General features: G+C 47.9%; 53 protein-coding genes and 1 pseudogene (1 of these 54 running past the window's edge). 34 read left to right on the plus strand and 20 right to left on the minus strand.

The window, feature by feature from the left end:
- Window positions 1-470: 470 nt before the first annotated feature.
- From ACN0T0_RS17415 to ACN0T0_RS17425, 3 genes are read left to right on the plus strand one after another with little or no spacing between them, the layout of a single operon-like run.
- Window positions 471-1,082 carry a methylthioribulose 1-phosphate dehydratase gene (locus tag ACN0T0_RS17415; RefSeq protein ID WP_417228005.1) on the plus strand — a complete coding sequence of 204 codons (612 nt, stop codon included), beginning with the start codon at window positions 471-473 and terminating at the stop codon, window positions 1,080-1,082.
- A gap of 13 nt (window positions 1,083-1,095) precedes the next feature.
- A complete protein-coding gene (mtnC, locus tag ACN0T0_RS17420) occupies window positions 1,096-1,776 on the plus strand; it encodes an acireductone synthase (RefSeq protein WP_417228006.1) in 681 nt (226 codons plus the stop codon).
- 20 nt (window positions 1,777-1,796) lie between these two features.
- Window positions 1,797-2,342 carry a 1,2-dihydroxy-3-keto-5-methylthiopentene dioxygenase gene (locus ACN0T0_RS17425; protein WP_417228007.1) on the plus strand — a complete coding sequence of 182 codons (546 nt, stop codon included), beginning with the start codon at window positions 1,797-1,799 and terminating at the stop codon, window positions 2,340-2,342.
- Between the two features lie 33 nt (window positions 2,343-2,375).
- On the opposite strand, the gene ACN0T0_RS17430 is transcribed toward ACN0T0_RS17425, so the two are convergent.
- The 5 genes from ACN0T0_RS17430 to ACN0T0_RS17450 form a co-directional block, all read right to left on the minus strand.
- The gene (locus ACN0T0_RS17430) at window positions 2,376-2,516 is read right to left on the minus strand and encodes a 3,4-dihydroxy-2-butanone-4-phosphate synthase (protein WP_417228008.1); all 141 of its coding nucleotides are present in this window, start codon (window positions 2,514-2,516) and stop codon (window positions 2,376-2,378) included.
- Between the two features lie 248 nt (window positions 2,517-2,764).
- Entirely contained in the window at window positions 2,765-4,378 is a 1,614-nt protein-coding gene (locus tag ACN0T0_RS17435) for a BCCT family transporter (RefSeq protein WP_417228009.1), read from the minus strand.
- A gap of 624 nt (window positions 4,379-5,002) precedes the next feature.
- Window positions 5,003-6,466, minus strand: a complete 1,464-nt coding sequence (locus ACN0T0_RS17440; protein ID WP_417228010.1) for an NAD-dependent succinate-semialdehyde dehydrogenase — start codon at window positions 6,464-6,466, stop codon at window positions 5,003-5,005.
- A 210-nt stretch (window positions 6,467-6,676) separates the two neighbouring features.
- Complete coding sequence (locus tag ACN0T0_RS17445; RefSeq protein WP_417228011.1) at window positions 6,677-7,060, minus strand: carboxymuconolactone decarboxylase family protein; 384 nt, start codon at window positions 7,058-7,060, stop codon at window positions 6,677-6,679.
- A gap of 12 nt (window positions 7,061-7,072) precedes the next feature.
- Window positions 7,073-7,720, minus strand: coding sequence for a GntR family transcriptional regulator (locus ACN0T0_RS17450; RefSeq protein WP_417228012.1), 648 nt, complete (start codon window positions 7,718-7,720; stop codon window positions 7,073-7,075).
- Window positions 7,721-7,886: 166 nt separating this feature from the next.
- Here ACN0T0_RS17450 and ACN0T0_RS17455 point away from each other — a divergent pair, with 166 nt between their 5' ends.
- The 5 genes from ACN0T0_RS17455 to ACN0T0_RS17475 are packed head-to-tail and all read left to right on the plus strand — an operon-like array spanning window position 7,887 to window position 12,760.
- Complete coding sequence (locus ACN0T0_RS17455) at window positions 7,887-8,486, plus strand: amino acid synthesis family protein (RefSeq protein WP_417228013.1); 600 nt, start codon at window positions 7,887-7,889, stop codon at window positions 8,484-8,486.
- Window positions 8,458-9,279, plus strand: coding sequence for an alpha/beta fold hydrolase (locus tag ACN0T0_RS17460; RefSeq protein WP_417228014.1), 822 nt, complete (start codon window positions 8,458-8,460; stop codon window positions 9,277-9,279). Before ACN0T0_RS17455 ends, ACN0T0_RS17460 begins: the two co-directional genes overlap by 29 nt.
- 10 nt (window positions 9,280-9,289) lie before the next feature.
- Window positions 9,290-10,198: a flavin reductase gene (locus ACN0T0_RS17465; RefSeq protein WP_417228015.1), complete on the plus strand. Its 909-nt coding sequence runs from the start codon at window positions 9,290-9,292 to the stop codon at window positions 10,196-10,198.
- Between the two features lie 19 nt (window positions 10,199-10,217).
- On the plus strand, window positions 10,218-11,249 hold the full coding sequence (locus ACN0T0_RS17470; protein WP_417228016.1) for an LLM class flavin-dependent oxidoreductase: 1,032 nt from the start codon (window positions 10,218-10,220) through the stop codon (window positions 11,247-11,249).
- A gap of 20 nt (window positions 11,250-11,269) precedes the next feature.
- Window positions 11,270-12,760, plus strand: a complete 1,491-nt coding sequence (locus ACN0T0_RS17475; RefSeq protein ID WP_417228017.1) for an aldehyde dehydrogenase — start codon at window positions 11,270-11,272, stop codon at window positions 12,758-12,760.
- Window positions 12,761-12,837: 77 nt separating this feature from the next.
- On the opposite strand, the gene mtnA is transcribed toward ACN0T0_RS17475, so the two are convergent.
- Window positions 12,838-13,857: an S-methyl-5-thioribose-1-phosphate isomerase gene (gene mtnA / locus ACN0T0_RS17480; RefSeq protein ID WP_417228018.1), complete on the minus strand. Its 1,020-nt coding sequence runs from the start codon at window positions 13,855-13,857 to the stop codon at window positions 12,838-12,840.
- 175 nt (window positions 13,858-14,032) lie between these two features.
- Here mtnA and mtnK point away from each other — a divergent pair, with 175 nt between their 5' ends.
- Together mtnK and ACN0T0_RS17490 are read left to right on the plus strand one after the other, a co-directional pair.
- On the plus strand, window positions 14,033-15,238 hold the full coding sequence (gene mtnK / locus ACN0T0_RS17485) for an S-methyl-5-thioribose kinase (RefSeq protein ID WP_417228019.1): 1,206 nt from the start codon (window positions 14,033-14,035) through the stop codon (window positions 15,236-15,238).
- Between the two features lie 424 nt (window positions 15,239-15,662).
- Window positions 15,663-17,513, plus strand: coding sequence for a protein kinase domain-containing protein (locus ACN0T0_RS17490; protein WP_417228020.1), 1,851 nt, complete (start codon window positions 15,663-15,665; stop codon window positions 17,511-17,513).
- Window positions 17,514-17,801: 288 nt separating this feature from the next.
- On the opposite strand, the gene ACN0T0_RS17495 is transcribed toward ACN0T0_RS17490, so the two are convergent.
- From ACN0T0_RS17495 to ACN0T0_RS17510, 4 genes are all read right to left on the minus strand, one after another.
- Entirely contained in the window at window positions 17,802-19,187 is a 1,386-nt protein-coding gene (locus ACN0T0_RS17495; RefSeq protein WP_417228021.1) for a TRAP transporter large permease, read from the minus strand.
- Window positions 19,178-19,717: a TRAP transporter small permease subunit gene (locus ACN0T0_RS17500; protein ID WP_417228022.1), complete on the minus strand. Its 540-nt coding sequence runs from the start codon at window positions 19,715-19,717 to the stop codon at window positions 19,178-19,180. Before ACN0T0_RS17500 ends, ACN0T0_RS17495 begins: the two co-directional genes overlap by 10 nt.
- A gap of 71 nt (window positions 19,718-19,788) precedes the next feature.
- On the minus strand, window positions 19,789-20,859 hold the full coding sequence (locus tag ACN0T0_RS17505; RefSeq protein ID WP_417228023.1) for a TRAP transporter substrate-binding protein: 1,071 nt from the start codon (window positions 20,857-20,859) through the stop codon (window positions 19,789-19,791).
- Between the two features lie 201 nt (window positions 20,860-21,060).
- Window positions 21,061-22,014 (minus strand): LysR family transcriptional regulator, encoded by a 954-nt coding sequence (locus tag ACN0T0_RS17510; protein WP_417228024.1) that lies wholly within the window; start codon window positions 22,012-22,014, stop codon window positions 21,061-21,063.
- A 218-nt stretch (window positions 22,015-22,232) separates the two neighbouring features.
- On the opposite strand from ACN0T0_RS17510, the gene ACN0T0_RS17515 reads away from it, so the two are divergent.
- From ACN0T0_RS17515 to ACN0T0_RS17560, 10 genes and pseudogenes are all read left to right on the plus strand, one after another.
- Window positions 22,233-23,633, plus strand: coding sequence for an FAD-binding oxidoreductase (locus tag ACN0T0_RS17515; RefSeq protein ID WP_417228025.1), 1,401 nt, complete (start codon window positions 22,233-22,235; stop codon window positions 23,631-23,633).
- Window positions 23,634-23,808: 175 nt separating this feature from the next.
- Complete coding sequence (locus ACN0T0_RS17520; protein WP_417228026.1) at window positions 23,809-25,011, plus strand: thiamine pyrophosphate-dependent dehydrogenase E1 component subunit alpha; 1,203 nt, start codon at window positions 23,809-23,811, stop codon at window positions 25,009-25,011.
- A complete protein-coding gene (locus ACN0T0_RS17525; protein WP_417228027.1) occupies window positions 25,004-25,981 on the plus strand; it encodes an alpha-ketoacid dehydrogenase subunit beta in 978 nt (325 codons plus the stop codon). The genes ACN0T0_RS17520 and ACN0T0_RS17525 overlap by 8 nt, the downstream gene beginning before the upstream one ends.
- A 15-nt stretch (window positions 25,982-25,996) precedes the next feature.
- Window positions 25,997-27,562 (plus strand): dihydrolipoyllysine-residue acetyltransferase, encoded by a 1,566-nt coding sequence (locus ACN0T0_RS17530; protein WP_417228061.1) that lies wholly within the window; start codon window positions 25,997-25,999, stop codon window positions 27,560-27,562.
- A 164-nt stretch (window positions 27,563-27,726) separates the two neighbouring features.
- Window positions 27,727-27,920: pseudogene (locus ACN0T0_RS17535) on the plus strand (type II toxin-antitoxin system YhaV family toxin); the annotation flags it as partial.
- A 352-nt stretch (window positions 27,921-28,272) separates the two neighbouring features.
- Complete coding sequence (locus ACN0T0_RS17540; RefSeq protein ID WP_417228028.1) at window positions 28,273-29,349, plus strand: TRAP transporter substrate-binding protein; 1,077 nt, start codon at window positions 28,273-28,275, stop codon at window positions 29,347-29,349.
- Window positions 29,350-29,443: 94 nt separating this feature from the next.
- Window positions 29,444-29,980 carry a TRAP transporter small permease subunit gene (locus ACN0T0_RS17545; RefSeq protein ID WP_417228029.1) on the plus strand — a complete coding sequence of 179 codons (537 nt, stop codon included), beginning with the start codon at window positions 29,444-29,446 and terminating at the stop codon, window positions 29,978-29,980.
- 12 nt (window positions 29,981-29,992) lie between these two features.
- Window positions 29,993-31,282: a TRAP transporter large permease gene (locus ACN0T0_RS17550; protein ID WP_417228030.1), complete on the plus strand. Its 1,290-nt coding sequence runs from the start codon at window positions 29,993-29,995 to the stop codon at window positions 31,280-31,282.
- 63 nt (window positions 31,283-31,345) lie between these two features.
- Window positions 31,346-32,704 carry a cache domain-containing protein gene (locus ACN0T0_RS17555; RefSeq protein WP_417228031.1) on the plus strand — a complete coding sequence of 453 codons (1,359 nt, stop codon included), beginning with the start codon at window positions 31,346-31,348 and terminating at the stop codon, window positions 32,702-32,704.
- Between the two features lie 22 nt (window positions 32,705-32,726).
- Entirely contained in the window at window positions 32,727-33,380 is a 654-nt protein-coding gene (locus ACN0T0_RS17560; protein ID WP_417228032.1) for a response regulator transcription factor, read from the plus strand.
- Window positions 33,381-33,508: 128 nt separating this feature from the next.
- Here the strand turns inward: ACN0T0_RS17560 and ACN0T0_RS17565 are convergent, their stop codons facing one another.
- Window positions 33,509-34,114, minus strand: a complete 606-nt coding sequence (locus tag ACN0T0_RS17565) for a Yip1 family protein (protein ID WP_417228033.1) — start codon at window positions 34,112-34,114, stop codon at window positions 33,509-33,511.
- Window positions 34,115-34,276: 162 nt separating this feature from the next.
- On the opposite strand from ACN0T0_RS17565, the gene ACN0T0_RS17570 reads away from it, so the two are divergent.
- Window positions 34,277-34,969, plus strand: a complete 693-nt coding sequence (locus tag ACN0T0_RS17570; protein WP_417228034.1) for an aspartate/glutamate racemase family protein — start codon at window positions 34,277-34,279, stop codon at window positions 34,967-34,969.
- A gap of 39 nt (window positions 34,970-35,008) precedes the next feature.
- On the opposite strand, the gene ACN0T0_RS17575 is transcribed toward ACN0T0_RS17570, so the two are convergent.
- Both ACN0T0_RS17575 and pbpG read right to left on the minus strand, forming a co-directional pair.
- On the minus strand, window positions 35,009-36,070 hold the full coding sequence (locus tag ACN0T0_RS17575; RefSeq protein WP_417228035.1) for a diguanylate cyclase: 1,062 nt from the start codon (window positions 36,068-36,070) through the stop codon (window positions 35,009-35,011).
- Window positions 36,071-36,080: 10 nt separating this feature from the next.
- Window positions 36,081-37,124 carry a D-alanyl-D-alanine endopeptidase gene (gene pbpG / locus ACN0T0_RS17580; protein ID WP_417228036.1) on the minus strand — a complete coding sequence of 348 codons (1,044 nt, stop codon included), beginning with the start codon at window positions 37,122-37,124 and terminating at the stop codon, window positions 36,081-36,083.
- A 286-nt stretch (window positions 37,125-37,410) separates the two neighbouring features.
- On the opposite strand from pbpG, the gene ACN0T0_RS17585 reads away from it, so the two are divergent.
- The 4 genes from ACN0T0_RS17585 (at window position 37,411) to ACN0T0_RS17600 (ending at window position 41,950) form a co-directional block, all read left to right on the plus strand.
- Window positions 37,411-38,349, plus strand: a complete 939-nt coding sequence (locus ACN0T0_RS17585) for a nucleoside recognition domain-containing protein (protein ID WP_417228037.1) — start codon at window positions 37,411-37,413, stop codon at window positions 38,347-38,349.
- Between the two features lie 99 nt (window positions 38,350-38,448).
- Window positions 38,449-39,597 carry a pyridoxal phosphate-dependent aminotransferase gene (locus ACN0T0_RS17590; protein WP_417228038.1) on the plus strand — a complete coding sequence of 383 codons (1,149 nt, stop codon included), beginning with the start codon at window positions 38,449-38,451 and terminating at the stop codon, window positions 39,595-39,597.
- Window positions 39,585-40,370 carry an amidohydrolase gene (locus ACN0T0_RS17595; protein ID WP_417228039.1) on the plus strand — a complete coding sequence of 262 codons (786 nt, stop codon included), beginning with the start codon at window positions 39,585-39,587 and terminating at the stop codon, window positions 40,368-40,370. The genes ACN0T0_RS17590 and ACN0T0_RS17595 overlap by 13 nt, the downstream gene beginning before the upstream one ends.
- A 356-nt stretch (window positions 40,371-40,726) precedes the next feature.
- Entirely contained in the window at window positions 40,727-41,950 is a 1,224-nt protein-coding gene (locus ACN0T0_RS17600) for a multidrug effflux MFS transporter (RefSeq protein ID WP_417228040.1), read from the plus strand.
- 102 nt (window positions 41,951-42,052) lie between these two features.
- Here ACN0T0_RS17600 and ACN0T0_RS17605 read toward each other — a convergent pair whose 3' ends face one another.
- Entirely contained in the window at window positions 42,053-42,775 is a 723-nt protein-coding gene (locus ACN0T0_RS17605; protein ID WP_417228041.1) for a GntR family transcriptional regulator, read from the minus strand.
- Between the two features lie 311 nt (window positions 42,776-43,086).
- On the opposite strand from ACN0T0_RS17605, the gene ACN0T0_RS17610 reads away from it, so the two are divergent.
- Window positions 43,087-44,136, plus strand: coding sequence for a Rieske 2Fe-2S domain-containing protein (locus ACN0T0_RS17610; RefSeq protein ID WP_417228042.1), 1,050 nt, complete (start codon window positions 43,087-43,089; stop codon window positions 44,134-44,136).
- Between the two features lie 169 nt (window positions 44,137-44,305).
- Window positions 44,306-45,328: a TRAP transporter substrate-binding protein gene (locus tag ACN0T0_RS17615; RefSeq protein WP_417228043.1), complete on the plus strand. Its 1,023-nt coding sequence runs from the start codon at window positions 44,306-44,308 to the stop codon at window positions 45,326-45,328.
- 229 nt (window positions 45,329-45,557) lie between these two features.
- Here ACN0T0_RS17615 and ACN0T0_RS17620 read toward each other — a convergent pair whose 3' ends face one another.
- A complete protein-coding gene (locus tag ACN0T0_RS17620) occupies window positions 45,558-46,568 on the minus strand; it encodes a TRAP transporter substrate-binding protein (RefSeq protein WP_417228044.1) in 1,011 nt (336 codons plus the stop codon).
- Window positions 46,569-46,622: 54 nt separating this feature from the next.
- A complete protein-coding gene (locus ACN0T0_RS17625; RefSeq protein ID WP_417228045.1) occupies window positions 46,623-47,705 on the minus strand; it encodes a Rieske 2Fe-2S domain-containing protein in 1,083 nt (360 codons plus the stop codon).
- 271 nt (window positions 47,706-47,976) lie between these two features.
- Between ACN0T0_RS17625 and ACN0T0_RS17630 the strand changes: the two genes are divergently transcribed.
- From ACN0T0_RS17630 to ACN0T0_RS17640, 3 genes are all read left to right on the plus strand, one after another.
- Window positions 47,977-48,468 (plus strand): MarR family winged helix-turn-helix transcriptional regulator, encoded by a 492-nt coding sequence (locus ACN0T0_RS17630; protein ID WP_417228046.1) that lies wholly within the window; start codon window positions 47,977-47,979, stop codon window positions 48,466-48,468.
- A gap of 97 nt (window positions 48,469-48,565) precedes the next feature.
- Complete coding sequence (locus ACN0T0_RS17635; RefSeq protein WP_417228047.1) at window positions 48,566-49,087, plus strand: hypothetical protein; 522 nt, start codon at window positions 48,566-48,568, stop codon at window positions 49,085-49,087.
- Between the two features lie 195 nt (window positions 49,088-49,282).
- A complete protein-coding gene (locus ACN0T0_RS17640; protein ID WP_417228048.1) occupies window positions 49,283-49,753 on the plus strand; it encodes a MarR family winged helix-turn-helix transcriptional regulator in 471 nt (156 codons plus the stop codon).
- 74 nt (window positions 49,754-49,827) lie between these two features.
- Here the strand turns inward: ACN0T0_RS17640 and ACN0T0_RS17645 are convergent, their stop codons facing one another.
- From ACN0T0_RS17645 to ACN0T0_RS17660, 4 genes are all read right to left on the minus strand, one after another.
- On the minus strand, window positions 49,828-50,700 hold the full coding sequence (locus ACN0T0_RS17645; protein ID WP_417228049.1) for an amidohydrolase family protein: 873 nt from the start codon (window positions 50,698-50,700) through the stop codon (window positions 49,828-49,830).
- 136 nt (window positions 50,701-50,836) lie between these two features.
- Complete coding sequence (locus ACN0T0_RS17650; protein ID WP_417228050.1) at window positions 50,837-52,156, minus strand: TRAP transporter large permease; 1,320 nt, start codon at window positions 52,154-52,156, stop codon at window positions 50,837-50,839.
- Window positions 52,153-52,653 (minus strand): TRAP transporter small permease, encoded by a 501-nt coding sequence (locus ACN0T0_RS17655; RefSeq protein WP_417228051.1) that lies wholly within the window; start codon window positions 52,651-52,653, stop codon window positions 52,153-52,155. Before ACN0T0_RS17655 ends, ACN0T0_RS17650 begins: the two co-directional genes overlap by 4 nt.
- Before the next feature lie 12 nt (window positions 52,654-52,665).
- Window positions 52,666-53,715 (minus strand): TRAP transporter substrate-binding protein, encoded by a 1,050-nt coding sequence (locus tag ACN0T0_RS17660; RefSeq protein WP_417228052.1) that lies wholly within the window; start codon window positions 53,713-53,715, stop codon window positions 52,666-52,668.
- 354 nt (window positions 53,716-54,069) lie between these two features.
- On the opposite strand from ACN0T0_RS17660, the gene ACN0T0_RS17665 reads away from it, so the two are divergent.
- From ACN0T0_RS17665 to ACN0T0_RS17680, 4 genes are all read left to right on the plus strand, one after another.
- Window positions 54,070-54,831, plus strand: coding sequence for a crotonase/enoyl-CoA hydratase family protein (locus ACN0T0_RS17665; RefSeq protein WP_417228053.1), 762 nt, complete (start codon window positions 54,070-54,072; stop codon window positions 54,829-54,831).
- A 115-nt stretch (window positions 54,832-54,946) separates the two neighbouring features.
- Window positions 54,947-55,714, plus strand: coding sequence for a 3-hydroxyacyl-CoA dehydrogenase (locus ACN0T0_RS17670; protein WP_417228054.1), 768 nt, complete (start codon window positions 54,947-54,949; stop codon window positions 55,712-55,714).
- 9 nt (window positions 55,715-55,723) lie between these two features.
- Entirely contained in the window at window positions 55,724-57,499 is a 1,776-nt protein-coding gene (locus ACN0T0_RS17675) for an acyl-CoA dehydrogenase (RefSeq protein WP_417228055.1), read from the plus strand.
- A 53-nt stretch (window positions 57,500-57,552) separates the two neighbouring features.
- A protein-coding gene (locus ACN0T0_RS17680) for a feruloyl-CoA synthase (protein WP_417228056.1) crosses the window boundary here: on the plus strand, window positions 57,553-57,671 show its beginning. 1,738 nt of this gene lie beyond the right edge of the window; the window shows 119 of its 1,857 coding nt (coding positions 1-119); its start codon is at window positions 57,553-57,555; the stop codon falls past the right edge of the window.

The following is a 57,671-nucleotide window of genomic DNA, read 5'->3' on the forward strand; positions in this document are numbered from 1 at the left end:
GAAAATTTCTTTGCGTGTTTTACGACGCTTATTGTTGAATTCACTGTCGGCAAAAGTAAGTTGATGTGACATGGTCAGGCTCGAAGGTTAAAAATTAATTGTCTCATGGGAAGGACTTATTCGCATCTTCCCTAGTTATTCAATGCAGTATATGGCGATTACTAAAAGCGGCAAAAAGGATAATTTGGTACTCAATAGCTATATGCAAAGCCTGCAAAGTACTAACGAGTAATATTGTCTCTGCCCCTCGTCAACGCGGTTCTCTACTCTGACCTTAGCCCTCAAGCTAGTCGTTAGATTTGTCGCATGACCTCGTTTTATCATCGATTACTCCGCAAGTATCGTTAAAATCCCCTTTAACTCATCTCTGCTTCGATCGATACCGGTGCTCTTTTTCATCTCGCCTTAGATTTGTCGAGGCGCAAAAATCGAGTACACTAAGCCACCATTTTTAGACTGAGTAATGATGCATGCAGGCACTTCTTTCAGCGGCGCTTATCGATGCTGGCGGTTGGATTGATCGTCAGGGTTGGTGTCCAGCCACGGGCGGAAATTTTTCGGCGCGGCTAGGCGATGAGTTGGCTTTGGTAACGGCTTCTGGACGGCATAAAGGGCGCTTAACGTCAGATGATCTGCTGCGCGTTGACCTGCAGGGGAATCCGCTTGCTACCACGTTAAAGCCCTCTGCAGAAACATTGTTACATACGCGGTTGTATCAGTTGGATCAGCAGATCGGTGCGGTGTTACATACACACTCGGTCGCGTCTACGGTGTTGTCCCGTCTGGCAACTGGCGAGTGGCTGACGATCTCTGGTTATGAGATGCAAAAATCCCTAGCGGGAAACACCAGCCATGAGGCGGCCATCCAGTTGGCGGTGTTTGATAATACCCAAGATATGCAGTCGTTAGCCGAGCAACTTGCAGCGCGTTGGCAGCAATCACCACTGAGTTGGGGATTCCTCGTGCGTGGCCACGGTCTCTATGCTTGGGGTAAGGATATCGCAGAAGCACGTCGACATCTTGAAGGGTTAGAGTTTCTGTTTGCCTGCGAGTTAGAGATGCGCCGGTTGGCGGTGAAATAAGGATGTATAGAGTATGACGATCAAAGCGATCTTAACCGATATTGAAGGCACCACCACCGATATTAATTTTGTGCATAAGGTGTTGTTTCCCTATGCCTATGAACATCTGTCCGATTATCTACGCAGTCACGCAGATGGTGAGACAGTGCAATCTATCTTAACGGAGGCCCGTGAAGTATTAGGGCAACCGGATGCCGATGTAGAGACGCTGATCAGCGCATTTTTAAACTGGATCGAGCAGGATAAAAAAGTCACCGCGCTGAAAAACTTGCAAGGGCTGATTTGGGTCAACGGCTATGAGAATAAGGATTTTAGGGGTCACTTGTATGATGATGCCTATGAATATTTACAGCGCTGGAGACAGCAAGGGCTAGCCCTGTATGTGTTTTCATCTGGCTCGGTTAAGGCGCAAAAACTGTTGTTCGGTCACAGTGATTTTGGTGATCTGACGCCTCTATTCAGTGGCTATTACGACACCCATATTGGCCATAAACGGGAAGCTTCTGCTTATCGCAAGATCGCCGAGGATATCGGTTTGCCAGCCACTGAAATACTGTTTTTATCGGATATAGTCGAAGAGTTGGATGCGGCCCGAGAAGCGGGGATGGCAACGGTTCTGTTGGCTCGGGATGAACCGGTTGTCAGTGACCATCCGGTGGTCGAAAATTTTCAGCAGATAGCGTTGAACGCATAGTTAAACAAGAGGATTCAGACGTGAGTGAATTACGTATATATCAGGATGACAAGCCGCAACAACCCTTAAGTGTTACCTGTGATGCTGCTGACATTAGCCAACAATTGGCGAACGTAGGGGTACGGTTTGAGCGTTGGCAAGCCGCCCAGCTAATCAGTGCTGGCAGTCAAGCTGACGAGATTTTGGCTGCCTATGCTGCTGAGATTCAGCGACTTAAAGATGAACAGGGTTACATCACGGTTGATACCATCAGCCTCGCCAGCGATAACCCCGCCAAAGATGAACTGCGGCAGAAGTTTTTGAGTGAACACACCCACAGCGAAGATGAAGTACGCTTCTTTGTACGGGGCGAGGGGATCTTCTACCTACATATCGAAGATAAGGTGTATAGAGCGCTGTGCTGTAAAGATGATCTGATCTCGGTGCCCGCCAATACCCCTCATTGGTTTGATATGGGGCCAGAGCCTGATTTTACGGCGATTCGACTGTTTAATAATCCCGAAGGGTGGGTGGCTAACTATTCCGGTAGTGCGATTGCCGATCAGTTTCCTAAGTTTGATGACTAAATTTTGAGGGGAGGTTTGGGAGATTTGATAGCGTTAGCGATGGCATAAACTCCAGTATGCTGGGCTATCTGTCTGTATCGCCATGAAATTAATATTGTTAGGTGTGACCGCTGATCCCACCATAACAAGATCTCCTTCATTCTCTCGATCTTCATCATCGACTAAAATGACCATCCGACCTTAACGGATATCCCCAATAATTTCTTCGCTGTTATTAAATTGCATTTTGGTTACTCACTTGATTTTTAAGATACCTTGAGTTGGCTTTATATCTCTATCACTGAGAGAGTGATGGGCGATAGAGTGTGGATACCAGCAGGCTGAAAAGACTTAATCGAGCACAGAACGCGCAGTACTGTGATGTGAAACGATTCCATCATTCTAGTGTTGATGGAATCGTTTGATGAGACGAACAGTTCGCTTTAAGCTTTTGCTTCGCTAGCGAGGAATGCTTTTTTCTCGTTATTTTCGTTCTTGGGCGAGGTGGGATAAACCACGCCGTTGGCTTCATCATTGAGTCCCTTTACGAATGCGGCGCACATAAAGAGAAGAACAATTGAGAACGGTAGAGCTGCGGCAATTGAGGCTGTTTGCAGCGCTTTAAGTCCACCTGCCATCAGTAGTACGGCAGAGACTGCACCAAGACCAAGGCCCCAGATAATACGGAAGCGTTGAGGAGGATTTTTATCACCGACTGAAAGGATGGTACAGATCACCAGCGTTCCTGAGTCCGCTGAAGTAACGAACCAAGTGATGATCATGAACGTTGCCAATGCAGACATGGGCCATGTTAACCACTCCACGCCAATGGACTCAATGGTCTTGTAGAGTGCTAGGGTCATATCGTTATTAACGGCTTCAACGATACCGCCAGCGCCATACAATTCGATGTGGAGTGCAGTGCCACCAAAAATAACGATCCACAAGAATCCGCCTAATGGGGGAATGGTTAACGCGGATAATAAGAATTGACGAATCGTTCGGCCGCGGGAAATACGAGCAATGAACATACCAACCAGAGGACCCCAAGATAACCACCATCCCCAATAGAAGATTGTCCACCAGCCTTGCCACTGGCGTTCAGGGTTAGGGTCAGTCCAGAATCCCATTGGAATCAAGTTCCACATGTAGTCGCCTACACTTGTGGTGAATAAACCTAGTAAAAATACGGTAGGGCCAGCCAGTAGGAAGAAAAGAATCAAGATAGAGCTGATGCGCATGTTCCAAATGCTGAGAAATTTAATGCCTTTCTCAACACCTGAGACAGCTGATAATGTGCCAATCACTGAGATAATGGCAATCAGGATAACCTGCGTAGTTGTCGATATTTCAAGGTCGAATAGGTAGTTTAGCCCTGCGTTCATTTGGGATACACCTAAACCTAAGGTTGTCGCTGTACCAAATAATGTACTGAATATTGCTAGCAGATCTACGGCATGACCGATCGGGCCATAAATACGATCACCTAACAGAGGGTAGAGCGCTGATCGAACAGTGAGGGGCAAGCCTCGACGATAAGCGAAGTACGCCAGAATCAGGCCGACCATGATATAGATAGCCCAGCCATGTAAACCCCAGTGAAATAGGGTAATGCGCATAGCCATTTGTGCAGCTTCAGCCGTACCGGCAGTAATACCGGCCATTTCTATAAAGGGGTTACCCTGAAAGTGGAAGATTGGCTCTGCAATACTCCAAAATAAAATGCCGGTACCAATCGCACAGCTGAACAGCATCGAGAACCAAGTAACGAAGCCGAATTCTGGTTTTTCATCGTCTTTACCTAAGCGAAGATTTCCGAAACGGCTGAAGGCTACCCATATCGAGAAAAACAATACCAGGCTGACCACTGTAATGTAATACCAGCTCAGTGTTGCTTGGATCCAATTTTTGACATCGCTATAGATTCCATTAGCGAAATCTACATTGAGAACGGTGAATAGCACAAAGGCTAATACCATTGCTTTAGAGGCGATCCCCATCCCTGGGTGTATCCCATGGAAGAAGCCCTCACGAGCTATGATTTTTCCGGGCTGCATGTGGCATATCCCCTTAATTTTTTTTATTAATTGATGTCTGTTCTTACTTTCTTGGAAAGAGAGAAAGAGACAAACGCGGATAATCTTTTGTTGCTGTATTATGGTATACCATAATACAAATACGCGATCAAATGCTATTTGTTGCCGTTAAAAGACTGGTTAGACCTAAGAAAAAAAACAAAAGTATTATTTTGAAATTATGATTTGTTACGTATCTATATGTTTTTAAATATAAAAATTAATACCGATTTATTTCTGACTAGCTAAAGGGTTTAGGCTGGCAACGGTTAATATTTATCGATAAATAATGTGACGGTTGGCGTGTTGTTCGAGCCGGAGTGGACAACAATCGATGTTGTCGGCCCGAGAGAATACGGGCAAAGATGGGTAGGGGGATCAATACTAGTGAGCTTTCGTTAGTTTGGTAATGATGCCGCTATTGAGTGATAGGGTTTGTTCTGCGCAAAGTCGATAAACCGCCTCGACGGCATCGCAAAAGTTTATATAACGTAGCTATGTCATCGTTGGCTGTGTAACAAGCTCTGAAGTCGTTCAGAGCTTGTTTTCCGGCGGGATGAGTTCTTCGAAGGCCTATTTAACCCGGTTGCTGCGAGGCTTTATGTGCTAAATATCGCCCATGCAAATGTATTTAATTTCAAGGTAGTCATCTACACCATACTTAGAGCCTTCGCGGCCTTGTCCTGATTCTTTCACACCGCCAAAAGGAATCACTTCAGAGCTGATAGACACTTCATTTATCCCGACCATACCGTAATCTATTGCTTCAGAAACTCGCCAAACACGGGATATATCTTTAGTAAATAGATAGGAAGCCAGACCAAATTCGGTCGCGTTAGCTATCGCTATCGCTTCCTCTTCTGTACTGAAGGTGAAGATCGGCGCAACAGGGCCAAAGATTTCTTCCTTAGCTATCCGCATATCGCTGCTTAGGTTCGCTAATACTGTGGGTTGGTAGAAGGTGCTCCCCATCGCGCCAATTTTTCCGCCGGTTGTCACTGTTGCGCCTTTAGCTTGCGCATCGACAACAAGTGAATGAACATTCGCAGCGGCTTTAGCGGTAATCAAAGGACCTAAGGTAGTAGAACTATCAAAGCCATTGCCTAGATTAAATGTATTCACTTTAGCGGTGAATTTTTCAACGAACGCATCATAAATGCTGTCCTGCACGATAATGCGGTTGGCACAAATACAGGTTTGTCCGGCGTTGCGGTACTTCGCTGCAATAGCGCCGTCTACTGCTTTGTCCAAATCGGCATCGGCAAATACTAAAACGGGTGCGTTGCCGCCCAACTCCATGGATGTACGTTTAACCGTCTGTGCACATTGCTGCATGAGCAATTTACCCACGGGGGTCGAGCCGGTAAAAGTGAACTTTTTAACGATCGGGTTGGATGTTAGTTCAGTACCTATTTCAGGTGCATTTAGACCCACCACCACATTAAATAATCCGGCAGGTATACCGGCTCGGTCTGCGAGTTCTGCGAGGGCCAGTGCTGATAACGGAGTTTCTGCCGCAGGCTTTAAGACAATAGCGCAACCTACCGCTAATGCTGGTGCGGCTTTGCGGGTGATCATTGCGTTGGGGAAATTCCAAGGCGTCACCGCAGCAACAACACCAATGGGTTGCTTGATAACAATGGAGCGTCGATCAGCAGTAGTATTGGGGATAACGTCGCCATAAATACGCTTCGCTTCTTCGGCGAACCACTCTATGAATGATGCACCGTAAGCCACTTCTCCTTTAGATTCAGAGAGTATTTTGCCCTGTTCCGCCGTCATAATGGTAGCTAAGTCATCTTGGTTTGCGATGACTAAATCAAACCATTTTCTTAATAAAACAGAGCGTTCTTTAGCGGTCATTTTTTTCCAAGACTGCATAGCCTGTTCCGCTATTTCAATGGCATAACGTGTTTCTATGACACCTAGATCTGCCACCTTCGCGATAACATTGCCTGTTGCTGGGTCTGTTACATCAAAGGTTTTACCTGACTCAGCATCGATCCATTGACCGTTGATATAGGCTTGTGTCTTTAATAATGAATTATCATTTAAATCTAAAATCGACATTTTTATTTTACTCATATGTTTTTGTTAGAGGTTGATGGTCTGTGTTATCTATTAAGCGTCCACAAGACAATGCTTCGAAGCCTTTTATTAGGCGTCAAAAAGTTATGAGACAGCCTTAAGCTTGTCCCAATAAAGTTGATCATCGTTTTTAATATGCTGAGGCGCAGCGAATAGGCAAGATTGTGCTGCGCCGTGTAAGGGGCAGGCCCTTTATGCTAAAAGATCGAGTTCTTCGAGAACATCTCTGGCGATTCTGAAACACTCCACCCCCTGTGGAACCCCACAGTAAATGGCAATAACATGAATAGTGGATCGAATTTCATCAACAGACACACCATTGGTGATGGCGCCACGTAGGTGAAGTTCCCATTCATGCATTTTTCCCAACGCTGCAATCATGGTGAGATTCATTAATGAACGGGTTTTTACATCAAGGGTGTCATCGCCCCAGCCAAAACCCCAGCACCACTCGGTCATTGCTTCTTGGAATGGTAAATTAAAGGCGTCAGCCTTGGCCAGATTCTTAGAGACGTAATCGTCGCCTAGAGTGGCTTTGCGTTTATTTAAACCCAATTCAAATAGTGCTTTATCCATTATGACCTTCCGTTATATTAGTTTGGATGCAATTTCAGCAGCCTCAGTAAGGTGCTTTTTACAGATCTCTTCGGCACGGTCGGCATCTTTCTGCTCAATCGCATCAATGATATTTAATAAATTTACAGGTCCTTTTGTTTTACGACCTGTGGAGCTCAGGGTTAGCGCACGTAATCTTGAAATACGCGCATTCAGGCGTTCGACTAAATCCCAAGAAACGTGTTTGCCGCCTGTGGTGAAAATGAGTTTATAAAACTCAGTTGTTAGCTTGAGAGCTTGCATAACGTCAGTGTTTTGCAGACAACTGGCAATCTGCTCGCGTAACTGATGTAACTTATCAATCACGGCTTTATCAGCATTTAAGGCGCAACTTCGTACAGCAGAACATTCCAACATAATCCGAATATCATAAATCTCTTTTACTTCATCACGGCTAATCGTGGCGACAATAAAGCCAGCGTTAGGTATACCCACGATTAATCGTTCGCTCTCTAAATGCCTAATACATTCTCGTACCACTGTACGGCTAACCCCCATGCTCTCGCATAATGTTCGTTCGACTAGTCGATCTCCCGGCTTGATGAGGTCGCTTGTGATTGCATCGCGCAGGGACTCTAAAGCATTTTCTTTCAGAGTCTTTGGTCTATCTACCTTTAACATACTGTCCATGATTCCATAAATTTAGACATGTAAAGCTCTCTTTATACAGCGGAGCACTAAGGCATCCAGATTACTATATTTCTGAACGTTTTGTTGCATGCGGTAAGATTATATGATTGTATACCATAATACAATAAACGTTGTTATTTCTCTGAGAGAGTATGAAATGAAGCCTGAAATTAGAAAAATCGTTAGTTTTGAAGAAGAAACCTTTATTGAAGGTTTTAAAGAAGCCGAAACACCGGTCCGCATGTTTGCGGTAGCGGCCGTGATTAAAAATCCATGGGCAGGTCGATATGTTGAAAATTTACGCCCTGAAATTTTGGCTTATGGTCCTGTTTTGGGCCAAATATTGACAGATAAAATCAGTGAGATGGCAGGTGGAGCTACCAATATTGAAGCATTCGGCAAAGCAGCCGTGGTTGGTCAAAATGGTGAGATAGAACATGCTTCTGCTTTAATTCATACACTTCATTTTGGCAATATTTTCCGCGAAGCCGTGCAAGCCAAATCATTCTTATCGTTTACGAATACTCGTGGCCCTGCGAATGCGCCCATTATGATTCCGATGATGGACAAAAATGATGGCGGCCGTCGTTCACATTATTTGACACTGCAATTCAATATTTCTGATGCACCGGGCCCCGATGAAGTTGTGATTGTGTTGGGCGGCTCTACAGGTGGTAGGCCTCATCACCGTATTGGTGATCGGTATCAGGAACTTCAGGAGTTAGGCCATGACATTGAAAACCCAGCAGCGGTTTAAGTCTGAGACCGGTCTTGCTTACCTCAAGACCGGCGTCGGTTCTCCCATCGTGTTAATACATGGTGTTGGACTGCGGGCGGAAGCTTGGCTTAATCAGGTGCCGGTACTGAGTGAGCATCACACGGTGTATGCCATTGACATGCCTGGGCATGGCGAAAGTGATTTATTGGCTGATGCGGATGCTGGTTTAGATGAATACGTCGATCTTATCGCCACGTGGATCCAAGCAGAGATTAAAGAGCCCGTTATTATGATGGGGCACTCGATGGGATCTATGATTGCGCTGAACTTTGCGGCCCGTTATAGCGGGATCTGCAGCGGGGTAGCCGCGCTGAACTCCGTTTATCGGCGCAGTCCTCAGGCTAAGCAAGCCGTGCAACAACGCGCGCTTGATATGATTGAAAATCCAGTACTGAGTAATGTTACGACGCCAATTTCACGTTGGTTTGATGATAACGCTAAAGGGTTTGAAAAGCAGATGGCTAGCCTCTGTGAACAGTGGTTGCTCGCTGCACCTGCAAAGGGCTATGCCCGTGCGTATCAGATATTTAGCCAAAATGATGGCCCTAAAGATGAGGCGTTAGCATCGCTCGAAATGCCGGCAATCTTCATTACAGGGGATGGGGATGCTAACTCATCTGGGGATATGTCAAAGCGTATGGCGGCAATTTGTCCTAATGGGCACTATGCCGTGATAGAGCATTCACGCCATATGGTACAGATGACACATCCTGATGAAGTTAACCAGTTGCTCGTCAAATTTGTAAAGCAATGCAGTATAAAAATAAAATAAGGAATCAGTTATGACTAATATTGATACCCGAGAACTACGTAATGCGTTTGGTTCATTCATGACCGGCGTCACAGTGGTCACGGCGGTGAGTGACTCAGGTGAAAAGGTTGGTTTCACGGCTAATTCATTCACATCTGTTTCTGTGAACCCTCCTTTATTGTTGGTGTGTCCGGCTAATAACTTATCAAGCTTTGATATTTTCAATACCTGCCAGCACTTTGCTGTGAATATTCTGGCTGAAGACCAACAAGATATTTCCAATACTTTTGCTAGCGCTAAAGGTGATCGTTTTGAGGGTATTTCTTGGCACAGTGATGAACATGGCTGCCCGGTTATTGATGATACGGTGGCGCACTTTTCCTGTACTACTTTTAGCAATAGTCCTGCAGGTGATCATATTCTGTTAGTTGGGCAGGTTAATGATTTTGCCGCGAATGAAAAACTAGGTTTGGGTTATGCTAAAGGTGGTTATTTCAGCCTAGGGATGGAGCATCGTGCAGAGGAACTTACCCATTCTCTCGATGGTGTTGTTGGCAGCATTATCGAATTTGATAATAAAGTGCTGCTAAGTAAAACGGATAAAGGCTATACCTTACCGCAAGTGGATATACGTTCTGAGCAAGGCTCACAAAAGAGCATACGTTTATTTCTTGAGAGTCAGGGATTAGATTGCGAAGTGGGTTCAGTTTATTCAGTCTATGAAAATCTAGACGCGCAAAAATTCACGACTTATTACCGAGCTAATGCCCTAAATGAGAAAGCGGGTGGGCTGGGTGAGTATATTGATATCGATAAGATATCGGATCTCAAGTTTGTTTCTTCTGATATACAAAGCATGTTGCAGCGATTTGTTCTTGAAAAGCAAAACGGCGTGTTCCGTTTATATGTCGGTGATAATCAAACCGGCGAGATCCACTAAATAAAACGGGAGTGATGTAATGAAGTTTTCGTTATTTGCACATATGGAACGGGTTGACGAAGAGCAAACTCAAGTCCAATTATATGAAGAGTTTTTATCATTATGTGATATGGCTGATAAAGGCGGGATGTGTACGGTATGGACAGGTGAACACCATGGGATGAATTTCACCATTGCACCTAATCCGTTTCTTAATTTAGTCGATTTAGCACATCGCACAAAGCATATTCGTTTAGGAACAGGTACGGCGGTTGCACCCTATTGGAATCCTATAAAACTGGCGGGTGAAGCTGCCATGACGGATATTATTACGCAGGGTCGTCTAGAACTGGGTATTGCACGAGGCGCATATTCCTTTGAGTATGATCGCATGGTGCCGGGTATGGATGCTTGGGAAGCGGGTGAGCGCCTTAGAGAAATGGTTCCTGCAATCAAAGGGTTATGGGCAGGTAATCATACACAAACAGGTAAGCATTATAACTTTCCTGAAACGACGTCTGCGCCTAAACCATTATCAGAGAAAGGCCCTCCTATCTGGGTTGCTGCAAGAGATATTAATAGCCATGAATTTGCCGTTGAAAATGACTGTAATGTGCAAGTGACACCGTTGTGGCAGGGCTTGGATGAGGTAGAAGGCTTGATTAGTAAATTTAATCAGGCCTGCGAAACCTATAATAAACGCCCTAAGATTATGATTTTGCAACATGCCTACGTGGGTAAAGACGAAGCGGAATTGGCGCGTGCGGCAAAACAGTTAAATGAATTTTACTGCTATTTTGGTGCTTGGTTTAAAAACGAGCGGCCGATTGATCAGGGCTTAATTAAGCGCTTAAGTCAGGCTGAAATTGATGCGCATCCTTTTTACTCTGCTGAAAAAATACGCAAGGACCTGATGATTGGTACATCAAAGCAAATTATCGATCGGTTAAAACACTATCAGGATTTAGGTTATGACGAGTTCTCCTATTGGTCCGACTCGGGTATGAGCCGAGAACAAAAAGAAACGTCGCTTGCGCGCTTTATTGATGAAGTGATGCCCGCCTTTACCTAATATTTTGGATGAGACAGACCATGACAAATAATAACTTACCTCATTACCAGTTGCTGATTGATGGTGCTTGGGTCGAAGGCTTCGATAATCAGGTGATGCACAGTACCAATCCCGCTAATGGCGAAACATGGGCAACCTTTGCCTGTGCCAATAAAGAGGATGTCGATCGCGCTGTGAAAGCGGCTAGGCGGAATCTGAATAGCGGTCCTTGGGCGAGTATGAATGCGACTCAACGGGGGGCAATGCTTTATCGTTTAGCCGATTTAGTCGAAAAAAATGCGCAAAAATTAGGTGAGATTGAAACAACGGACAGTGGGAAACTAGCGGCTGAGACAGTTAGCCAATCCAGTTATGTTGCCAGTTATTATCGATATTATGCCGGCCTAGCCGATAAAATCGAAGGGGCAACACTGCCCATCGATAAGCCGGATATGCATGTATTTACCACCCCTGTGCCGATTGGCGTTGTAGCGGCGGTGGTGCCGTGGAATGCGCAGATGTTTTTGACGGCCTCTAAGCTAGGCCCTGCGTTGGCAGCCGGTTGTACAGTGGTATTAAAAGCATCTGAGTTAGCCCCGGCACCGTTATTCGAACTGGGTAAGTTAATTAAAGAAGCGGGTATTCCGGATGGTGTTGTCTCAATCATCACTGGTGACGCTGCTAATTGTGCCATCCCGTTAACATCACATCCTGATATTGATCGTCTTGCATTTACGGGGGGACCAGAAACAGCCAAGCATGTGATTCGTAATACCGCTGAAAACTTTGCCGTCACTTCTTTGGAACTGGGTGGTAAGTCACCGATCATTGTCTTCGATGATGCCGACTTGGAAAGTGCTGCCAATGGCCTAATTGCGGGTAATTTTGGTGCTTCTGGGCAATCTTGTGTGGCAGGCTCTCGGGCTTTTATTCAGCGTTCAATACTGGCAGAGCTATGCGATAAGATAGAACAAAAAGCCAAGCAGATTGTGATGGGCGACCCTCAATCCAGTCGTACCCATATCGGTCCGTTGTGTACGTTTGCTCAGGTCGAGTGTATTGAAACGACGTTGGCTAAGGCTGTTGAGCAGGGTGCTAATATTCGTTTTGGTGGTAAGCGTGCGCCACAGTATGGATCAGAAAACTACTTTGAGCCGACAATGGTGGAGTGTCCGCACGATCAGATCGAAACACTTAAAACTGAGATGTTTGGTCCGGTGATGTCGATTGTTGCGTTTGATACGGAAGAAGAAGCCATAGCGATGGCAAATGACAGTGTTTATGGTTTAGGTTCCGGCGTATTTACGCAGAATATTGCTAGAGCGCATCGCGTATCCAGCAAGATACAGTCTGGTATTTGTTGGGTAAATACTTATCGGGTCACGTCACCGATTGCGCCCTTTGGTGGTATCAATCAATCGGGGTATGGTCGCGAAGCGGGTGTGCAGGCAGTGCTAGATTACGTTAGAACTAAAACCACGTGGATTAATACATCCTCCGAGCCGATGAGTAACCCTTTTGTAATACGGTAATTTATCGGTGCCGTTCGGCCTCTATTGCTTGCCATTATCAGCGACTCTCAATTGAGAGTCGCTTTTTATTATCTGTATTAAAGGGTTGTTAATGCGCCAGCTACTATCTGCTCTGGGCGATAAACACCTGTATCGAGAATCCATCCACTGACCAACTTAGCGGGGGTAACATCGAACGCCGGGTTATAAACCGGGGTGCTATCCGGTGCCCAATTGACCTTGCCAAAACTACCACTGACACCTTGAACTTCAGCGGGGTTGCGCTGTTCGATAGGGATAGCACTGCCATCGGGGCAGTTTGCATCGACGGTGGTGTAGGGGGCAACTACATAGAAGGGCACTTGGTGATACTGTGCAATCACCGCTAGCGAATAAGTGCCAACCTTGTTGGCAAAATCGCCATTCGCGGCGATGCGGTCAGCACCCACGAGAATTACATCGACCTTTCCTTGCGCCATCAATAGGGCGGCCATGTTATCGCAGATCAGCGTATGAGAGACGCCGAGCCGATCCATCTCCCAAGTGGTTAAACGGCCTCCTTGCAATAATGGACGGGTTTCATCGACCCAAACATGCAGCGCTTTACCTTGCTGTTTAACCGCGCCGATCACGCCGATAGCGGTGCCAACCCCAGCGGTAGCCAGGCTGCCGGTATTACAGTGGGTTAAGATATTGGCTCCATCGGCAATCAGATCGGCACCTAAGTCTGCCATGCGTTGGCATAAGGCGATATCTTCATTAAACAGCTGCTCAGCGCAGTGGCTTAGCGCCGTAGGGCCTTGCTCCGTCAGTGTTGCCAGCATTCGGTCGATACAGATCATCAGGTTAACCGCTGTTGGCCGTGCAGCACGTAAACGTTCGGCATCAGCGCGCAGTGAAGCGGCGCTAGCGCCCTGTTCTGCTAGGTGGGCCAGTAAAAGGCTTGCACCGATACCAATTAACGGTGCCCCCCGAATCTGCAGTTTTTTAATCATCGCGATCATTGTATCGGCGCTATCGCAGGGCAACCACTGTTCACGGTGGGGGAGTTGATGCTGATCGAGTATAAGCAGCGTCCCTTGTTGATATTTTATACTGGTGGCCAATAGATCTTTCATGGGGGTTACTCGGAAGACATTTAAGGTCGCCTAAGTTATCAGGAACCGTTGAGTCAGAAAAGGGGTATGCAGAGGCAAAACGATTTGCCACAATGCAATCATCTCATCAGCACGTGCTGTTTTGAGTTAAGCCCTTATATTGCTTTTTTACATAGCTGCGGAAACCAAGATAAAAATGAGTTTTAGACAATTTTCATCTGATGCTGATGTGATCGCATTTGCGCGCCAGCACAGCGATCTATTGAGTGCCGATGAACCTTTGCGGGTCGAGGAAATCGGTGATGGCAATATTAACTTTGTCTACCGGGTGTCCGGTGCCAGCACCAGCCTGATTATCAAACAAGCGCTACCCTATATCCGTATTATTGGTGAGGGCTGGCCACTGTCGCAGGATCGCATACGCATCGAAGCCGAAGCATTGCAGTTGGAGGCAAAGCATTGTCCTGACCTAGTGCCTGAGGTGTACCACTATGATGCAGAGCAGTGCGCCATCGTAATGGAAGATATCAGCGCTTATGACAATCTTCGGAATGTGATGGTGGCTCGTCAGAAGCTGCCTCTGTTAGCGGAACATCTAGGCCGTTTCTTAGCCGATACCCTGTTTTATACCTCCGATCTGTATTTGGATGCCCATGCGAAAAAAGCGTTGGTGAAATCCTTTATAAACCCGGATCTATGTAAGATTTCCGAGGAGCTATTTTTCTGGGACCCTTACTGTGACCATGAGCGCAACAGTATCAACGAATACCTGCGCCCAGATGCCGAAAGGTTATGGCAGGATGAAGCACTGAAGCTGGAAGTTGCACAGCTGAAGATGAAGTTCCTTAACCAAGCCGAGGCGTTGCTGCACGGTGATCTCCATGCGGGTTCGGTGTTTGCTAATGCGTCGGGCTGCAAGATTATCGATCCTGAATTTGCCTATGTTGGCCCGGCCGGTTTTGATATAGGTTCCATCATCGGTAACTATGTGTTGAATATTGCCGGGCAGTCTAATTTGCCGGGGGATCAAGCTGAGCGTCAAGACTATCAACAGTGGCTACTCGATGGCATCAATATTCTGTGGAATACGATTGCGCAACGGTTTCGACAGCATATACGTGACGAAACGACAGACCCAAGCCTGCAGCAAGCAGCATTTGCCGATTGGTATCTGTCGAGCTTGTTAGCCGATAGTCTGGGCTATGCGGGCACTGAAGTGATTCGTCGTACGATTGGTTTAGCCCATGTGCTGGATATTGAATCGATTGAAGATGCTCAACAACGAGCAGAATCCGAGCGCTTGGCACTGACATTGGGGCAACTGCTGATTAAAGAACGCGCCAGCTTTAGCCATATTGAAGCATTGACCGCCAAGCTGGCGGAACAGCTATTTTGTCACTAGGGTAGGTTTTAACAAGTCGTCATACATATAGTTATGATGGCTTTTATTTTTTTTGTACAAGGCAAAGAGTATTCTTTGGCTGTACTTGTTCGGCTATTTTTTATGATAAGCCACTTGATGGAGTAGGCTTTCCGTAGTGCCAATTTCAGACATCGTTGCAATTAATGACTTCAACAGTGTATCTGACGCTTCATAAAAGTTAGGGAAGGTGCGATTAAGAAGTTGCAAAACACTCAACCTCTCTCTAGATGGTCGGTGGAAACCTCATTGCTTCAGCCTATTGTGGCAGTTGTACCTTGAAAGTGCTCCGTTGAGACTATTGGATCTTTATCGTGCTTTAGTTGCGCCAATGATGTGGGATTAGGTTTGAGAAATGGAGCATATGCTCTCTTGAAGTTTATCGTTTTAGATGTGGGTAGTCAGGATGGAAAAGCCGAGTTTTAAACAGTTTTACATTCCAGAAGATCAGTCGATCTACCTGCTTAGTCATAATGATGCACGTAAGCTCAAGGAGTGGTTTAGTCTCTGTCAAGAACAGCTAGAACAGCTGGGCTATCGTAATATTGAAATGATTGGCAAGGGGGCGTTCGCGTTTGTGTTTGGTGGGATCAATCGCCAGGGACGGGAGCTGGTATTCAAGTTTTCCCGCATCACTCTGCCACAACATGTGCAAGACCGTTTGGAGGAAGAAGCTTTCATACTGTCACAGATTGATCACCCACGGGTACCCAAACTGATCGAATTTCAGCGCATCGGTCGTCAGGCGATTATGGTGATGGAGCGTGCGCCGGGGCTGGACATGGAAAAACTAGCGCTACAGAGCGGGCCTCTGTCACCACGATTACTGGTGCATATCGCCAAGCAGCTGGTCGATATTCTTCATGCCCTGCGAGGTGCTTCCATACGTTCCCAACGTCCATTAGTACACGGTGATATTAAACCATCGAATATTATCTTTGATCCGCTCACAGAGCAGATCTGTCTTGTTGATTGGGGCTCATCAGTCTTTGCTCAGCTTGATGAAACGAATCAGCATGTCAGTGTTAATGTGATGGAGTTGATGTCGGATGATCTGCAGCACAGTAATGCCCGTCTTGGTGATGTCTACTTTATTGGTGAGGAGCAGATTAATGGCGGTCTTTCTTCCCCCCGGTTTGATGAGCAGGGTGCGGCCGCAACGCTTTATGCATTAGCGTCAGGGCAGTCTAGTCGATTCGGTCACCATGTGATTCCCCCTACATCGTTAGGGCTACCTCAGGAGATCGCGCGGGTTATGGATCGGCTACTTGATGATGATCCTCACGTACGCAATCAAGCAGGTGACTATTGGCTGAGGAATATGGCATCGATCAGTCGATTGCTGCTGATTGATTTCAATAAGAAGTCGTTGCAGCCTCTAATACCTGTGTGGGTCCACCCCCAGACAAAGATAATGGATTCTGTGGTATACAGCTCCCGTAAAGCGTTTTTAAAGGAGGAGGGAGTTGAGAGTCAATTTATGGATATTGATGATGTTCAGTTTGATCGATATTACAAAAACTTTCTCCAGGGGATGGGGGATACCGAAAAGGCATTTCTGGCTGCGGTAAGTAGACTGGGAAAATTCCCAGTGGTCGGTGGTCTAGCAGTGCGTTGGGAAGCTGACGGTGTGTATATCGATTCTAGTCTTAATCTATACAACCCATTGCAACGGGAAGCCTTTGTGGCAACGGTCAATAATCTGGTCAACCTGGCCCGCTCTGTCTATCGCAAGGGGATATTCAAGAGTTGCTTGTTCGACGCCCGTTGCACTTTGCATATTGAACGCGAATACTGTGAAGATGCGTTTATTCCAGCACCCGAACAGCGGATTCCTTTCGAGGTGGCGGTGATCCCTAATCTTGATGGCAAAAGTCGGTTGCATTCTTATTTCGAGGATGGCCGAGATCCAGAAGAGAATTTAGAACTGCCTGCTTCTATCATTGCTGCCATTAAACAGCTTAATCAGCTTCATCATACCGGGTTGATCATCTTCGAAAGCATGTCGTTGCATCTTAAGGTGCATAGTCAGTTTACACTACTCAATCCTGTTCAAGAGGCTGAGTTTATAACCTGCTTGCAGCAGATTATTTTAGCGATACCACAGATACGAGGACTGGGGGTGGCAGGTTTTATGAAAATGCCTTATAAAGACACCCGCTTCTTCAGTCATATCGAACGACAGCCCGAACGCTTCTATCCGCGCAATCCTAAACGTCTGGCTAGCCTATCGTATGATAGTGATCATCCTGACTGATGATCACTATCAACGGTTCATGGAGTGTGTGCCTATCATTGCCCAGTAATTACGGAGTCTGCGGCGATGAGTTGAAAGCTAGCCCGCATACTAGCAAATAATTCGCCCGTACGTTCTTGAGTGTTACCCGGTATAAAAGAAACCGCCTTCTGGCGGTTTTTTTGTGTCAGGACTCGCGGATGAGAATAGCAACTTCGGGCTGAGCGCAGTGAGACGTTAATAACGAGTGATCCGGCCCCTGAGGGAGGGGCCATTAATACAGATAAAAATTACTTTATCTGTACTGCTTTATCCATAAGCGATAGCTGGTAACCAGACGACTATCTGTGGCCATAATATCAATGCCATCAAGGCCAGCAGCTGTAGGATGATGAAGGGGATCACACCCTTATATATGTCGGCTAATTTCACTTCCGGCGGGCATACGCCTTTCAGATAAAACAGAGCAAAGCCCACCGGTGGGGTGAGAAACGAGGTCTGGAGTGTCATCGCTACCAACATCACAAACCATACCAATTCTGGGTTATCGACTACGCCGTAGCCATCGATATCTAGCCCCAGGGAACTGATAACCGGTGCCAGTAATGGCAGTATGATCAGCGTAATCTCGATCCAGTCGAGGAAAAATCCTAGCAGGAAGATGACAAATAAAACAAAAGCGATGATGCCGTAGGTGCCGAACGGTAGTCCCGTCAGGAAGGATTCGATTAGTTCATCTCCACCCAATTCGCGCAATACTAGAGCAAAACAGCTGGCACCGATAAAGATCATGAAGATATACGCCGTGGTGCCATAGGTACCATGCATGACCTCTTTAAGAACTCTAAAGTTGAATTTACGGTTGTACATCGCAAGTAGAGTGGCGCCTAATGCGCCAACGCCAGAGGCCTCGGTAGGGGTAGCAATACCGCCAAAGATAGAGCCAAGCACCACGAATATTAACAGCAGCGTTGGTAGCATCGCTTTCATCAGGCTGATGAAGGTGCGCATGCTTACCTGCTTGGCGTCGGGCGGTACCGGAGCAGAGTCGGGGCTGAGCAGACCGACGATAACGATATAGACGATATACATGGCGCCAAGCATCAGACCTGGGAATACCGCGCCCATAAATAGATCACCAACTGACAGGCCTAACTGGTCTGCCATGATAACCAGCATGATGCTGGGGGGGATAAGGATGCCGAGGGTGCCTGCCGAGGCGATGGTGCCCAACGCGAGTGGCTTGGAATAACCCTGCTGTAGCATTGATGGTAATGACATGACAGCTAGCAATACAACCGATGCCCCTATAATGCCGGTCGAGGCTGCCAGAATGATGCCAATAGCCATGACTGTGATGGCCAGACCACCACGGACTTTACCAAATAGCTCCTGCATCGACGCCATCAGTTTTTCAGCTACGCCGGATTTGTCTAGCATGATGCCCATGAAGATAAACATCGGCAGGGCTACCAGAATCCAGTTATCCATGATTTTATAGAGTCGGTTAACTATGAGTCCGAGGGTCAGAAAGTCGAGCCCAGTCATAGTATCCAGATAGATATCTGATAAGTAGCCAACGCCGGCAAAAATAACTGCAATACCACCCAGAACATAGGCTATTGGGAAACCGGTAAATAATAAAAGGATGAATGAAATAAACATCCCTACAACTAGTATTTCATTCATTTCCACGATGAATCTCCCCGAATCACTAGGGCAATATTGCGAATTAAACGTGATACAACAGCCAATCCCAACAACGAGAAACTGGTGGGTATTACCGCTTTGATTGCCCAGCGCCAGGGTAGCCCGGAAGGTGAAGAGGAGGATTCGTTGATGCGCCAGGCGTCGGCTACAAAATCAACGCTGTGGAATACGATGATCCCAATAAAGGGCAGGGCCAGCGTCAGGATGCCGATGATGTCTATAATATATTTCGTCCGGGTATGCAGGCCTGCATAAAGTAAGTCGACGCGGACATGAGCGTTATTAACCTGAGCGTAGGAAACGCCGAACATAACGCCGATGGCGTATAAGTGCCATTGCAGCTCTTCAAGGGCGATTAGACCATGTGAGAAGCCTTTGCGTAATGCAACTTGCAGGACAATTACCAGAATCAATACAACATAGACCCAGGCGATCAGTTTACCGATTTTTCGTATAGCGTTATCGATAGCATCAGCGATTGGGATAATGGGCGTTTCGTGTTTGGGGACAGTCACGGCAGAAGTCTCTCTTACTGAAAAATAAAAGAGCGCTGGTTCAGCGCTCTTGATTGTCGCTGTAGTTAGATTTACAACGCTTCAGGTTTATCCGTAGGTAGGTAGCCGTTGCTCTTCCAGAGCTTGTAGTTGGTGCGAAAGGCGCTCATGTCCTGCCAGACTTCTTTGAAGAAAGGGTTTGCCGCGCTTTGTTCAGAAGCGACTTCGTGCCACGCGGTTTTAAACGTATTCAGCATTGTATCGTTCCAGTAGCGCAATTCGGCTCCGTTCTGTTGCGCTTCCTGCATCGGCTTGAACTGGCTGGCCTCGCCTTCAGCTAAGGAGTCGGTAATCGCTGATTTACATGCAGTTTCGATCAGTGCTTGCTGTTGTTCAGAAAGAGAGGTCCAGGTGTCCTTGTTGATCAGCAGTTCAAGCAGGGTAGACTGTTGATGCCAACCAGGAAAGTAGTTGTATTTAACGACTTTATGAAAGCCCAGCTTCTGATCGATAACGGGTAGTGAAAACTCAGCAGCATCAACGGCACCTTTTTCCAGAGCTCCGAATATTTCGCCCCCAGGAAGTTTAACGACACCAACCCCGAGTTTTGACATTACGTCAGCACCCAGTCCGTAAAAGCGCATGTTCATCCCTTTGAGATCTTCGGGCTTATTGATGGGCTTGGCAAACCAGCCAGATGTTTCAGGTGGTAGCACGCCACAAACCAGAGCTTTTACGTTAAATCCACCCTCATCATACATCCGCTGATACAGCTTCATACCATTGCCCTGATACATCCAAGCCAGATATTCCCCGGCTTCAGGCCCGAAAGGAACGGAAGAGAAGAGCGGTGCTGCGGGTAGTTTTCCCTGCCAATAGCCAGCGGCTGCAAATCCAGAATTAACCTTGCCGTTGGAAACAGCATCGAGAATTTCAGTTGGGGATACTAGTTTGCCTGGGTCGTAAAGCTTAACTTTGATATCGCCCCCGCTGATGGTCTTGAGGGTTTCGCTAAACGTCGTTGGCGTTGTACCAATTACCGGCAAACTGCTTGGAAATGCAGTGGGGGTTTTTAACAGAAGTTTGGATCCCGCTTGAGCACTTTGAATACCACAAGTGAGTATTAGAGAGGTGCCTAAAATTGCTGAAGCTACTGCTTTCATTCTTTTGTATCTCCGTATTCTTATTGTTATCAATTGGAGACTTAGGTTACAAATCCAGCATAAAAAAACTAATGCATAGTTCTAATGTTCTGATAATAAATACGAATAATCTTTTTAAAACAATAGGTTGCTTTGTATCAGTGGCGTTGTGAAGGTTAATATAGCCTCTTAGTCAGCAGTTCAGTTAGGGGTGCAGCGAGTTCAGCTGTTCGTTGAGCCCTGCATCGCATCTTTTAATAACTTCCTCAGCCAGCCAATACCGGGGTCTTTGTCCTTTCTAATATCCCAGAGTAAACATACTTTAAACGGATTTACCTCAAAGGGAAGAGAATAAAACTTCAGGGGGGTGCCTGGGCAGACAACTTTCGCTGCCGTTTCAGTGATGCAGGTAATGAGATTAGTACCGGGTAAAATGCGCGTCAGGGGCATGATCTGGGGACTCTTTGCAATGACCTTACGGGTTAAGCTAAGTTCCTCTAGCTTGATGTTGATCAGCGATGGCATATCTTCCCGATGAGCCATCACGATATGCGGATTGCCGATAAGGTCATCGATAGAGATGCAGTCGCCTGTACCGTATATACTGGAATCTGCAATGCAACCTATCCGGTCTTCGAAAAGGAATTCGTGATTTTTACCCTGTGGAGGATATTCAAGTAGTGCGATAGCGATATCCAGATCATTAGTACGTAAGATCTCATCAGACTGTTCAATTCTCGCCATTTTTACCGGGACAATATTGAAACTTACATTAGGCGCATGCTTTAACGCATGACTTATCAAATAAGGTTGAACAGTTTGATTCATGTAATCTGCCAACCCGATCTTAAACTCTCTGTTTGATGACCCCTGATTGAACTCGCTATTCATTGAAAGCGCCTGATCGAAACAGAAAAGTCCCTTTTCAATGGCGGCATCAATCTGATTAGCCGTTGGTGTGGGCTCCATCCCCTCTGCTGTCTTGATGAAAAGTTCGTCGTCAAAAAGTAAGCGTAATTTTTTCAATGAATGACTGACGGCGGGTTGACTCAGGCAAAGAGCACTGGCCGTTTTAGTCAAATGCCTATTTCTATAGAGCGTATAGAAAATAAGCATGAGGTTGAGATTGGTCCGGTTCAGCTTGGTGATCAGGTTTTCGTCTGGGTGGGAAATCATCAACAGCTGCCTATGAGTTATTATTCAAAATATGAATGTCTACATAAGAATAAATCATTTATCACCTTGATCTAAGCGATCTACTCTGTTTCGTCAATACTATGCACTTCGCTAAAGCAACTCAGTGTAAGCGAAATGCTATTGTAACCGCTAATGTTGTTAGATCGGTGCTGGATCATGGCTTGATGGCCGTAAGAAATAATTATGAGAACAAAAATATGACTGGAAGAAAAGAGAATACTTTGGCCCTGACCGCTCTTTCGGATGCTTTTGGTGAGCGTCTGATCACAAGCTCTGCTGTCAGACAGCATCATGGGTGCGATGAGTCTTGGCATTCGCCTACGTTGCCTGACGCGGTATTGATGGCCCATTGTACTGAGGATGTGGTCACCGCCGTAAAGATTTGTGCAAAGTATCAGTTGCCCGTTATTCCTTTCGGTATTGGGTCTTCGCTTGAGGGACAGGTTATCCCGCTTGAGGGTGGATTATCGATCGACTTTACCGAGATGAGTAAGGTATTGGAGATCAGGCCTGAAGATTTCGACGTGACCGTTCAGCCAGGCGTTACCCGTAAACAGCTGGGCCGCGAGTTGCGTGATGTCGGGCTGTTTTTTTCGGTCGATCCAGGTGCCGACGCTACTCTGGGCGGGATGACTTCTACCCGTGCCAGCGGAACCACAAGCGTGCGTTATGGCACGATGAGCGATAACGTTATTTCTCTTACGGTAGTTACGCCAGATGGCCGAGTTGTTCGTACCGCATCAAGATCCCGTAAGTCTTCAGCTGGCTATGATCTTACTCATCTTTATGTTGGATCAGAGGGTACTCTGGGCGTCATTACCGAGATCACTTTGCGTTTGCACCCGGTCCCCGAAGCGGTATCAGCGGCAGTTGTATCCTTTCCCGATATGGAGTCTGCGGTCAGTGCGGTTGTAACCACACTTCAGTATGCAGTACCGATTGCGCGCATTGAATTGCTGGATGAGCAGACGGTTGATGCCGTCAACCAATACATGAAAACCGACCACCCGGTACAACCTACTTTATTTCTTGAATTTCATGGCAGTGAAAGCGGCGTAAAAGAGCAGGCCGAACTGGTTGGTGATGTGTGTCAGGAGTTTGGCGGGGGGGATTTTGTATGGAAAACCCTGGAGGAGGACAGGAATGCATTGTGGGAGGCGCGTCATAACGGAGCGCTGGCTGCGATGAGCCTCAGACCTGGCCGCGAACTATTATCAACCGATGTCTGTGTACCTATCTCCCGTCTGGCTGAAGCGATCGCTGAGGCTAAGGCAGATCTGCTTGAAAATGATATCTATGCTGCATTGATGGGGCATGTAGGTGATGGCAACTTCCATTTCGTTATTCCAATGGATCGCAGCAATAACGAAGAGATGACCAAAATAAAGGCATTCTGCGATCGCCTGGCCCAGATGGCCATAAAGATGGATGGAACCTGTACCGGTGAACATGGAATAGGTATCGGAAAACAGCCTCTGTTAGAGCTTGAAATGGGAGACGGGGTTGATCTTATGCGCTCGATTAAGAAAGTGCTCGATCCAGATAATATTATGAACCCAGGGAAGATATTTAATGGAATAGCCGGTTCATCTTCTTAACAAAAACAGTTAGTTTAACACTGTCAAGATTTATTATTTGGCGGTGTATATCTATTCAGACGTTTAATTTATGTACTTAGTACAACTTGTATACCTGTTTTGCCCTGACTTGGTCGTTTAATTACTGCGTTCAAGAGGGGCGCTTTTTCTCCATTAATAAAAATAAGAGGATGTTATGAGTACGGATACCAAAGACCGGGCTATCCATCAGCCCCAGTTTATTCGTGGCGATGCCCTGAAAATCCCTACCTATAGGGTGTTAAAGCAGGACGGCAGCCTTTATGAAAACGCCCAGGCTCCTGAGATCGATCAGACGTTGGCCCTGCGTATCTATACCAGCATGGTGCGCACCCGAATGCTTGACGAGCGTGGTCTGGCCTCGCAACGTCAGGGACGGTTGAGTTTTTATATGCAGTGTACCGGTGAAGAAGCGACGATTGTCGGTTTTGCTGCGGCACTGGATGATAAGGATATGATCATGACCCAGTACCGCGAACAGGCGGCCCTGGTTTATCGCGGTTTCAGTCTCGATGAATTCATGAATCAACTGTTCAGCAATGAATTGGATTACGGCAAAGGCCGACAGATGCCGATCCATTACGGCTCTGCAAAACTCAATTACATGACTGTTTCTTCCACTCTGGCAACCCAACTGCCCCAGGCCACCGGGTATGCCTATGGTCAGAAGATGGCCGGCGAAGGGCTCTGCACTGTAGCTGTCTTTGGCGAAGGCGCTTCATCTGAAGGTGACTTTCATGCGGCGCTGAATATGGCAGCGGTACTCAAGGTACCAGCGATCTTCCTCTGCCGAAACAATGGCTACGCGATCTCTACCCCTTCCAGCGAACAATTTGCTGGTGACGGTATCGCCCCGCGCGGCGTGGGTTACGGCATGCATACAATCCGCGTTGATGGTAACGATATTCTGGCGGTCGTTGAAGCAACCCGTCAGGCACGTAAGATCGCCGTTGAACAGAACGAGCCGGTATTGCTTGAGGCTATGACCTATCGCTCGGCGCCTCATTCCTCCTCGGATGACCCCTCAGGTTATCGGAGTGATTCTGAAGAGGCAAAGTGGCGTGAGCTGGACCCTTTGTTGCGGATGAAAAACTGGTTGCTGCAACAGAGCTGGTGGAGTGATGAGCAAGATAAAGAACTGTATGAGGCTGAGCGTCAGGCGGTGTTGGCAGCGATGAAAAAAGCGGAAAAGGTGGGCCGGTCGCATATCGATGAGATGATCACCGATGTCTACGACACCCCGCCACCTCATCTGCAACAGCAACTGAAAGCGCTTAAAGCGCATATCCGACTTTATCCTGAGGTGTACCCTACGTCAGCTGCTCAACTGGATACTAAGGAGGGGGTGGATCATGGCTAAAATGAATCTGTTACAGGCCGTTAATAACGCTCTGGATACCGCGATGTCCGCTAACGAGCGTGTTATCTGTTTTGGTGAGGATGTAGGTGTGTTTGGCGGTGTTTTCCGTGCGACCAGTAACCTGCAGGAAAAATTTGGTCGTGCCCGCTGCTTCAATACCCCGCTGGTTGAGCAGGGGATTATCGGTTTTGCCAATGGTTTGGCAGCGCAGGGCTCTGTCGCTGTTGCTGAAATCCAGTTTGCCGATTATATCTTTCCCGCGTTTGATCAGATTGTTAATGAAGCGGCTAAGTTTCGCTACCGTTCCGGCAACCTGTTTAATGTGGGCGGGTTGACTATACGGACTCCCTACGGGGGCGGTATTGCCGGTGGGCATTACCATTCCCAGTCGCCCGAAGCCTATTTTACTCATACGCCGGGCCTGAAGGTGGTGGTACCGCGTAACCCGCATCAGGCCAAAGGACTGTTGCTGGCATCGATTCGTGATCATAACCCGGTGGTTTTTTTCGAGCCCAAACGGATCTACCGTGCTTCAGTGGGTGAGGTTCCAGAAGAGGATTACGAACTGCCATTAGGTCAGGCTGAAGTGGTACGCGAAGGCACCGATATCACCCTGCTGGCCTGGGGCGCACAGATGGAGTATCTCGAACTGGCAGCGGAACTGGCGGATAAAGAGGGGATCTCCTGCGAAATTATTGACCTGCGTACGCTGCTACCCTGGGATGTTGACACTGTCGCCTCTTCGGTACAAAAGACAGGCCGTCTGTTGATCAGCCATGAGGCCCCTATTACCGGAGGCTTTGCCGGAGAGATCGCAACGACCATACAGGAACGCTGTTTCCTCCACCTTGAATCGCCTATCGCGCGGGTAGCCGGGCTTGATGTGCCTTACCCGCTAGCACAGGAAAAGGAGTATATCCCGGACCAGTGGAAGATCTTTGAAGCGATTAAAGCCAGTGTTAATTTCTAGGGGTGTGGAACGATGATTAATAATTTTATTCTGCCGGATATCGGCGAAGGGATCGTTGAGTGTGAGCTGGTTGAGTGGCTGATTAAAGAGGGGGATCTGATTGAGGAAGATCAACCGGTCGCTGATGTGATGACAGATAAGGCAGTGGTGCAGATTCCGGCACCTCACGCCGGTCGAGTGACTAAACTCTTTTATCAGCAGGGAGATATCGCCAAAGTGCATTCACCGCTGTTTGCAGTAGAGCAGGATGACGGCTCGAACGATAAGAGGCAAAGCGTTGCTGCATTAGTCGAAGAGACTGTTGCAGCACCCGTTGAGGCCAGCAGCGCCGCAGCGGAAACCATCGATTTTATACTGCCCGATATTGGTGAGGGAATTATCGAGTGTGAAGTGGCCGAGTGGTTAGTTGCCGTAGGTGACCGGCTTGAGGAGGATCAGCCGGTGGTTGATGTGGTGACCGACAAAGCGACGGTACAGATTCCCGCTCCCCGTACTGGTGTGGTCACCAAGCTTTACTTTGCTGAGGGCGAGATAGCTAAAGTGCATGGACCGTTGTTTGCCTTGTTGCCAGATGAAGCGGCTGCAGTTAAGGCTGATTCTGTTTCGGCGTCAGTACCTGCTGCTGTGCCATCTACACCGTCTGCTTCGGCTCTGTCTGCTGCAACAATGCCTGCTCAGGTTAATGGAAAGGTTGGTACCAAAGCGCTGGCCGGTCCTGCGGTTCGGCGTGTAGCCCGGGAACTTGGAGTGGATATACACCAGGTACCTGGGAGTGGCAAAAATGGCCGGGTGCTCAAAGAAGATGTACAGCGATTTAAGGAACAAGGCGGGGAGGTTGTTGCCGTTTCTTCAGCCCCTGTCACTGAGATCTCTACTGAAAATCGGGTCGAGAAGATTAGCGGGATTAAGGCTGCGATGGCGCGGCAGATGACACTGTCTGCCTCGACCATTCCACATTTCACCTATGGTGATGAAGTGGATGTGACAGCGTTGCTGGCGTTGCGGGCTCAACTTAAAATTCAGGCGGAGAAGCAGGGGATTCGATTGACGTTGATGCCCTTTATCATGAAAGCACTGGCGCTGGCGTTGCAGGAGTTCCCCATCCTCAATAGTCAGGTAAATGCTGATTGCACTGAGATTCACTATCAACCGAACTGCAATATCGGTATGGCGGTGGACTCTACCAAAGGTCTGATAGTCCCCAATATCAAGAAGGTAGAAACCCTGAGTATTCTTGAGATTGCCAGGGAGGTCAGCCGTCTGGCTGAGGCTGCACGCTCCGGTCGGGTATCTCCGGTGGACCTGCAGGGGGGCACGATCAGTATCTCCAACATAGGCGCTCTGGGTGGTACCTATGCCTCTCCGATGGTTAACCCGCCAGAGGTGGCTATTGTGGCCCTGGGTAAGACCCAGACCCTGCCGCGTTTTAATGACAATGGAGAGGTGGTGGCGCGTTCATTGATGAATATCAGCTGGTCGGGAGATCACCGTATTATCGATGGTGGTACTATCGCCCGATTCAGTTTGCTGTGGCAGTCCTATCTGGAAGATCCTGCGTCCATGTTATTGGAGCTGTCTTAATCATGAGATACTGGGTCGATATCGGCAGAGGCCTTTCGCTTTGAAAGGCTATCAGCCAACGAGCGACCTGGTTTCACTCCCTCAACTACAGGAAAGACTCACTTAATCCGCAACCGAACCGTTGCATAAGTTGGGCTGGTAATCGAGAGTAACCGGAAAATGACCATAAACATTGGTTTCGTGCTAAGTTTTTTCAACAGTATCGTCTGTTTTTCAGGTTTGATTCCGCTGCTAAAATTATTGTCTTTAGCTGGGTTAACGATGAAAATAATAAACGTGCCTATGGCAGTATGTCTGACGCGTATCGTGTTTTGAGAAAATGCTGAACAATGGTCATCCACCTGATGATTGGGATTAATTGCTCAAAGAAGCTAAAGGCCATTTGGATCGATTGAATGAGCTTTCTAGCCAGCTATTAGACTAAGATTGTTAATCACAAGGTCAGAAGAGCGGCAAGCCTAACAGCCAAATAGCTGGGCAAATTCCTACGTAAAACTACGTAGACTCTCTACGTATTATCACTTCTGCCTGTGCGCAGTATTCCGAATAGGCGTATCACGACTAATTTAGCACACTGTTCTCATGCTGGCGCTGCACTTTAACGGCGCTATCCGGTGGTGATGTTCGCTCGATATTGTTTCAGCGTTGATCGCTACCTTTATAGATGTTCTTCCCGGCAGGGGAGCTGCAAATAGAGGATGAGAATAACAATGCTAAAACTGAACTTTGCAAAGAAGCTAGTGACGGTCGCAGCCTGCGCGACGATGCTGGCAAGCCCGTTGATGGCGGCGGAGAAAGTCTATCGCTTAAAGTTGGCGGAAACTTGGCCAACTAACTTCCCTGTGTTTGGCGATGCGCCTAAGAATATGGCCGCGTTAGCTGAAAAAATGTCTAACGGTCGCTTAAAAATCACTATCGATTCAAAAAATAAGCACAAAGCACCTTTCGGTGTGTTTGATATGGTGCGTTCGGGTCAGTATGACATGGGCCACTCAGCGTCTTATTACTGGAAAGGCAAGGTGCCAAACACCCTGTATTTCACCACTATGCCTTTTGGTATGACAGCACCTGAACAGTACGCTTGGTTTTATCATGGCGGCGGACAGGAACTGATGGATGAGGTGTACGGTAAGTACAATATTATGTCTTTCCCTGGAGGCAACACCGGTAACCAGATGGGCGGTTGGTTCCAGAAAGAGATCAACTCACTGGATGACCTTCAGGGCCTGAAGATGCGTATTCCAGGATTCGCTGGTGAAGTGCTGGCAAAACTGGGTGCTAAGCCTACCAATATTCCACCGGGTGAACTGTACACCGCACTGGAACGTCGCACCATCGATGCGCTCGAGTGGGTTGGACCCTCACTGGATCTACGCATGGGCTTTCACAAGATAGCACCGTTTTACTATACCGGCTGGCATGAGCCTGCGACTGAGCTTCAGTTCATGATCAACAAGAAAAAGTACGATACTTTGCCGGCTGATCTGCAACAAATCCTGAAGACGGCAATGCGTACCGCTGCGTATGACATGTATATCCAGTCTTACCATCTGTCTAGCGAAAACTGGGCGACTATGAAACAGGAGTTCCCAAACATTCAGGTGAAGTCATTCCCGCCAGAAGTACTCGCAGCGATGCGTACGGCGAACGACGAATTGTTGGCTGAGAAAGCGGCAGCGGATCCTTTAGCGAAGAAAATCCTGGATTCTCAAGCTGAGTACATGAAGAAAGTACGGGTCTGGACTGATATCTCCGATAAAGCTTATCTGGATAACGTCAGTAACTGATCAGTCTGATTGATTGAATCAATGTAAATACAACGAGCAGCCTGTATCTGGTTTCAGGTACGGGTTGCTGCGTTTTTAAATGGCGAGAATGATTATGTTGTTAACCAGACTCGAACAGCTTTGCGATGGCTTTTCCGAACTGTTGGGCAAACTGTCCGCGGTGCTGTTTGTGGTGATGCTGTTTAATGTATTCATCGATGTGGTGATGCGTTATTTATTCAATGATGTGTCGATTGGCATGCAGGAGATGGAATGGCATCTGTATGCATCCGTATTTCTGCTGGGGGTACCTTATACCCTGAAAACAGGTGGGCATGTGCGGGTCGATCTTATCTATGAGGGTCTTACGTCTAAAACCAAGGCGCTGATCGATATGGTTGGCATTCTAGTGTTGCTAATACCTTTTTGTGCGTTGGTCGGTTGGTATGGTGTTGGTTTTGCCATGGAAGCCTATGACCTCGGTGAAACGTCGGGCGATCCCGGTGGTTTACCCTATCGCTGGATTATCAAAGCCGTGATTCCGTTTGCCTTCTTCGCCATTGTGATTAGTGGCATCGGGCTGTTTCTTAAATCGCTCAATATCTTCCTTGGTCACGGTCAGGCGGATAGCTATCACCCCCCACAGCATTAAGAGGCGCTGACGATGATTGGTATTGTAATGTTTTGTGTTGCGCTGTTGATGCTGCTGTTTGGCTTCCCAGTTGCATTTACTTTTGGTGGTGTTGCTCTGTTGTTCGGCTTGTTTGCCGAAGGTCCTGAGCTGTTTGCGTTTATGCCGTTCCGGATTCAAAGTATCATGGAAAACACGGTGCTGATGGCGGTGCCACTGTTTGTCTTTATGGGGATTGTGCTACAGCGCACCCGCTTGGCAGAACAGCTGTTGGAAGCGATGGCGAAGTTGTTTGGTGGTGTACGCGGTGGTTTGGCGATCTCGACGGTATTAGTTGGTGCGTTATTAGCTGCATCAACCGGTGTAGTGGGGGCATCCGTCGTGGCCATGGGATTGATCTCATTGCCGGTCATGCTGAAATACAAGTATGACAAATCGTTAGCCTGCGGCACTATCTGTGCATCCGGCACTCTCGGGCAGATTATCCCGCCCTCAATTATTTTGATCATACTCGGCGATGTATTGGGTATTCCTGTCGGTGATCTGTTTAAGGCAGCGGTCGGTCCGGGCTTTATTCTGATTGGCCTCTATATTGTTTATATTCTAATTTATGCTTGGCTCAAGCCAGAGGCCGCTCCGGCGTTGCCGATGGATGAAGGCGTCAACAGCAAGACCGAACAGTACGTTAAGGCGATGAAGGCGATTATACCGCCGCTGGCACTGATTCTGATTGTGTTGGGATCGATCTTTGCGGGCATCGCAACGCCGACAGAATCTTCTGCTTTAGGTGGTGTAGGTGCTATTGCGCTGGCGGCTATTTATGGTCAGTTTAGCTGGAAGATGGTTATCGATTCGGCTTCCGAAACCGTAAAAGTTACGGCGATGGTGTTTGCTATTCTGCTGGGGGCAACGGCGTTCTCGATGGCCTTTACCTATACCGGTGGTGATTATATTGTCGAAGAGCTGTTATCGGATATGCCAGGTGGTGCCACCGGGTTCCTAATTTTATCGATGCTGGCGATTATGGTGCTGGGCTTCTTTATCGACTTTGTTGAGATTAGCTTTATTATTGTGCCGATTCTCGCGCCGGTGGCCGATGCATTGGGCATAGCGCCGGTTTGGTTTGCTATTTTGATTGCGATGAACCTTCAGACCAGTTTCTTGACGCCGCCGTTTGGTTTCAGTCTGTTCTACCTGAAAGGGGTTTCGCCGCCGGAAGTGCGTACCGTTGATATCTATCGGGGTGTCATGCCGTTTATAGCGATGCAGGTCGCGGTGGTTATTTCGATACTGTTGTTTCCTGGGTTCTATGGTCTTAATTAAAAGCGCTTCTTTAAATGATGGCTAACGATATACTGAGGTTAAAAACAGGCTGATATTGGATCTATGAAACCCGTAGTCACTTCGCTTAAAGCAAAAATGCTGCTGTTATCGATTATCCCTCTGATAATCGTGACGGTGGCGATTACGCTGATCAGCCTGAATCAGGCCCGGTTATTATCCGAGCAAGAGATCCAAACCTTCGAAGAGAATCTACTGGCTTCGAAACGTAAAGAATTGCAACACTATGTTGATTTGGCGATGACATCTATCGCCCATGTGGTTGCCGAAGCGGGGCCGGCTGATCGAGCGGCTGAAGCGGAAGTAAAACGGATTCTACATAGTTTGACTTACGGCGATGATGGCTATTTCTTTGTCTATGATGCCAAAGGGGTTAGTTTGGTACACCCGGTTCAGCCGGAGTTAGTGGGCCAAAACCTGTTTGGTATGCAAGACTATAATGGCAACTATGTGATTCAAAACCTGTTGCGTTTGGCGCAGGACGGGGGCGGCTATCACCGCTATATATGGAGTAAACCATCCAAAGGTGGACTCGAAGATAAACTCAGTTATGTTGTTCAGATACCCAAATTCAATTGGATGATGGGGACTGGGTTATATATCGATGATATCGCTAAAGAAGTGGCCATCACACGACAGAAAGTAACCCATAATATTCGTAATACCTTTTTCACGGTGGTGGCGATTCTTGCGGCAACGGTGGTGGTGATTGCGTTATTGGGGTTGGGGTTAAATGTACACGCCTCGCAATTGGCCGATACCCGCTTACGGGAGGTGGCCCACCGTTATGTGCAGTTTCAGGTGAGTCAGCGGCGTAATTTTGCCCGCGAACTTCACGATGGTATTAATCAATTAATGGTGTCGGTGAAGTTTCGTATTGAGTTAGCGAGAGACAAACTGCAGCCCGATGACATTAAGGCGCGGGCTGAGTTGGACCGTGGCAGTGAAGTATTAAACCAAGCGATTCAAGAAGTCCGACGTATTTCTCATGATCTTCGGCCGATTCAACTGGATGATTTGGGTTTAGAACCCGCTTTGCGCAGTATGATTGCGGAGCTTTCTGAACGCACCGGTATTGCGATGCAGGTCGGCTTAGCTTTACCTCAGCAGCGCCTGCCTGATGATATCGAGATCACCCTGTATCGTGTTGCTCAGGAAGCCTTGATGAATATTGATCGACACGCGAAGGCGACGCAGGCAAGTGTGCATATTTGGCAGGAAGAACGCTTTATCTGGCTGGAGGTGCGTGACAATGGCCGCGGTTTTAATCTGTCTGCGGATACCGGAGAGGGAATTGGACTACTGAATATGCGTGAGCGTACCGAGCTGTTGAGCGGCCAGTTCAGTTTGCGGAGTAAACCCGGTAGCGGCACCCGCTTACGGGTGGGATTTTCGCTGATCTAGATTAGATGAACAGGTGAAACGGATGACAGGTAAAAAAATTCGTGTTGTGCTGGTGGACGATCACGCCTTGGTACAGGAGGGCATTATTGCCCGGCTGGAGAATGAGTCGGCATTAGAGGTTGTCGGTGCTGCCAGTAATGGTGCTGAAGCACTGTCGTTGATTGCCCAAGTTAAACCCGATGTGGTGTTAATGGATATCTCCATGCCGGTGATGAATGGCTTTGAGGCAACTGAACGGCTACGCGCAGAGCAACCGGATGTGCGGGTGCTGATTTTAACCATGCATGAAAGTCGTGAATATATACTGAAACTGATTCAGTGCGGCGCTGCTGGTTATGTGTTGAAAGATGTGTCGGCGAGTGAGCTGGTCAGTGCGATAAAAACGGTTTATAGCGGGGCGACTTATTTTAGTGCCGGTGTTTCTCAATCTCTGTTTAGTCAGCCAGATCTAACCCTGCAGAATGATACGCCACCTCAGCAGGATGCATTGACCTGTCGAGAAACTGAAGTGCTTAGTTTATTAGCCAGCGGGTCGAGCAATAAAGAGGTGGCTCGGCAGCTAGATATCTCCGTAAGAACAGCGGAAACTCACCGTCAAAATATCAAAAATAAGCTGGATTTGCATACTGCTGCAGGTTTAGTGCGTTATGCGATAGAGCATAACCTGATCGATTAATCGGCACTGTGTGCTGGATATGTATAACCTATAAACCCGCGTCCTGCGGGTTTGTTGTTCCGTTTTTCTAAGGTTTCTCTAAGGGCTGAGATAAGCGCTTTTCAAACTACCCCTTAACCGAGGCGGCTTTAGCCAATATAGTTGAGCGGTGTGGTGGTGCTCCAGAGAAATACGGTTGCGGCTCTTAGTCCCACTAATATCACCAAACCGACGGTGAGAATCGAGATACAAAACATAATCCCCCGGGCTGTCGGTATGTTCATAATGATGGGCACGCCGGTAAACAGTAGATAGGTGCTATACGCCAGCGCCGCCATGCCAGCGGCAACACACAACCACAACATCGGATACAAACCCGCTAGCCCGGACAGTAACAGCGGTGTGGCGGTATAGAGGGTTAGGTTCATGCAGCGTTCAAGGGAGGCATGGCCACCGTAGGTTTTTTCCATCCAGTGAATAGCAAAGCTCATTACCCCGAGTGCCAAGCAGGTGGCCAGATAAAAGGCGAAGGCCGAATTGATGGCGCTGATTAAACTCAGTTTTACGACATCACCACCGGGAATCAGACTCCAGCCGACTTGCGTCGTCCCGATAAATAGAGAGGCCGCGGGGATCATGGCTAGTAACGCCAATAAAAACAATACCTCGGTGGTTCCTTTAAGTCGCTCGTCCCTGAGGTGTTGCATGGCTAGGGTGGGGCGGTAGAAAAGTTCAGACATCGATTTTATGGTCATGATCGTCACCTGCTCGGGTTGCTCGGGGTTAATCTGTTACGCCGATCCCTTAAGAGTAGATCAATACAGCAAAATCTGTACTGCCAAGAGGGATGAAAACTGTATCTGGCGGAGGGGCATCGGCGTTATATATGCTAGTGATACAGCGATGAGGAGATGGGCATGAAGACAATCGGTTTATTGGGTGGCATGAGTTGGGAGTCGACCGCGAGTTACTATAAAGCGATCAATCAAGGGGTTAAAGCCCAGTTGGGTGGCTTACATTCCGCTAAGTTGGCGATGTTGAGTGTCGACTTTGCTGAGATTGAAGTGTTGCAGCAACAGGGCGACTGGCAGCAGGCGGGGGCTATTTTGGCACAAGCCGCTCAGGCGGTTGAGGCGGCAGGGGCGGATTTCTTTGTTATTGGCACCAACACGATGCATAAGGTTGCCGCCCAGGTCGAAGCGGCGGTGTCGATTCCCTTACTGCATATTGCCGATGCCACCGCGGTGCAATTGAAGGCCGACAACATGGCAACCGTGGGGTTATTGGGCACCCGTTTCACCATGGAACAGGATTTTTATCGCGGACGGTTAACGGATCATCATGGCATTGAGGTGCTGGTGCCGGATGAAGCCGCTCGGGGGTTGGTGCATAACATTATTTATGATGAACTCTGCCAAGGGCAGATTAGCGATAGTTCTCGCCAAGTTTATGTCGATATTATTGCGGAGTTAGCGAAGCAGGGGGCGCAGGCGGTGATTCTTGGATGCACTGAGATTGCCTTGCTGGTGAAGCAGAAGGATACCTCAGTACCTCTGTATGATACCACCGCTATCCATTCAGCGGCGGCGGTTAACTTAGCACTGAGTTGATGATCATTGAGTTAATCGCTGAGGTGCCTATTTAGGTGGTTAGTCGGTTTCGATGACGGGATAACAGTGTCGGCGCATTGTTTCGGTGCTGTCATTATTGAAGTCTTCATAGGACATCTGGCCGATCGTGCCTTGGCTATCGATTAACATGGTCATATTGCGACCGCTCTCTTTGGCGGCATACAAGGCGATATCGGCTCGCTTGATGGAGCCTTTGATATCCGAGTAGCGGCTCAGTTGAGTCACCCCGAACGAGGCGGTGACGTTGTGCTGGTTGCCATGATGATTGATACGGGATTGCGCTAGTTGTAGGCGGATACGATCGATCACGGGGGCCGCCTGCTCTAACGACATCTCTGGGAAAATAAACAAAAACTCCTCACCACCATAGCGGGAAACGGTGTCATGGCGACGAATGCTGTCATCAAAGAGTTTGGCCGTATGGCCTAGTAATAAATCGCCGACATCATGACCCCAGACATCGTTGACGTTTTTAAAGTGATCAATATCGGCCATGGCGATACAGCAGTCATAGTCATCGGAGCGCTGCATTTTATTGTATTCACTGGCCAGTACCGCACCGACTGAACGACGATTCATTAATCGAGTGGTCGGGTCAAACTGCTGCTTGTTTAGGACTGAAAACTCAAACAGCACCATAACCATATCAAACAGTTCTTTTTGGGTGTGCATAAACTTATTCAGGTCATCACGTTTGATCTCTTGATGCTGATTCAGCTGTCGCACTAAGGTGCTGGCAGCAGTATGTAGCTGCTGATGGTAAGCCTCTATTTTTAAAAAGGAGCCCTGTTTGAACATCTCATCTTCAAATACTTTGGTGAGCCATTGGCCAAACTGACAGTGCCGGTGAGCATCGGCCGCAACAAACTGAGCACCCTCTAAGGGTTGGCGGATAATGAGTGCTTTAGTGACGGCCTGCATCCAGTCTCGATGGGCCTCCAATGAGTGCTTAATATCATCGGACAGCGCCTCGAAATCTTCATGGTGCAGACTCTCCAATAGATTTTCGATGACGTATCTATCCTTCGTTTGCTTGTCCGCGGGTGCTAAGTTTGTCGCGCGGTGTAGAGGGCTATTCACAAGCGCAATCTCACTGTAAAGCCAGTTGTTCAGGAACAGGGTGTTGCAATAGTTCCTGCAATGTCTGGCGTTGGTAATGTCTAGCCGAACTGCTGATCTTGCCGCTTTCGCCGGTGGTGAGCCAACGGCGTATACGGCCAGCATCGCCTACCGGGGTACGCTTGCCATAGGAGTTCAGCATCACCATGACGGTGTTGCGGCCATTGATGTTTGCCATCATCACTAGGCAGCGACCTGCTTCATCGAGGTAGCCGGTCTTTGTGACGCCGATCTGCCAGCTTTTACGGTGCACCAAGACATTGGTGTTGCCATAGCGTAATGAGTAACCGGGGCTACTAAAACGGGCGGTGTAGCTCGGGGTCTTGCTGTATTCACGAATTTTGGCGTAGGAGGCCGCCGCACGCACCATAATGGCCAGATCCGAGGCGGTTGAGACATTGTGCTCCGATAGCCCGGTGGAGTCGACAAAATGGCTATGGGTCATCCCGAGTTGCTGGGCTTTAAGGTTCATTGCGCGAACAAATGCTTTAATCCCGCCGGGATAGGTATGACCAAGGGCAGAGGAGGCCATGTTTTCAGATGACATCAAGGCGATGCGGATAACATCTTTGCGGGGGAGTTCGGAGCCGATACGGATACGTGAATAATAATTGTTATTGGCTTGCTTATGACGCTGGGTAAACTGAATTTTTTCATTTAAGGGCAGCTTAGCGTCTAAGGTAACCATCGCAGTCATCAACTTGGTGATGGACGCGATCGGCATCATCATCTCAGCATGTTTTTGATACAGTGGAGCGCCGGTCTGGGCGTCAATGACGGCGGCACTGACCGATGCTAATTCGATATTGCTTTTATCAAGGCTGAGTAACCGTTGTGTGGCACTCGAGAGCGATGCGCTTTGATTATTTGTTTGAGCCTGTGCCGGTAAACTGATGGCGCAGATAAGCAGAAGGCTGTGCAGAACACAGCGGGCTGAGTGGCTCGTTTTGAGGCGTTGTCTGATGGATTGGGTCGCGTATTGGCTTAACAACCACTTTATTGTGAGTATTTTCAAGACTGAACCGTCATAAAATTGGCTTCGTTAAAAGTATGTGTTTATTGACAGTCCGTTGTCTGCCGCATGAATAAATGCAGCTTCTGTAAACTTAGCGTTTTGTCACTTTAGCATAAACACGTGTTTTAATCGTTGTTTAAACTGATCATTTTATGTTTTTATGGCGGCGTTTATTGGATCAGAAAGACTATCGTAAAATAATTACTTCCCTGAATAGGGTAGAATAACGCACCTGATATTCAGCACTGAAAGCAGGCTTAAACCTTAAGGAATATGTGAAACCGCTATGGAGCAAATAATAACCCTGATTCTAGATTCCGGTCGCACGGCGATTGATTTGGTGCTCTATATGTTATTGCCGGTTATGGTGGTGATGTTAGCGCTGATGAAATTGTTGGAAAGCAAAGGGGTCTTAGGTTGGATCTCCAATCAGCTGTCACCGGTGCTTCGGCTGTTTGGTATGCCAGGGCTAGGTATCTTTGCGATGCTGCAGATTTTGTTCGTTAGCTTTAATGCGCCGGTGGCTTCATTGGCTATTATGGGGCGGGATGGCTCTTCGCGGCGTAGCATTGCGGCAACCTTAGCTGCAGTGTTGACCATGTCTCAGGCTAATGTGGTTTTTCCGATGGCGTTGGTTGGGCTGAATTTACCGGTGATTATGGCGACCTCTGTGTTGGGGGGCTTGATTGCTGCCGCTGCTACTTATTATCTGTTCGCTCGTCAGCCGGGAATGGATGATGACTATAGTTATGCTTCGCACCTTGCGCCTGAGCATCATGAGAAAAAGAATATCATTCAGACTTTATCTGACGGAGGACAAGAGGGTGTTAAGATCGTTATCGCCTCGATACCGTTACTGATTTTGGCGTTTTGTTTTGTCAATGTATTGAAAGTGACCGGCTCTATGGAGTTTTTAACCGCGCTGTTGGCACCGGTATTAGCTCTGGTTGGACTGCCTGAAACAACCGTTTTGCCTATTGTGACTAAATTTGTCGCCGGTGGAACCGCAATGATGGGTGTTACCATCGATCTGTTGAATCAGGGGGCCATGAGTGCCACGGATTTGAACCGGATTGCCGGCTTTGTGATCAGCCCGTTTGATGTGGCTGGCGTGGCCATTTTATTGGCGGCGGGTAAACGGGTCGCATCGGTTGCACGGGCTGCTATGTTGGGGGCGCTGGTGGGCACACTGGTCCGTGGCATACTGCATTTAGTGATATTCTAATCACCGCAACGGTTGGTGCTTGACCCCCGGACGGCGCGGACATAAAGTTGCCTTTACTGCTGATGTTTTACAGCAATCCGGGAAAGGACAATCATATTCATGCAATACCCTGAGACTAAATTACCCAACGTGGGTACCACTATTTTCACTGAGATGTCACAACTGGCTTCAGAGCATAATGCCATTAATCTGTCTCAGGGTTTTCCTGATTTCGACGGGCCGTTAGCGCTGTTGGATCGGGTTACCTATTATCTTGAAAGTGGCCTGAACCAGTATGCCCCTATGGCCGGTGTGCCAAGCTTACGTAACGCTATCGCCATGAAAATTGAACATCTATATGGCTGTCAGGTAAACCCTGATACGCAGGTGACGGTGACATCGGGGGCGACCGAGGCTCTGTTTGCTGCGATTGGCGCGGTGGTCCGTTCTGGCGATGAAGTGATCGTATTTGATCCAGCCTACGACTGTTATGAACCCGCGATTGAATTGAACGGTGGTCGGGCTATCCATCTTGCACTGCAGGCTCCTGATTTTGCCATTGATTGGCAAGCGGTCCAGGCGGCTATTAATGATCATACCCGGATGATTATTATTAATAGTCCTCATAACCCTACCGGGAGTGTACTTTCGACGGCGGATCTTGACCAGCTAGAAGCTTTGGTTGCAGGAACAGATATTTTACTGCTCAGCGATGAGGTGTATGAACACATCTGTTTCAATGGTCCGCATCAGAGTTTATTGCGTCGGCCAGCGCTGGCAAAACGCGCTTTTGTTGTGTCATCCTTTGGTAAAACCTACCATACCACCGGCTGGAAAGTGGGTTACTGTGTGGCACCGCCTGCGTTAACCACAGAGCTGCGCAAGCTACATCAATATCTGACTTTCTGTACCGTGCACCCAATACAGTTGGCACTGGCGGATTTCATGACAGATTACCCAGAACACCATTTGGAGTTACCCGATTTTTATCGCCAAAAGCGTGATCTGTTCTGTCAGTTGATGGCTCCCAGCCGGTTTAGTTTTAAACCCGCCGATGGCACTTATTTTCAATTAGTCGATTATTCGGCGATCGCGCCGGATATGGATGATGTGACCTTTGCCCGTTGGTTGACCACGGAGGTGGGTGTGGCCGCGATACCGGTATCGGTTTTTTATGCTTCGCCGCCGCATCAACGATTGGTCCGCTTCTGTTTTGCGAAAGATGACAAAACCCTAAAACAGGCTGCAGAAAAACTATGCAAGATCTGAAAATTACCTTAGTTCAACCGGATATGCAGTGGCAGAATCCGGCTGAAAATTGCGCGATGTATGAGCGCCTGATGGATCAAGGGGCCGCTGGTACTGATCTCGTCTTATTGCCGGAAATGTTCTCCACCGGTTTCACCATGGATAGTCGCTTAGCCGCGGAACCGATGGGCGGTGAAACCTGCCAGTGGTTACAACAACAGGCGATGCAACGGGGAGTTGCTATCGCGGGTAGTTTGGCGATTAAAGTCGATGATAGCTATGTTAACCGGATGATTTTTACCTTTCCGGATGGTGAGCAGGTTTATTATGATAAGCGCCATCTATTTCGCATGGCGGGTGAACATGAACGTTATCAGCCTGGTGAAAAGCGTGTCGTTGTCGAATATCGCGGTTGGCGGATTCTGCTTCAGGTATGCTATGACCTGCGCTTCCCGGTGTTCTCGCGTAATAATAATGACTATGACTTAGCTCTGTATGTGGCTAACTGGCCGGCCCCCCGTCGTCAGCCGTGGCGTAAGTTATTACAGGCCCGAGCGATTGAAAACCTTTGCTATGTGGCCGGCGTTAATCGTGTGGGTACAGATGCTAATGGCTATCAATATAGCGGTGACAGCATGCTGGTGGACTTTAAAGGTGAGCGGCTAATGGATCATGCTCCAGACTTGCCGTTCTGTGACACCATGACCCTGTCTGCCGAGGCGTTGAAAAGTTTCAATCAAGCTTTTCCTGCTTGGATGGATGCGGATTCATTTGTTATCGCCAATGAGGAATAAGCCGAAGGGTTAAGTCGAAATGCTTTCTAAGCCGTGTTTATCAACTCACCTTACTACACCAAAAGCCGTTCGCCGCTGAGGGAAGGCGCTGCAAGCGTTACCATTGTGTCACTCGGTATCGACTGACAACGCCGGTGTAAGTTTGCCGCAGTGATTTTCTGCCTGTGCTGCGATTGATGAATGTCGATGTTAGCAATACTTCAATGTCACTATGGACTATTGCTTTTAGTCGGTGGCTGAAGGGTATTGCTGTTTTAACACTATATTGAACGAAACGTTCTTAACAACATTCTTAACGAAACGTTGGATACAATGGCCAAGCATATCTAGGGATAGGCCAATAAAGGATATAAGCATTGCAACAGTCGAATACTAAACAGATCCCCTTTGCCGAATTTGTCACCTTGATTGCGCTATTGATCTCGTTAGCCGCTTTATCGATCGATTCGATGATACCGGCACTCGGGGAGATCGGTCGAGATCTGAAGGTGGCCGACCCTAATGATAACCAGCTGGTGATTATCGCTTTTCTGGCGGGTATGGGGATCGGTCAGTTTCTCTATGGCCCGCTGTCCGATTCCTTCGGGCGAAAATTGGCGGTGTTACTGGGACTGTCAATTTTTGTACTGGGGACGGTGCTGTCGATTACAGCAGAGAGTTATCCACAGATGTTGCTAGGGCGGGTACTACAAGGGTTTGGCTTGGCAGGGCCTCGAGTGGTTTCGGTTGCCCTTGTACGAGACCTTTATTCGGGCCGTGCGATGGCTCGGGTGATGTCGTTTATTATGAGCGTCTTTATACTGGTGCCAATGATGGCGCCAGCACTCGGGCAGCTGGTGCTGAGCTTTGCCGACTGGCGCATGATATTCACCGGGTTGCTGAGTATTGCTGTCGTGCTAGGTGTTTGGTTTTTCGTGCGTTTGTCTGAGACATTAGCAATGGATAAGCGTCGCTCTTTTGCTCCTGCTGCCCTATGGCTAGGCTTTAAAGAGGTGATGAGCAATCGGGTAGCAATGGGCTTTACGCTGCTGACCAGCCTCGTGTTTGGTGGTTTTTTGGGGTATTTGAGCCTGTCTCAACCGATCTTGCAGACACAATATGGTCTCGGCACACGATTTCCGCTGTATTTTGCCATACTGGCCGGTGCTATCGGCCTGGCATCTTTAGTGAATACTCGCCTTGTGGGCCGTTATGGTATGTGGCGACTGACAATATTTGCGATACTCAGCATCGCACTAACGTCACTGATCTATGGTGGTGTTGCGTTGACCTATAGTGGGCATCCACCGCTTGCGTCATTGGTGATTTATCTGTTGCTTGTGTTTTTCGCGACAGGCTTGCTGTTTGGTAATCTGAATACGATGGCGATGGAGCCTTTAGGCCATCTGGCGGGTCTTGGGGCCGGATTAATCAGCGCTATTTCGACCATGCTGAGTATTATTCCAGGGATGATTATCGGCAAATTATATAACCAAACGGTTTATCCCGTGGTAGGGGGCTTTTTGGTACTCATGACTTTCGGGTTGTTGGTGTGTTATTGGCTGCATCGTTATGCTGATGTTGGCGAAGGGGAACGTTAGCGTTTCGCGTCATTGTTATCCAACTCGTGCTCAAGGGGCGGTTGCCGCGAAAGGGTTTACAAGCAGTGCCTATCTATATCGCCTAGATTGGTTCGGTGAATATTAAGATTCTCGAGAACTGCTGATCACCCGAATAGTGCTGTTATCATCGTTGGCTAAGTAAAATGGTTCGGCGTACTGCAGAGTGACGTAGGCATGTTCACGCATAATGCCTTCGGCTCGTGCGCCCAAGCCCTGATCAATCGCCTCAAACGCGGCATGGTGCTGCATATGGGCGAAATTAAAACGACGGTATTCTAAGGCCAGGTTATGACGGTCTATGGCTAATGAGCTAACGGATGCAAAGGGAGTATGTTCACTATGCCTCAAGGCGGTGCTGATAGCCGGGTTATCGCTGGCTTCAATAATTAAGGTGTGAAAGCGTTTATTCAGATCGTGATAGATTTCTAGGTCTGTTTCGTCGACATGGCCTTTAATAAACAAGGCATCTCCCTGAGCTAAGCACTGTAACAACTCTTCACGCTGTGCCGTGGTGAGACCTTTCTCTGCGGCTTGTCGAGCGGCTAATCCTTCTAATACTCCGCGCACTTCAACGGCGCCTCTAATATCACCGGCGGTCACTTCTCGCACCCGATAGCCTCGGCGTTCTAATTTGCTGAGTAAGCCTTCCTGCTCGAGTGCTCTAAATGCAATACGTACGGGGGTACGTGATACTCCGAGCCGGTCAGCGGTGGGTATTTCCGCTACCCGTTCACCCGCAGCCAATTCACCCGAAATAATCATTTGGCGTAATGTACTCAGCACCCGCTGACTTGCTTTGCTCATTGAAACTAAAACCTCAGGTAGCATTAATGGTGTGTCAATAGGCTGCGTAATGCCCGTAACCGATGTTCGAGAATAGCATAATATTGGATCCAATAGCGGAAGATTAATGAGTCGGCTATCTGTTTGATCGTGCATCGGGAAACGCAGATTCTTGTGCTGAAACGCTGGATTACTGGTGAGGTTGCCTGATTGATTAGAGAAAGATGTTAATTATTATTGGATCCATTTTTTGTTGATTTTGAGCTTTAAAGCTATATTATTCTCTATATTGGATCCAATAAAATAATAACGAAATGCGAAGAAGGTCTGTTATGTTTCCCAAAAACTGCTGGTATGTTGCTTGTACTCCGGATGAATTTACCGATAAACCACTGGGCCGCCAAATCTGTGGAGAGCGAATTGTTTTTTATCGTGGCACTGAAGGTCAGGTTGCCGCTGTGGAAGACTTCTGTCCCCACCGTGGGGCGCCGTTATCGTTAGGCTATGTTGAGGATGGCTTATTAGTCTGTGGTTATCACGGTTTGCAAATGGGATGTGATGGTAAAACAGTTGCGATGCCTGGGCAGCGGGTAAAGGGATTTCCTTGTATTCGTAACTACCCGGTTATCGAGCGTCATGGTTTTGTTTGGGTCTGGACAGGGGATGCGACGCTCGCCGATCCTGAGGATATTCCAGAGCTGGAATGGGCAAACAATTCGGCATGGGCTTATGGTGGCGGTCTTTACCATATTAACTGTGACTATCGCCTGATGATCGACAACCTTATGGATTTGACCCACGAAACCTATGTGCATGCCAGTAGCATCGGACAGAAAGAGATCGATGAAACACCGGTGCAGACCAAAGCTGAAGGCGATACCGTTATTACCAGCCGCTTTATGAATAATGTTACTGCGCCGCCATTTTGGCAGGCGGCATTACGGGCCAATCAACTGGCTGATGATGTGCCGGTCGATCGTTGGCAGGTCTGCCGCTTTACACCGCCGAGTCACGTAATGATTGAAGTTGGCGTTGCCCACGCTGGCCATGGTGGTTATGACGCTAAGCCAGAATTTAAGGCGAGTAGCATCGTGGTGGATTTCATTACCCCGGAAACTGAAACATCTATTTGGTATTTCTGGGGCATGGCGCGTCATTTTAAAGCGGATGACAGCGCACTAACAGAGCAGATTAGAGAGGGACAAGGGCAGATATTTAACGAGGATTTAGAAATGCTCGAACGCCAACAGCGTAATCTTTTAGATTATCCCGACCGTCAGTTGTTAAAACTGAATATTGATACTGGTGGGGTTCGATCCCGCCGCATTATTGAGCGCTTGATTAAAGAGGAAGATCAGTTAATCGCCAGTAAGACGCTCTAATGCTGTGAATCCGTTTACTGCTGTCTCTACGTTTGGGTCGATCAGTAGAGGGTATATCGGAACAAAGGAATTCGTTGTTTTAGAGCCTTACAGGCTGTGATTGGTTCTGGGTCGTTTAATAAATGACAACCGCTTAAGCATAAAAATATAACAATAGGAATGTGCTGCTATGACGCTAAAAAAATATATGGGTATCACCGCTATGGTCTGTGGGATGTTGGGTGCATCGGTCAGTTCAGCGATAGCGGCAGATTATAACTTGCGCTTTGCTCATCCTTGGCCCGGTGGATCTGATATTCATAAAGGCTTAGCCGCCTGGAGCGACTCTTTAACGGAAGCATCTGATGGGCGTATAAAGGTGGAGTTTTATCCGGCACAAACCTTGGCAAAGGCGGCGAAAGCCTATGATGCGGTGGTGAATCAGGTTGCCGATATGACGGCAACGGTTCAGGGGTATAGTGCTAATCGTTATCCCTTAACCCAAGTCATTGAGTTACCGGGTATGGTTGCTAGTGGCTCCCAAGGCTCTTGCATTTTGCAGACTCTCTATGATGATGGCGATATTGCCGCTGAGTATGATGATACCCATGTGCTGTTTGTCTGGACTAATGGCGCGGGGCATCTGCATATGAATGGTAAAAAGGTGCTCAAACCTGAAGATATTGCAGGGTTGCGAATTCGTCGACCGACTACAGTGGTGGGTCAATTGTTGCAAGATTTAGGGGCCAAGCCAGTAGGCATGCCCGCCCCTGATGCATACACAGCGTTACAACGAGGTGTGATTGATGGGGTGGCCATCTCTTGGGACGGCGCTAAGGTTTTTCGCCTGAATGATGTGGTGGATTCTCATACGGAGCTGAATCTCTATTCGTTAAGCTTTGTGGTAACGATGAATAAGGACGTTTATCAGCGTTTGCCAGAGGATCTGCAGAGGGTTATCGATGATCACTCTGGCCAGAAATGGTCTCAGTATATGGCCAAGATCTTTGATCGTGTTGATCATGAATCGCGGATAGACGCTAAAGCAATGGGGGATGAGGTCATTGAATTTGATACGGCTATTCAACAGGCATGGCGTCCTGCATTAGTAAAGGCAACGGACAACTACCTCGATGAGCTGGAAAGCAAAGACCTGCCGGCTAGGGCGGTCTATGCAAAGGCGAAAGAGTTACGCCAACACTGTGAGACATGATTGTCAGGCCTGGTGTTTAAGCATTGTATTAACAAGCCTGAAAGGTAGCTAACAAAATGGTGAGCGCGCTTTATCGGCAAAGGAACGGTGATAAAAAAAGATAGTCAGCAAGTGTAATGGCTATGGAATGATGTTAACGATAGATTAATACCAGTCTTGATTGTGCTTAATAAACCCACCCTCCGGTGGGTTTATTACGTGAGGCTTGAATAGTTAAACTAGGGCTAGGTTATGAACAGGCCTGTTTATATTCGAGGGCCTTTTGATAGACCGTTTCGGCGTTTATCGGCGCGTTATTGTTAGCCTCAAGGTAGTCGTTAACCACTTTCTCTAGCACGGTTTTCCATTGTGGATTCTCCGTTAACTTATCAATTGTATTGATCGTATGCCCTGCCGCTACTGCTTCAGCACGTCCCGCGGCATCGAGGTCATCTAGTTTTCGCCCCATCGTGCGGGCCCAAGTCATACCACTGTTTTGGTCGATTACGGCTTTGAGTTTGTCTGGTAATCTCGCATAGGCGTTGTTATTCATGGTGGCGATAAAGGCTAGGGTATAAAGTGCTAGCTCCGTGTGTGAACTTAACTGCTCGTTCAAGCGAAAGTCTTTCATCGCTTGCCAAGGAAAAGCAACGCCATCGATGACTTTGCGTTGGGCCGCAGTATAGGTTTCCGGCGCGGGCATGCCGATCGGTTGAGCGCCGAGCGACGTTAATATTTCAGCAACAACGGTGGTTGCCCGCCGGATACGCAGGCCGTTAACATCCTCCGGTGTTAATATTTGTTTTGCGTTTGTATGAAGGTGGCCAGGGCCGTGGGCAAAGAAAAATAGCGGGTGGGTATCTTGATATTCATTATCGATCAGCTTGTTCTCATACAGTGTTTGCAATACGCAGCTGGCATTTTCAGCGGTTTTCACGATACCGGGTAGTTCTATTACTTGGGTAATGGGAAAGCGGCCTGCCATATAACCCTGTGCAGTCACGGTGATATCCATGATGCCATTGACGGTGGCGGTATAACTTTGCGGCGCTTTAGCGAGGGTTTGAGAAGGATAGATCTCTATTTCTAACTCGCCTTGGGATTCAGTTTTAACCTTGTCGGCCCAATCGCTGATAACGTTATCAACACTAGAACCGGGAGGCCAGAAGTGGCCTAAACGAAGTTTATGAACATCGGCGTGGGCGGCATTGATTGCCATACAGCTGGTGAGTGCGGCAGCTAGAACGGTTGTTAGTTTCATTTTGGCGTCCTGTTATTATTTATATTTTTAGACGTAACGGGGGCTCACTAAGGGCTAAGCCTGCTTTTGCTTTTTCAGTCGGGCAATAATTCTTCTGGCGCGATTAGCGCCCACGTCTACATGAATATCGATCATCGGCTTATCAGCAAAGCGCTTCATGTTGGCGTACTGGGCTTCGATAACGACTTTATCTTCATCAAAGGTCATTGCCGACTGGTCAATAATCAGTTTCATGCTTTCCATGGGTTGACTGCTGGGGTTACTTGCTTGAGTCCAGATATAGAAACAGGTCTCATCAGTCTCCGGAGTGACCGCGTGGAAGCCTTTAAGATGAAAACCACCTCGTTCGGGGTCATCTAGCGATGCTGTATTGACATCGACGGCACCGGTCCATATTTCGAGATGCGAAGGGTGGAAGATAATCTCTTGCCAGCGGTCAACGTTACCTTTAAACGGGTAAGCCGCGGTGTAGGTGGGTGGTGGTGTCGAGTTAGGCATCTTGCGAACAACCTTTACCGAATCACCTTTCGCTTCGACGGTCATTTCTGCATTCATATGCAGCTTAGCGTTGCCGCCAATGGTATGCAGATGGACATAACCGAGATGGCTCAGGTCGAGTAAGTTATCGTGGATCAGTTGATAGGGGGCTTGATAGTGGTATTTATCACCATCGTATAGATAGCGTTCATCGGTATGAACATCATACGTTGGGGGTTCACAGGTTGGCTCGGCGTTACCTTCAGAGCCAAACCAGATCCAAATCAGCGCGCCTTGTTCTTTAACAGGATAGGCCGAGATAATCGCTTTAGAAGGTATTTTGCTCTGACCAGGCACCTCAATGCACTTGCCGGTGCCATCAAATAGCAAGCCGTGATAACCACAACGAATACCGTCTTTATCAATAGTACCGAGGGAGAGTGGTAGATCTCGGTGGCAGCAGCGATCTTCGAGAGCACTTACCTGACCGCTTGGAGTGCGGTAAAAAACGATCGGATGATTTAGCAGGGTACGCCCGAGTGGTTTATCCTGTACCTCTTTGCTGAGTGCTGCGACGTACCACATATTCAGTGGAAATTTTGCATGCTTAGCGGCTTGAATATCCGCCACATCGGCTGTTTTGATCTGTTGAACGGTCATTTTCAACCTCTTATTTTAATAAGTTTTTTTGTTTTTTATCGATCGCTCTAGTGCCCGTTAGTTAACCTAGATATCTGACAGGCGCTGCGTGGTTATTTAGTTGACACCTCAACGATACTTGAAATCTAGTTGAGGCGTCAACTAGATTGGCAGGTTTTTATCAGCTTTTTGGTTTACTAAAATGAAATCAATATGTTGTGCTATATTTGTCCGGCGGCTTTTGGACTGAGCTTTAAGTCGCGCAGAAACGGGGTAGCGAGGCTCTAACTAAATGACAACGACATCTTTATCAGTACACAGAAATAAGTTGGATCTTGATCGTTATGTCCCTGCGCTGGTTACATTCCTCGCTAATAAGCTCTCGAGTGGTGCTTCAGCCTGTTATCGGAAACACTTCGATGTTGGCGTTGTTGAGTGGCGAGTTCTCGCGTTACTGAGGGTAGAAAGCAATATAACGGCAAACCGGATCTGCCAAGTAATAGGTCTAGATAAGGCTGCAGTAAGTCGGGCATTGAAACTCTTAAAAGAAGACGACTATGTTACTTTTGTTAAGGACGAAACCGACGGACGTTCAGTACTGATTAGTCTGACACCGAGTGGTGAAGGAGTCCATGATCAAATTCTGCAGATCGCGCTGCAGCGCGAAGCATTGTTACTTGAAGGGTTAACACCGGCAGAGCAGGACACGTTGATCTCTTTATTGCAAAAAGTGAATGCGAGAGTCGCTGTTGTGAATGCCTATGACCCTTCTGATCATGAATAAACAGGTGAATGACTGTTTAGCTTGACGGGCCTCGAAAAGCGACCGCTGAACTATACTTTTATAATTCACAACGGCCGTTCGCGCCGGGAGGTAGAAGATGAAACGTTTAGTGTTTTTAGCGCCGGATCTGGAACATGCTGAGAGAGTGGTTGAGTCGTTACATGAATTAACGATTAATGATGCCGCCATTCATCTGCTGGGTCGGGATCATAACGCGTTGCAGCAAGCCCATCTGCATGAAGCCACCGAAATGGAAACATCGGAGCTAGAGTCTGATTTCAACTGGGGTATTGTTGCCGGGGGTGTTTTGGGACTGATACTGGGGATGGTTAGCTATGGCGCGGTGATCTTTGACGTTGAGTTTGGCCCTATTGCTATTCTGTTGTTAACGGTTATCGGCTCACTGTTTGGCGGTTTGATCGGTAAAAACATTGGTGAAAGTACTCCGAATGCGGATTTGAATAAGTATCAGCATGCACTGGATGCCGGGCAGATTCTATTGATTGTGGATGTTGCGGTGGAGTTATTACCCGAGGTCTATAAACAGGTGCGCAGCCATTGTCCTAAAGCGCTGATTGAGAGTCGCCATGTTTTTCATGATCACCCGCTGGCGGCTTAATCAAAGCTGATGAGCTAAGTGGGTTGCCTTTGTTGGTCAGACTGTGTGATCGTGATAGTTCAGGTTACGGTCCTGAACGATATGCTTTAGTCTGTCGATGAGTGTCCGTTTAGTCGTTGCTTTAACAGGTGTTTTTGACGTGCTAAATCCTTTATAATTGCTTTAATTACAATTGTTAATAAAGTAAATAATTTAATGGCTAATCAAAGTTCAGCGGAAGAGATCGATTACGGTATTTTAGATACACTGGTCGGATACAAGCTTAGACGTGCTCAGGTCACCGTATTTAACCATTTCACCGATCGTTGCCTTAAATTTGGCATTACCCCGGGTTTGTTTGGGGTGTTGTCTATTGTTGAACGTAATCCGGGCTTGACGCAGACAGCTATCGCTAACGCGCTGGGTAATGATCGTTCGGCAATGGTCAGTGTGGTTGACCGGCTCGAAGCGATGAACGTGGTTGAGCGCAAGCCTTCGGTAAAAGACCGACGTTCCCATGCACTGTTTTTGACACCTCACGGTGAAACATTTTATAAAGAGTTAGTGGCTCAGGTGTTAGCCCATGAGAAAGACTTCACCGACACCTTGAATGAGAGTGAAAAGGTATTGTTACTCGATATTCTTGATCGTTTCGCCAAGCATTCGCCATCCACTAAGGTTGAATAGTCGTTATGCCGAATATAAAAAAGCCCTAGCAACATTATTTTTGCTAGGGCTTTTTTGTTAGCGCAGCGGCTGGTTTATAGTTTCAGCAGCTTGACCGCATTCTCTTTAAGAATCTTTGGTCGCACCTCATCTTTAATACCAATGGTTTCAAAGTCTTTCAACCAGCGATCTGGGGTGATGACGGGCCAATCAGAACCAAATAGCATCTTGTCTTTTAGCAGTGAGTTGGCGTACTGAATCAAAATTTTCGGGAAATATTTAGGTGACCAACCCGACATATCGATATAGACATTAGGTTTGTGGGTGGCAACGGATAGGGCTTCTTCCTGCCAAGGGAAAGAGGGGTGAGCCATGACAATCGGCATATCCGGAAAATCAGCCGCCACATCATCAATATACATCGGGTTAGAATATTTTAGGCGCATATTCATACCGCCTCGGCTACCCGCACCCACGCCGGTTTGGCCGGTATGGAACAGTGCCACCGCACCTTCTTCAGCAATCGCTTCATAAAGGACATACGCGGCGCGGTCATTAGGGTAAAAGCCTTGCATGGTCGGGTGAAACTTGAATCCGCGGACACCAAAATCACGGACTAGACGACGGGCTTCACGGGCGCCCATACGCCCCTTAGCAGGGTCGATGGAGGCAAATGGGATGATGATGTCGCTATTATCGGCGGCTAGGCGTGCCACCTCTTCGTTTTCGTAGCGACGGAAACCGGTTTCCCGTTCAGCATCCACGGGGAATAGCACACAGGCAATTTTACGATCACGGTAATAAGCGGCCGTTTCTTCAATCGTCGGCAGCATGTTGTGCCCCGCTGGATTTTTGAAGTATTTGGCGAAGTCCTGTTGGAATTCATAATAGCCATCATCGCGCAAGCATGTGCAGGGCTCTTCAGCATGGGTATGGAAATCTATCGCGATAATGTCATCGATATTCATTGTAGCCACCTATCTCTTAAATATTCTTTAGGGAACGCTGACAGCTTATTTTAGTGTTCACTGTAACGGTCTAATTTGTCTCTATTCGGATGACCCGCCGCCATCAATGCGGTGACGGTAGCGGGTATTGCTTCGGTTAACTCAGTATATGCACCAGTGACAGAGTAATTGGCGGGAACAGTACCAGCAACGCAACCCGTGTCATATCCGACATGATAAAGGGCACTACGCCTCTGAAGCTTTCTTTCAGCGACAGTGATTTATCAAACGAATTAATAATAAATACATTCATGCCGACCGGAGGGGTGATCAGCCCAACTTCAACGACCACCAACGCCAGAATACCAAACCAGATACCGGTGTCTTCGACCGACATGCCAAAATCCATCGCCACGATAATCGGGAAGTAGATTGGAATGGTCAGCAAAATCATCGCTAGGCTATCCATGAAACAACCCAGTATGAAGTAGCTTAGCAGCATTAGTGCAAGAATCAGATAAGGGGACATCTGCGCGTCTAACAGTAATTCTGCGCCGAGGTTAGGCAAGTTCGTCAGGGCGATAAAAACACTGAATAGATCAGCTCCGAGAATGATCATAAAGATCATGGCACTGGAAACGGCCGTTCTGATGATGCAGCTCTTGAGCTGATCGAAGGTCAGTTTGCCGTGGGTCAGTGCCAGAATACCGGTTAATACCACCCCAACGGCCGCCGCTTCTGTCGGAGTAAAAATACCGAGATAGATACCGCCTAAGACGATCAAAAAGATCAGGCTGATATGCCAGACATCAGCGGTAGATTTAATCTTCTCCATAAAGGTGGTTTTTTGCCCACGAGGGCCTGATTTAGGAAAGATACGCACATAAATAGCGATCGCCAAGATATAGCCAACCGCGGCCAGAATGCCGGGTACAAAGGCGGCGATAAACATTTTAGAAATGTTTTGCTCGGTGAGCACGGCGAAGATAATCAGTACCATTGAGGGAGGAATCAAGATCCCCAGTGTGCCACCAGCCGCAAGACAACCCGCCGCTAAGCCACCGGCATAGTTATTCTTTTTCATTTCAGGCAGCGCAACTTGACCCATAGTCGAAGCCGTTGCTAACGATGAACCACAAATCGCACCAAAGGCGGCACAACCTGAAATCGAAGCCATTGCGAGGCCGCCTTTAAACTGTCCGACCCAGGTATTACAGGTGCGAAATAGTTCGGAGGTGATGCCCGCCCGAGTGGCCAATTCGCCCATCAACAGAAACAACGGTACAACCGATAGGTCATAACTGGAAAATTTAGAATAGGGGACGGTGCTCAAATAGTTCAGTGTGGTGGGAAACCCCGCCAGAATGGTATAGCCCAATGCGCCGCAAGATAGCATCGCCACTGCGATCGGTATACGAATAGACATCAGCACCAGAAGCAATGCCAGCATGGATAGGGCAAGTTCAATATTGCTCATGATCGTGAATACTCCCGGAAGCCCAGCACTGTATCAATGAAGCAGCAGAGGGTGAGAAGTGAAACGGAAAATACGGCTGGAATGTAAGCTATCCAGACCGGTAGTTCGAGAATCATGGTCTGTTCGTTGTATTCGAACATATCCAAGCCTCCCAGATACATCTGCCAAGCCAGTGTGGCGGCAATCAGGGTAAACATCAGATTACCGACGGCATCGAGAAAGTAGATCTTTCGCTTGGCCATATTGAGGGTGAAAAAATCGACAATTACGTGCCCTTTATGTAACTGGCACTCGGTCAAGAAGAGAAAAATTGAGATAGCGAGCCCCATCTCAACCATTTCGTAGTCACCCTGTACCGTGATGCCCAGAAAAGCACGGCCGATAATACTGGCAACTGTCATGAGTGCGAGCAGAATCATAATGATACCTCCCACCAGCGCGAGCTGACGGGAGATGAATGCGATTCCGCTCTTCGTTTGACTAAGCAGAGTAAACATAGGTAAGGCCTCTTACTTGTTGGCCGCTTCGTACTTAGTAATCAGCGCGTTAGCTTTGTCGAGCAGAGCTTGGGATTGATAACCGTCAGACTTCATCTCTGTCAACCAATCTTCAGTGATGAAGTTAATTTGAGACTTCCAGCTAGCAATTTCAGCTTCTGGCAAGGTATAGAACTCATTACCCTGATCAACAGCCGCTTGACGCCCCATCGCTTCAGATTCATCAAACAGTTCGCCAATATGTGCGGCCAGTTCGATGCCTGAGTTGTTGTCGATTACTTTTTGCAGGTCTGCCGGCAGCTTGGCATAGGCCTCTTTATTCATGGTGAACAGGAAGAAGTTAGCATACAGGCCGCGCTTGCCAGGGATCTCAGTGTGGTGTTTAACCAGTTGATGGATTTTCAGTGGTTTAACCACCTCAAAGGGTAATACCGCAATATCTAGTACACCTTTCGAGAGTGCGCTAGGCATCTGTGGCACCGGCATAAAGACAGAGTTAGCGCCTAGTTTTGAAAAGGCTTCGGCCATGATCTTGTTAGGTGCTCGCAGTGTCATCCCTTTTAGGTCTTCAGCGGTGTGGATAGCTTTTTCACGGGAGTGCAGTGAGCCCGGGGCATGCACATGCATCGCAAGCAAATGAACATCTTTTAGCTCATCGGCCATCTCTTGTTCAGCGTATTCTTGAATCGCCATGCTCATCGGTTTTGCTTTGCTGGCCATAAAGGGTAGCTCAAACACCGTGGCTTTAGGGAAACGCCCAGGAGTATAGCCACCAACGGTCCAAGACATATCCACGATGCCTTTACGCACCTGATCAAACAGCGCTGGGGGCTTACCGCCAAGCTGCATTGATGGATAAACGTCGATCTTGATTCGGCCATTAGACTCTTTCATGACCTTATCAGCCCAAGGCTTAAGGAATTGAGAGTGAGCCATAGAAGGTGGCGGTAGAAAGTGATGCAGTTTAAATGTGTATTCTGCATCGGCAGACATAGCACTGCTGGAACCGAGTACCAGCGCACATGCGATAAGTGATTGTCTGAAAGTCTTTTTAATGCCCATGTTTATATCCCTTAGGTTTCTTTATTGTTTTAGGATTCCAGCGAGCTGGTGGGTGTATTTATACATAAACTGTTTAGTAGTGCAACAATTGTCTGTATAAAACATATACATCAAATTCAGGCGCCTCAGGGTCTAATTTTTGTTGCTCATCGGACGGGAAAACGCGGATCAAGATATTTCCTTTTTTAATTAACAAGTTAAGTAACTAAGGCGAGTGGCTGACGGGTTATGATTGAGATTAGAGGGTAATGTTTTACAAATAATATTGTTGACTATATAAACAATGTTTTATATAAACATAACCAACAACAACACTATACAAGCTGATACGGCTTATTTTTTCTGAGGTGGCGAATGGCCGAGTACCGTTTTATTGAGTTTTCTGTAGAGGCTGATATTGGCCATTTGCAATTGAATCGTCCGGCAAAGAAGAATGCGATCAACGATGCGCTTCTTCTGGAAATCGAAGATGTGTTTATCAATATGCCGGAAGAGGTTGCGGTGGTTTTGATCTCGGGTAATGGCCCTGAGTTCTGTTCTGGGCTAGATCTGTCCGAGCACGTTGCCCGTGACCCTTATGGTGTCGTGCAGCACTCTCGTATGTGGCACCGCGTATTTGGTCGCATCGCGAATTCAACTATTCCCGTGGTGGCTGCGTTACACGGTGCAGTCATCGGCGGTGGTTTAGAACTGGCATCGAGCGCCCATGTTCGGGTGGCCGATGAAACAACCTATTTCCGTTTGCCAGAAGGGCGTCACGGTATCTTCGTTGGCGGCGGTGCATCGGTGCGAGTTGGGCGGATCTTGGGTGCCAGTCGAATGATGGACATGATGCTGACGGGTCGTACCTATGATGCGGTCGATGGTGAGCGTTTAGGCCTTGCCCATTACTGTGTTGCTAAGGGCACGGCGCTGGAAAAAGCGACTGAGCTGGCTAAGTCGATTGCGCAGAATTCACGGCTATCGAATTTTGCCATGGTGAGCGGTTTATCCCGCATTGAAAGTATGTCGATGGATGACGGTATGTTTACCGAGTCTCTATTGGCCGGGATGACCCAAACCAGCCCTGAAGTGCAGGAGCGTATTGGTCAGTTCCTGAATCGGAAAAAGAAATAACCAGCGCGTTTGTCGGCTCAGAGTAAAGTGCAATTTACCTTTGATAAAAAACGCCGGCCCTTACTACAACACAGTTGATTATTGCTGAATAAAAGAAGAACTGAGGACACGGATAATGGATATCAAGCAAAAGGTTTTTATCGTCACGGGTGCAAGCTCCGGTCTAGGTGAAGCCGTAGCGCGGCACTTAGTTGACCAAGGCGCATCGGTGGTACTGGCCGATATTAATGAAGAGCGAGGCGATGCCGTTGCGGCTTCGTTGGCGCCTCATGGGGTCTTTTGCAAAACCGATATCACCGATGAGGAATCGGCGCAAAACTGTATCGATACCGCAGTTAATCATTTTGGCAGCCTTAGCGGTCTGGTTAATTGTGCGGGTATTCCGGGTGCTGAGCGGGTGTTAGGTAAAAAAGGTGTGCACCGTTTAGAAACCTTTAGCCGTGCGCTACAGGTTAATTTGCTGGGGACCTTCAATATGATTCGTTTAGCGGCCAGTGTGATGAGTGAGCAGCCAATACAGGAAACCGGCGAACGCGGGGTGATTATCAATACCGCGTCTGTTGCTGCATTTGATGGTCAGATCGGTCAAGCCGCCTATGCCGCGTCGAAAGGAGGGATGTGTTCGATGACCCTGCCATTGGCGCGGGAGTTGGCACAATTTGGTATTCGCGTGATGACCATTGCCCCAGGGATTTTTAAAACGCCGATGATGGATGTGCTACCCGAAGAGGTGCAAGCGTCATTGGGTGCGGCGGTGCCATTTCCATCACGTCTAGGTGAGCCTGCTGAATATGCGCAATTGGTGCAGCAAATTATCGAAAACTGCATGCTCAACGGCGAAGTGATTCGTTTGGATGGGGCCATTCGGATGGCGGCTAAGTAGGACATTATGATGGCTAATTATTCTGCTCCGCTTAAAGATATGGATTTCCTGTTAAAGCATGTCGCCGACAGTCGTCAATTTGACCAGCTTGCGCATTTTGATGATTACGATGCACCACTGTTAGCGGCAGTGCTTGAGGAAGCGGCAAAATTTGCCGGTCAGGTGCTGTCCCCTTTAAACCAAACCGGTGATATTGAAGGGTGTCACTTCAATGACGGGGCGGTCACGACCCCAGCTGGTTGGACCGATGCTTATCAGCAGTTCTGTGATAATGGTTGGTTAGGTTTAGCATTACCCGAGGCGTATGGTGGGCAATCTTTACCACGCTTTATCGCCGCCGCAGTACATGAGATGTGGTTAAGTTCTAACCTCAGTTTTGTCATGTTTCAAGCCTTGACCCAAGGGGCCGCCGAAATTTTACTAGCCGCTAAAGATGATCGGCTGAAACAGCGTTATCTGGAAAAGCTGGTCACCGGCGAGTGGGCTACCTGCATGTCCTTAACGGAGCCGGGAGCAGGGTCTGATCTTGGTAACACCCGTACCCGAGCGGTTCGTCAGGAGGATGGCAATTATCTGATCCGTGGTCAGAAGATCTATATCACCTATGGTGAACATGATCTAACCGACAATATCGTGCATCTGGTGTTGGCTAAAACACCGGACTCTCCGGCAGGCGCCAAGGGTGTCTCTCTGTTTATCGTGCCGAAATATAAGGTCGATGAAGCAGGCCAATGTGGTGAGCTGAATGATGTGCGCTGTGTTTCGATCGAACATAAGACAGGCTTACATGGCAGCCCCACCTGTAGCATCAGTTATGGTGATGAGGGTGGCGCGATCGGTGAGTTGGTCGGCGAAGAAAATCGTGGCCTTGAGTATATGTTTATCCTGATGAACGAAGCGCGTTTGAGCACCGGTCAGCAGGGTGTCGCGATTGGTGAGATGGGCTATCAGCGGGCACTGGAATACAGCCTCGAACGTACCCAGGGACGCGATGCGTTAACCGGTGAAACCAATGTTCAGATTGCTCGGCACCCGGATGTTAAACGGATGCTGATGGGCTTAAGAGCACAAGTGACTGCTCTGCGCGCTTTGAGTTATCAGATAGCATCACGTTTGGATCTTGCTGAGGTTGATTCACAAGACCGCGCTGCGCATCTGCAATTTGTTGCCTTGATGACCCCCATTTTCAAAGCCTTTTCTACCGAGAGTGGCAATCAGATGGCCGGTACTACCATTCAAATTTTTGGTGGTATGGGTTTTGTGGAAGAGACCGGCGTGGCCCAGTTAATGCGAGATATTCGGGTTACCACCATCTATGAAGGTACCACCGGTATTCAGGCTAATGATCTCGTTTTTCGTAAGGTGTTGGCCGATCAAGGGGCTGCGCTAACTGCATTGGTCAGCGAGATAGAAACGGATTTTGCCCTCTATAGCGCATTGGATTGTGCCGGGGCTGAGACCGAGATGCTGACGCAGATGATTAGGGTGGTAAAGGATACCGCTGACTACATTTTACAGCAGGGTAAAGAGGGGCGTGAAGCGTTGCTTTGTGGCGCGGTAAATGTCCTTGAACTGCTCGGTATTGCGTGTTGCAGCTGGATGATGATGCGCACTGCGGTGGCGGCTGAAAAGCAGAAACTGCAAAGCACAGACAGGGATTATCTGAATAACTTGATTGCGTTGAGTCGGTTCTATTTCGCCCACTTTACGCCCAAAGTGTTGGCGCTGCATCATACTGTGATCAGTGCTGGGACGGGCATTCAAGATTACCAGATAGAAGAGTAAGCCAGCGGTATTGCTGACGGAAACTGATTAAAAAAATGATAGCGAGAATAACAATGAATGCAGAAGTGCTTCCTGTAAATGTAGTGACATATGATGTTAACGTCGATAAGCGTGACGATGGCTCTATGTTGATTCGTTCCGCCGCTGAGTTGCCCGCCTATGCAACAAAAAT

This window comes from Amphritea sp. (assembly GCF_048266285.1).
Taxonomy (GTDB): Bacteria; Pseudomonadota; Gammaproteobacteria; order Pseudomonadales; family Balneatricaceae; genus Amphritea.

What these genes read in the sequence shown, in the direction of transcription:
- ACN0T0_RS17415 (WP_417228005.1), top strand. Translation starts at nt 471, where the DNA reads ATGCAGGCACTTCTTTCAGCGGCGCTTATCGATGCTGGCGGTTGGATT.
- mtnC (WP_417228006.1), top strand. Translation starts at nt 1,096, where the DNA reads ATGACGATCAAAGCGATCTTAACCGATATTGAAGGCACCACCACCGAT.
- ACN0T0_RS17430 (WP_417228008.1), bottom strand. Translation starts at nt 2,516, where the DNA reads ATGGTCATTTTAGTCGATGATGAAGATCGAGAGAATGAAGGAGATCTT.
- ACN0T0_RS17435 (WP_417228009.1), bottom strand. Translation starts at nt 4,378, where the DNA reads ATGCAGCCCGGAAAAATCATAGCTCGTGAGGGCTTCTTCCATGGGATA.
- ACN0T0_RS17440 (WP_417228010.1), bottom strand. Translation starts at nt 6,466, where the DNA reads ATGTCGATTTTAGATTTAAATGATAATTCATTATTAAAGACACAAGCC.
- ACN0T0_RS17445 (WP_417228011.1), bottom strand. Translation starts at nt 7,060, where the DNA reads ATGGATAAAGCACTATTTGAATTGGGTTTAAATAAACGCAAAGCCACT.
- ACN0T0_RS17450 (WP_417228012.1), bottom strand. Translation starts at nt 7,720, where the DNA reads ATGTTAAAGGTAGATAGACCAAAGACTCTGAAAGAAAATGCTTTAGAG.
- ACN0T0_RS17455 (WP_417228013.1), top strand. Translation starts at nt 7,887, where the DNA reads ATGAAGCCTGAAATTAGAAAAATCGTTAGTTTTGAAGAAGAAACCTTT.
- ACN0T0_RS17460 (WP_417228014.1), top strand. Translation starts at nt 8,458, where the DNA reads ATGACATTGAAAACCCAGCAGCGGTTTAAGTCTGAGACCGGTCTTGCT.
- ACN0T0_RS17465 (WP_417228015.1), top strand. Translation starts at nt 9,290, where the DNA reads ATGACTAATATTGATACCCGAGAACTACGTAATGCGTTTGGTTCATTC.
- ACN0T0_RS17470 (WP_417228016.1), top strand. Translation starts at nt 10,218, where the DNA reads ATGAAGTTTTCGTTATTTGCACATATGGAACGGGTTGACGAAGAGCAA.
- ACN0T0_RS17475 (WP_417228017.1), top strand. Translation starts at nt 11,270, where the DNA reads ATGACAAATAATAACTTACCTCATTACCAGTTGCTGATTGATGGTGCT.
- mtnA (WP_417228018.1), bottom strand. Translation starts at nt 13,857, where the DNA reads ATGAAAGATCTATTGGCCACCAGTATAAAATATCAACAAGGGACGCTG.
- mtnK (WP_417228019.1), top strand. Translation starts at nt 14,033, where the DNA reads ATGAGTTTTAGACAATTTTCATCTGATGCTGATGTGATCGCATTTGCG.
- ACN0T0_RS17490 (WP_417228020.1), top strand. Translation starts at nt 15,663, where the DNA reads ATGGAAAAGCCGAGTTTTAAACAGTTTTACATTCCAGAAGATCAGTCG.
- ACN0T0_RS17505 (WP_417228023.1), bottom strand. Translation starts at nt 20,859, where the DNA reads ATGAAAGCAGTAGCTTCAGCAATTTTAGGCACCTCTCTAATACTCACT.
- ACN0T0_RS17510 (WP_417228024.1), bottom strand. Translation starts at nt 22,014, where the DNA reads ATGATTTCCCACCCAGACGAAAACCTGATCACCAAGCTGAACCGGACC.
- ACN0T0_RS17515 (WP_417228025.1), top strand. Translation starts at nt 22,233, where the DNA reads ATGACTGGAAGAAAAGAGAATACTTTGGCCCTGACCGCTCTTTCGGAT.
- ACN0T0_RS17520 (WP_417228026.1), top strand. Translation starts at nt 23,809, where the DNA reads ATGAGTACGGATACCAAAGACCGGGCTATCCATCAGCCCCAGTTTATT.
- ACN0T0_RS17525 (WP_417228027.1), top strand. Translation starts at nt 25,004, where the DNA reads ATGGCTAAAATGAATCTGTTACAGGCCGTTAATAACGCTCTGGATACC.
- ACN0T0_RS17540 (WP_417228028.1), top strand. Translation starts at nt 28,273, where the DNA reads ATGCTAAAACTGAACTTTGCAAAGAAGCTAGTGACGGTCGCAGCCTGC.
- ACN0T0_RS17545 (WP_417228029.1), top strand. Translation starts at nt 29,444, where the DNA reads ATGTTGTTAACCAGACTCGAACAGCTTTGCGATGGCTTTTCCGAACTG.
- ACN0T0_RS17550 (WP_417228030.1), top strand. Translation starts at nt 29,993, where the DNA reads ATGATTGGTATTGTAATGTTTTGTGTTGCGCTGTTGATGCTGCTGTTT.
- ACN0T0_RS17555 (WP_417228031.1), top strand. Translation starts at nt 31,346, where the DNA reads ATGAAACCCGTAGTCACTTCGCTTAAAGCAAAAATGCTGCTGTTATCG.
- ACN0T0_RS17560 (WP_417228032.1), top strand. Translation starts at nt 32,727, where the DNA reads ATGACAGGTAAAAAAATTCGTGTTGTGCTGGTGGACGATCACGCCTTG.
- ACN0T0_RS17565 (WP_417228033.1), bottom strand. Translation starts at nt 34,114, where the DNA reads ATGACCATAAAATCGATGTCTGAACTTTTCTACCGCCCCACCCTAGCC.
- ACN0T0_RS17570 (WP_417228034.1), top strand. Translation starts at nt 34,277, where the DNA reads ATGAAGACAATCGGTTTATTGGGTGGCATGAGTTGGGAGTCGACCGCG.
- ACN0T0_RS17585 (WP_417228037.1), top strand. Translation starts at nt 37,411, where the DNA reads ATGGAGCAAATAATAACCCTGATTCTAGATTCCGGTCGCACGGCGATT.
- ACN0T0_RS17590 (WP_417228038.1), top strand. Translation starts at nt 38,449, where the DNA reads ATGCAATACCCTGAGACTAAATTACCCAACGTGGGTACCACTATTTTC.
- ACN0T0_RS17595 (WP_417228039.1), top strand. Translation starts at nt 39,585, where the DNA reads ATGCAAGATCTGAAAATTACCTTAGTTCAACCGGATATGCAGTGGCAG.
- ACN0T0_RS17605 (WP_417228041.1), bottom strand. Translation starts at nt 42,775, where the DNA reads ATGAGCAAAGCAAGTCAGCGGGTGCTGAGTACATTACGCCAAATGATT.
- ACN0T0_RS17610 (WP_417228042.1), top strand. Translation starts at nt 43,087, where the DNA reads ATGTTTCCCAAAAACTGCTGGTATGTTGCTTGTACTCCGGATGAATTT.
- ACN0T0_RS17615 (WP_417228043.1), top strand. Translation starts at nt 44,306, where the DNA reads ATGACGCTAAAAAAATATATGGGTATCACCGCTATGGTCTGTGGGATG.
- ACN0T0_RS17620 (WP_417228044.1), bottom strand. Translation starts at nt 46,568, where the DNA reads ATGAAACTAACAACCGTTCTAGCTGCCGCACTCACCAGCTGTATGGCA.
- ACN0T0_RS17625 (WP_417228045.1), bottom strand. Translation starts at nt 47,705, where the DNA reads ATGACCGTTCAACAGATCAAAACAGCCGATGTGGCGGATATTCAAGCC.
- ACN0T0_RS17630 (WP_417228046.1), top strand. Translation starts at nt 47,977, where the DNA reads ATGACAACGACATCTTTATCAGTACACAGAAATAAGTTGGATCTTGAT.
- ACN0T0_RS17635 (WP_417228047.1), top strand. Translation starts at nt 48,566, where the DNA reads ATGAAACGTTTAGTGTTTTTAGCGCCGGATCTGGAACATGCTGAGAGA.
- ACN0T0_RS17640 (WP_417228048.1), top strand. Translation starts at nt 49,283, where the DNA reads ATGGCTAATCAAAGTTCAGCGGAAGAGATCGATTACGGTATTTTAGAT.
- ACN0T0_RS17645 (WP_417228049.1), bottom strand. Translation starts at nt 50,700, where the DNA reads ATGAATATCGATGACATTATCGCGATAGATTTCCATACCCATGCTGAA.
- ACN0T0_RS17650 (WP_417228050.1), bottom strand. Translation starts at nt 52,156, where the DNA reads ATGAGCAATATTGAACTTGCCCTATCCATGCTGGCATTGCTTCTGGTG.
- ACN0T0_RS17655 (WP_417228051.1), bottom strand. Translation starts at nt 52,653, where the DNA reads ATGTTTACTCTGCTTAGTCAAACGAAGAGCGGAATCGCATTCATCTCC.
- ACN0T0_RS17660 (WP_417228052.1), bottom strand. Translation starts at nt 53,715, where the DNA reads ATGGGCATTAAAAAGACTTTCAGACAATCACTTATCGCATGTGCGCTG.
- ACN0T0_RS17665 (WP_417228053.1), top strand. Translation starts at nt 54,070, where the DNA reads ATGGCCGAGTACCGTTTTATTGAGTTTTCTGTAGAGGCTGATATTGGC.
- ACN0T0_RS17670 (WP_417228054.1), top strand. Translation starts at nt 54,947, where the DNA reads ATGGATATCAAGCAAAAGGTTTTTATCGTCACGGGTGCAAGCTCCGGT.
- ACN0T0_RS17675 (WP_417228055.1), top strand. Translation starts at nt 55,724, where the DNA reads ATGGCTAATTATTCTGCTCCGCTTAAAGATATGGATTTCCTGTTAAAG.